Origin of the sequence: Pseudomonas sp. IT-P74, from assembly GCF_949768175.1 — a bacterium.
Lineage (GTDB): Bacteria > Pseudomonadota > Gammaproteobacteria > Pseudomonadales > Pseudomonadaceae > Aquipseudomonas.
The window spans coordinates 112220-169890 of the sequence record NZ_CATKQD010000088.1; the positions used below are offsets into that span (position 1 = coordinate 112220).

At 57.1% G+C, this 57671-nt stretch carries 47 protein-coding genes (2 of these 47 running past the window's edge); 34 read left to right on the forward strand and 13 right to left on the reverse strand.

Annotated elements, in window-relative coordinates:
* From ACM6J5_RS26540 to ACM6J5_RS26605, 14 genes are all read left to right on the forward strand, one after another.
* Positions 1–333 carry the final stretch of a ParB/RepB/Spo0J family partition protein gene (locus ACM6J5_RS26540; RefSeq protein ID WP_414929635.1) on the forward strand. The gene continues 540 nt to the left of window position 1, outside the view, so 333 of the gene's 873 nt are visible here — the last part of the coding sequence; its start codon lies beyond the left edge, outside the window; it ends in the stop codon at positions 331–333.
* Positions 334–481: 148 nt separating this feature from the next.
* Positions 482–889 carry a F0F1 ATP synthase subunit I gene (locus ACM6J5_RS26545; protein WP_008045685.1) on the forward strand — a complete coding sequence of 136 codons (408 nt, stop codon included), beginning with the start codon at positions 482–484 and terminating at the stop codon, positions 887–889.
* A gap of 16 nt (positions 890–905) precedes the next feature.
* Positions 906–1775 carry a F0F1 ATP synthase subunit A gene (atpB, locus tag ACM6J5_RS26550; RefSeq protein ID WP_095943038.1) on the forward strand — a complete coding sequence of 290 codons (870 nt, stop codon included), beginning with the start codon at positions 906–908 and terminating at the stop codon, positions 1773–1775.
* A gap of 133 nt (positions 1776–1908) precedes the next feature.
* Positions 1909–2166 (forward strand): F0F1 ATP synthase subunit C, encoded by a 258-nt coding sequence (gene atpE / locus ACM6J5_RS26555; RefSeq protein WP_003097235.1) that lies wholly within the window; start codon positions 1909–1911, stop codon positions 2164–2166.
* A gap of 58 nt (positions 2167–2224) precedes the next feature.
* A complete protein-coding gene (locus tag ACM6J5_RS26560) occupies positions 2225–2695 on the forward strand; it encodes a F0F1 ATP synthase subunit B (RefSeq protein ID WP_008045681.1) in 471 nt (156 codons plus the stop codon).
* Between the two features lie 12 nt (positions 2696–2707).
* Complete coding sequence (locus ACM6J5_RS26565; protein ID WP_008045680.1) at positions 2708–3244, forward strand: F0F1 ATP synthase subunit delta; 537 nt, start codon at positions 2708–2710, stop codon at positions 3242–3244.
* A 21-nt stretch (positions 3245–3265) separates the two neighbouring features.
* A complete protein-coding gene (gene atpA / locus ACM6J5_RS26570; protein ID WP_030132553.1) occupies positions 3266–4810 on the forward strand; it encodes a F0F1 ATP synthase subunit alpha in 1545 nt (514 codons plus the stop codon).
* Positions 4811–4860: 50 nt separating this feature from the next.
* Positions 4861–5721 carry a F0F1 ATP synthase subunit gamma gene (atpG, locus tag ACM6J5_RS26575; protein WP_008045673.1) on the forward strand — a complete coding sequence of 287 codons (861 nt, stop codon included), beginning with the start codon at positions 4861–4863 and terminating at the stop codon, positions 5719–5721.
* A 27-nt stretch (positions 5722–5748) separates the two neighbouring features.
* Entirely contained in the window at positions 5749–7128 is a 1380-nt protein-coding gene (atpD, locus tag ACM6J5_RS26580; protein WP_008045671.1) for a F0F1 ATP synthase subunit beta, read from the forward strand.
* 45 nt (positions 7129–7173) lie between these two features.
* On the forward strand, positions 7174–7599 hold the full coding sequence (locus ACM6J5_RS26585) for a F0F1 ATP synthase subunit epsilon (protein ID WP_007985046.1): 426 nt from the start codon (positions 7174–7176) through the stop codon (positions 7597–7599).
* Positions 7600–7712: 113 nt separating this feature from the next.
* A complete protein-coding gene (gene glmU / locus ACM6J5_RS26590; RefSeq protein ID WP_414929636.1) occupies positions 7713–9080 on the forward strand; it encodes a bifunctional UDP-N-acetylglucosamine diphosphorylase/glucosamine-1-phosphate N-acetyltransferase GlmU in 1368 nt (455 codons plus the stop codon).
* Between the two features lie 97 nt (positions 9081–9177).
* Positions 9178–9954 carry a DeoR family transcriptional regulator gene (locus tag ACM6J5_RS26595; protein ID WP_414929637.1) on the forward strand — a complete coding sequence of 259 codons (777 nt, stop codon included), beginning with the start codon at positions 9178–9180 and terminating at the stop codon, positions 9952–9954.
* Between the two features lies 1 nt (position 9955).
* A complete protein-coding gene (glmS, locus tag ACM6J5_RS26600) occupies positions 9956–11788 on the forward strand; it encodes a glutamine--fructose-6-phosphate transaminase (isomerizing) (RefSeq protein ID WP_095943041.1) in 1833 nt (610 codons plus the stop codon).
* A 265-nt stretch (positions 11789–12053) separates the two neighbouring features.
* On the forward strand, positions 12054–13223 hold the full coding sequence (locus ACM6J5_RS26605) for a hypothetical protein (RefSeq protein WP_414929638.1): 1170 nt from the start codon (positions 12054–12056) through the stop codon (positions 13221–13223).
* Here ACM6J5_RS26605 and ACM6J5_RS26610 read toward each other — a convergent pair.
* Positions 13200–14783 carry a TnsD family Tn7-like transposition protein gene (locus tag ACM6J5_RS26610; RefSeq protein ID WP_414929639.1) on the reverse strand — a complete coding sequence of 528 codons (1584 nt, stop codon included), beginning with the start codon at positions 14781–14783 and terminating at the stop codon, positions 13200–13202. The genes ACM6J5_RS26605 and ACM6J5_RS26610 overlap by 24 nt on opposite strands.
* A gap of 657 nt (positions 14784–15440) precedes the next feature.
* Here ACM6J5_RS26610 and ACM6J5_RS26615 point away from each other — a divergent pair.
* The 3 genes from ACM6J5_RS26615 to ACM6J5_RS26625 are packed head-to-tail and all read left to right on the forward strand — an operon-like array spanning position 15441 to position 19755.
* Positions 15441–16403, forward strand: a complete 963-nt coding sequence (locus ACM6J5_RS26615) for a hypothetical protein (RefSeq protein WP_414929640.1) — start codon at positions 15441–15443, stop codon at positions 16401–16403.
* The gene (locus tag ACM6J5_RS26620; RefSeq protein ID WP_414929641.1) at positions 16400–18409 is read left to right on the forward strand and encodes a transposase; all 2010 of its coding nucleotides are present in this window, start codon (positions 16400–16402) and stop codon (positions 18407–18409) included. Before ACM6J5_RS26615 ends, ACM6J5_RS26620 begins: the two co-directional genes overlap by 4 nt.
* A complete protein-coding gene (locus tag ACM6J5_RS26625; RefSeq protein WP_414929642.1) occupies positions 18406–19755 on the forward strand; it encodes an AAA family ATPase in 1350 nt (449 codons plus the stop codon). The genes ACM6J5_RS26620 and ACM6J5_RS26625 overlap by 4 nt, the downstream gene beginning before the upstream one ends.
* Positions 19756–20352: 597 nt before the next feature.
* On the opposite strand, the gene ACM6J5_RS26630 is transcribed toward ACM6J5_RS26625, so the two are convergent.
* The 3 genes from ACM6J5_RS26630 to ACM6J5_RS26640 all read right to left on the reverse strand — a co-directional run bounded on the left by ACM6J5_RS26630 (position 20353) and on the right by ACM6J5_RS26640 (position 24974).
* Positions 20353–22785 (reverse strand): S8 family peptidase, encoded by a 2433-nt coding sequence (locus tag ACM6J5_RS26630; protein ID WP_414929643.1) that lies wholly within the window; start codon positions 22783–22785, stop codon positions 20353–20355.
* Positions 22786–22811: 26 nt separating this feature from the next.
* A complete protein-coding gene (locus ACM6J5_RS26635) occupies positions 22812–23798 on the reverse strand; it encodes an AAA family ATPase (RefSeq protein WP_414929644.1) in 987 nt (328 codons plus the stop codon).
* A gap of 444 nt (positions 23799–24242) precedes the next feature.
* Positions 24243–24974 carry a hypothetical protein gene (locus tag ACM6J5_RS26640; protein ID WP_414929645.1) on the reverse strand — a complete coding sequence of 244 codons (732 nt, stop codon included), beginning with the start codon at positions 24972–24974 and terminating at the stop codon, positions 24243–24245.
* A gap of 634 nt (positions 24975–25608) precedes the next feature.
* On the opposite strand from ACM6J5_RS26640, the gene ACM6J5_RS26645 reads away from it, so the two are divergent.
* Positions 25609–25875, forward strand: a complete 267-nt coding sequence (locus ACM6J5_RS26645) for an SDR family oxidoreductase (RefSeq protein ID WP_414929646.1) — start codon at positions 25609–25611, stop codon at positions 25873–25875.
* Positions 25876–26274: 399 nt separating this feature from the next.
* Positions 26275–27540 (forward strand): abortive infection family protein, encoded by a 1266-nt coding sequence (locus ACM6J5_RS26650; protein WP_414929647.1) that lies wholly within the window; start codon positions 26275–26277, stop codon positions 27538–27540.
* 644 nt (positions 27541–28184) lie between these two features.
* Here ACM6J5_RS26650 and ACM6J5_RS26655 read toward each other — a convergent pair.
* The gene (locus ACM6J5_RS26655; protein WP_218187513.1) at positions 28185–28859 is read right to left on the reverse strand and encodes a hypothetical protein; all 675 of its coding nucleotides are present in this window, start codon (positions 28857–28859) and stop codon (positions 28185–28187) included.
* A gap of 518 nt (positions 28860–29377) precedes the next feature.
* Here ACM6J5_RS26655 and ACM6J5_RS26660 point away from each other — a divergent pair.
* The 3 genes from ACM6J5_RS26660 (at position 29378) to ACM6J5_RS26670 (ending at position 31698) form a co-directional block, all read left to right on the forward strand.
* Positions 29378–29683, forward strand: a complete 306-nt coding sequence (locus tag ACM6J5_RS26660; protein WP_129449910.1) for a hypothetical protein — start codon at positions 29378–29380, stop codon at positions 29681–29683.
* Between the two features lie 60 nt (positions 29684–29743).
* Positions 29744–31237, forward strand: a complete 1494-nt coding sequence (locus ACM6J5_RS26665; protein WP_150707719.1) for a hypothetical protein — start codon at positions 29744–29746, stop codon at positions 31235–31237.
* 224 nt (positions 31238–31461) lie between these two features.
* Positions 31462–31698: a hypothetical protein gene (locus ACM6J5_RS26670; RefSeq protein ID WP_414929648.1), complete on the forward strand. Its 237-nt coding sequence runs from the start codon at positions 31462–31464 to the stop codon at positions 31696–31698.
* Positions 31699–32400: 702 nt separating this feature from the next.
* On the opposite strand, the gene ACM6J5_RS26675 is transcribed toward ACM6J5_RS26670, so the two are convergent.
* The 4 genes from ACM6J5_RS26675 to ACM6J5_RS26690 are packed head-to-tail and all read right to left on the reverse strand — an operon-like array spanning position 32401 to position 37183.
* The gene (locus ACM6J5_RS26675) at positions 32401–33426 is read right to left on the reverse strand and encodes a DUF2955 domain-containing protein (protein ID WP_414929649.1); all 1026 of its coding nucleotides are present in this window, start codon (positions 33424–33426) and stop codon (positions 32401–32403) included.
* The gene (locus ACM6J5_RS26680; protein WP_095945952.1) at positions 33416–34534 is read right to left on the reverse strand and encodes an HlyD family secretion protein; all 1119 of its coding nucleotides are present in this window, start codon (positions 34532–34534) and stop codon (positions 33416–33418) included. The genes ACM6J5_RS26675 and ACM6J5_RS26680 overlap by 11 nt, the downstream gene beginning before the upstream one ends.
* Positions 34527–36038, reverse strand: a complete 1512-nt coding sequence (locus tag ACM6J5_RS26685; RefSeq protein WP_095945951.1) for an efflux transporter outer membrane subunit — start codon at positions 36036–36038, stop codon at positions 34527–34529. Before ACM6J5_RS26685 ends, ACM6J5_RS26680 begins: the two co-directional genes overlap by 8 nt.
* A gap of 14 nt (positions 36039–36052) precedes the next feature.
* Positions 36053–37183, reverse strand: a complete 1131-nt coding sequence (locus tag ACM6J5_RS26690) for an AI-2E family transporter (RefSeq protein WP_414929650.1) — start codon at positions 37181–37183, stop codon at positions 36053–36055.
* 567 nt (positions 37184–37750) lie between these two features.
* On the opposite strand from ACM6J5_RS26690, the gene ACM6J5_RS26695 reads away from it, so the two are divergent.
* The 5 genes from ACM6J5_RS26695 (at position 37751) to ACM6J5_RS26715 (ending at position 44902) form a co-directional block, all read left to right on the forward strand.
* Entirely contained in the window at positions 37751–38653 is a 903-nt protein-coding gene (locus ACM6J5_RS26695; protein WP_150671901.1) for a LysR family transcriptional regulator, read from the forward strand.
* A gap of 118 nt (positions 38654–38771) precedes the next feature.
* The gene (locus ACM6J5_RS26700; RefSeq protein ID WP_414929651.1) at positions 38772–39398 is read left to right on the forward strand and encodes a glutathione S-transferase family protein; all 627 of its coding nucleotides are present in this window, start codon (positions 38772–38774) and stop codon (positions 39396–39398) included.
* 63 nt (positions 39399–39461) lie between these two features.
* The gene (locus tag ACM6J5_RS26705; RefSeq protein ID WP_414929652.1) at positions 39462–41492 is read left to right on the forward strand and encodes a pyridoxamine 5'-phosphate oxidase family protein; all 2031 of its coding nucleotides are present in this window, start codon (positions 39462–39464) and stop codon (positions 41490–41492) included.
* A 109-nt stretch (positions 41493–41601) separates the two neighbouring features.
* The gene (locus tag ACM6J5_RS26710; protein ID WP_095945946.1) at positions 41602–42798 is read left to right on the forward strand and encodes a DUF3142 domain-containing protein; all 1197 of its coding nucleotides are present in this window, start codon (positions 41602–41604) and stop codon (positions 42796–42798) included.
* Entirely contained in the window at positions 42785–44902 is a 2118-nt protein-coding gene (locus tag ACM6J5_RS26715) for a hypothetical protein (RefSeq protein ID WP_414929653.1), read from the forward strand. The genes ACM6J5_RS26710 and ACM6J5_RS26715 overlap by 14 nt, the downstream gene beginning before the upstream one ends.
* Positions 44903–44905: 3 nt before the next feature.
* Here the strand turns inward: ACM6J5_RS26715 and ACM6J5_RS26720 are convergent, their stop codons facing one another.
* The gene (locus tag ACM6J5_RS26720) at positions 44906–45535 is read right to left on the reverse strand and encodes a LysE family translocator (RefSeq protein WP_414929654.1); all 630 of its coding nucleotides are present in this window, start codon (positions 45533–45535) and stop codon (positions 44906–44908) included.
* Positions 45536–45680: 145 nt separating this feature from the next.
* Between ACM6J5_RS26720 and ACM6J5_RS26725 the strand changes: the two genes are divergently transcribed.
* On the forward strand, positions 45681–46154 hold the full coding sequence (locus ACM6J5_RS26725; RefSeq protein ID WP_095945943.1) for an Lrp/AsnC family transcriptional regulator: 474 nt from the start codon (positions 45681–45683) through the stop codon (positions 46152–46154).
* 112 nt (positions 46155–46266) lie between these two features.
* Here ACM6J5_RS26725 and lpdA read toward each other — a convergent pair whose 3' ends face one another.
* Complete coding sequence (lpdA, locus tag ACM6J5_RS26730; RefSeq protein WP_414929655.1) at positions 46267–47667, reverse strand: dihydrolipoyl dehydrogenase; 1401 nt, start codon at positions 47665–47667, stop codon at positions 46267–46269.
* Between the two features lie 214 nt (positions 47668–47881).
* On the opposite strand from lpdA, the gene hflK (ACM6J5_RS26735) reads away from it, so the two are divergent.
* From hflK (ACM6J5_RS26735) to cfaB, 5 genes are all read left to right on the forward strand, one after another.
* Positions 47882–49840, forward strand: a complete 1959-nt coding sequence (gene hflK, locus ACM6J5_RS26735; RefSeq protein WP_414929656.1) for a protease modulator HflK — start codon at positions 47882–47884, stop codon at positions 49838–49840.
* A complete protein-coding gene (gene hflC / locus ACM6J5_RS26740) occupies positions 49837–50862 on the forward strand; it encodes a protease modulator HflC (protein WP_414929657.1) in 1026 nt (341 codons plus the stop codon). The genes hflK (ACM6J5_RS26735) and hflC overlap by 4 nt, the downstream gene beginning before the upstream one ends.
* Positions 50859–51917 carry a protease modulator HflK gene (hflK, locus tag ACM6J5_RS26745; protein WP_095946185.1) on the forward strand — a complete coding sequence of 353 codons (1059 nt, stop codon included), beginning with the start codon at positions 50859–50861 and terminating at the stop codon, positions 51915–51917. Before hflC ends, hflK (ACM6J5_RS26745) begins: the two co-directional genes overlap by 4 nt.
* Entirely contained in the window at positions 51914–53824 is a 1911-nt protein-coding gene (locus ACM6J5_RS26750) for a cation-translocating P-type ATPase (protein ID WP_095946186.1), read from the forward strand. Before hflK (ACM6J5_RS26745) ends, ACM6J5_RS26750 begins: the two co-directional genes overlap by 4 nt.
* Positions 53825–54042: 218 nt before the next feature.
* The gene (gene cfaB / locus ACM6J5_RS26755) at positions 54043–55227 is read left to right on the forward strand and encodes a C17 cyclopropane fatty acid synthase CfaB (RefSeq protein ID WP_095946187.1); all 1185 of its coding nucleotides are present in this window, start codon (positions 54043–54045) and stop codon (positions 55225–55227) included.
* Here the strand turns inward: cfaB and cls are convergent.
* Positions 55224–56663, reverse strand: a complete 1440-nt coding sequence (gene cls, locus ACM6J5_RS26760; RefSeq protein WP_095946188.1) for a cardiolipin synthase — start codon at positions 56661–56663, stop codon at positions 55224–55226. The genes cfaB and cls overlap by 4 nt on opposite strands.
* 132 nt (positions 56664–56795) lie before the next feature.
* Between cls and ACM6J5_RS26765 the strand changes: the two genes are divergently transcribed.
* Positions 56796–57317, forward strand: a complete 522-nt coding sequence (locus tag ACM6J5_RS26765; RefSeq protein ID WP_095946189.1) for a DUF3617 domain-containing protein — start codon at positions 56796–56798, stop codon at positions 57315–57317.
* Between the two features lie 88 nt (positions 57318–57405).
* On the opposite strand, the gene ACM6J5_RS26770 is transcribed toward ACM6J5_RS26765, so the two are convergent.
* Positions 57406–57671 carry the 3' portion of a His/Gly/Thr/Pro-type tRNA ligase C-terminal domain-containing protein gene (locus ACM6J5_RS26770; RefSeq protein ID WP_414929658.1) on the reverse strand. 622 nt of this gene lie beyond the right edge of the window, so 266 of the gene's 888 nt are visible here — the last part of the coding sequence; its start codon lies off the right edge, out of view; the stop codon is at positions 57406–57408.

Sequence of the window (57671 nt, forward strand, 5' to 3'; positions counted from 1 at the left end):
ACCATGTTGTCCCACGGCGACCTGGAAATGGGTCATGCCCGTGCATTGCTCGGTTTGCCGGAAATTCAACAGGTTGAAGGGGCGCGACATGTTGTCGCACGCGGGCTGACCGTGCGCCAGACCGAGGCACTGGTTCGCCAGTGGTTGAGTGGGAAACCGGAGCCTGTTGAACCGGCAAAACCGGACCCGGATATCGCCCGTCTCGAACAGCGCCTGGCCGAGCGCCTAGGCTCTGCGGTGCAGATCCGCCACGGTAAGAAGGGTAAAGGGCAGTTGGTGATTGGCTACAACTCACTGGATGAGCTTCAAGGCGTACTTGCACATATCCGCTGAAACATTTCCTCATGTAGCGCGCAGTCGGAAATCACTACCTGACAGTTGAATAGGGGCAGAACCGCCCCTATACTCTGCGCGCATTTTGTCGGCACAAATTATGCCAAGTTATTGAATTTCGGCAGCCGACCATTGGAGAGTAAAAGTGATGGAAACCCGCACGCCAAACCGCCTGCCCTTCCATCGCCTGGCAGTTTTTCCGGTGTTAATGGCTCAATTTGTCGTGTTGCTGATCGCCGCTTTGGCGCTTTGGTACCGATATGGAGTCGTTGCCGGGTACTCGGGACTCTGCGGAGGCCTGATAGCCTTGCTACCCAATGTTTATTTCGCTCACAGGGCATTTCGGTTTTCCGGCGCTCGAGCGGCCCAGTCCATCGTCCGGTCTTTTTATGCCGGCGAGGCAGGCAAACTGATTTTGACGGCAGTGCTGTTTGCACTGGTGTTTGCAGGTGTGAAGCCACTGGCGCCGATTGCAGTATTCGGTGCCTTCGTGCTGACTCAGTCAGTCAGCTGGTTCGCTCCCCTGCTGATGAGAACAAGACTTTCGAGACCTTAGGGCGTTTGAGGCAACCATGGCAGAAACAACCGCTTCGGGCTATATCCAGCACCACTTGCAGAACCTGACCTTCGGTCAGCTCCCTACCGGCGGCTGGGGCTTTGCCCACACCGCAGCAGAAGCCAAGGAAATGGGCTTCTGGGCTTTCCATGTCGATACTCTCGGCTGGTCGGTCGCATTGGGTCTGATCTTCGTTCTTCTTTTCCGCATGGCGGCAAAGAAAGCGACTTCCGGTCAGCCAGGTGCTTTGCAGAACTTCGTTGAAGTTTTGGTCGAATTCGTCGATGGCAGCGTGAAAGACAGCTTCCATGGCCGTAGCCCGGTGATTGCACCGCTGGCACTGACCATCTTCGTCTGGGTGTTCCTGATGAACGCCGTCGACCTGGTACCGGTCGACTGGATTCCTCAACTGGCCATCCTGATCACCGGCGACCACCACATCCCGTTCCGCGCCGTGTCGACCACCGACCCGAACGCGACCCTGGGCATGGCGTTCTCGGTCTTCGCACTGATCATTTTCTACAGCATCAAGGTCAAGGGCCTCGGCGGCTTCATCGGCGAGCTGACCCTGCACCCGTTCGGCAGCAAGAACATCTTCGTTCAGGCCCTGCTGATCCCGGTGAACTTCCTGCTGGAATTCGTGACCCTGATCGCCAAGCCGATCTCCCTGGCTCTGCGTCTGTTCGGCAACATGTACGCCGGCGAGCTGGTCTTCATTCTGATTGCTGTGATGTTCGGCAGCGGTCTGCTCTGGCTTAGTGGCCTGGGCGTTGTTCTGCAGTGGGCGTGGGCTGTGTTCCACATCCTGATCATCACCCTGCAGGCGTTCATCTTCATGATGTTGACCATCGTTTACCTGTCGATGGCACACGAAGAAAACCATTAAGGCCAGTCTCGACTAGTCTGATGTCCTTCCCGGTAAAACGGGAAGGTGCTCCTTGCGGGGCATCTGAAACGATTTGTTTTACCGCTTTAATCTAAAAAACCTAAACCATACGACGTAAAAGTCGGGAGGAAAGATGGAAACTGTAGTTGGTCTAACCGCTATCGCTGTTGCACTGTTGATCGGCCTGGGCGCACTGGGTACCGCAATTGGTTTCGGCCTGCTGGGCGGCAAGTTCCTGGAAGGCGCAGCGCGTCAGCCAGAAATGGTTCCAATGCTGCAAGTTAAAATGTTCATCGTTGCCGGTCTGCTCGACGCCGTAACCATGATCGGTGTTGGTATCGCTCTGTTCTTCACCTTTGCGAACCCGTTCGTTGGTCAAATCGCTGGCTAATTACTCGGATCTTCCGGGTAATTTGGTGTGATGGACAACGTAACTGCGAGGTGTTGGCGTGAACATTAATGCGACCCTGATTGGCCAGTCCGTTGCGTTCCTGATTTTTGTACTGTTCTGCATGAAGTTCGTATGGCCTCCGGTCATTGCGGCTCTGCACGAACGTCAAAAGAAGATCGCTGATGGTCTGGACGCTGCCAGCCGTGCAGCTCGCGACCTGGAGTTGGCCCAAGAGAAAGCGGGTCACCAACTGCGCGAAGCGAAAGCTCAGGCAGCTGAAATCATCGAGCAAGCCAAGAAACGCGGTAACCAGATTGTCGAAGAGGCTGTTGAAAAAGCCCGTGTCGACGCTGACCGTGTGAAGGTTCAGGCTCAAGCCGAGATCGAACAGGAACTGAACAGTGTCAAAGACGCGCTGCGTGCCCAAGTGGGCTTGCTGGCAGTCGGCGGCGCCGAGAAGATCCTGGGTGCCACAATCGATCAAAACGCGCACGCAGAGCTGGTTAACCAACTGGCTGCTGAAATCTAAGCGAGGGCGATCATGGCAGAACTGACCACGTTGGCCCGACCTTACGCTAAGGCGGCCTTCGAGCACGCTCAGGCCCACCAGCAACTGGCCAATTGGTCAGCCATGCTCGGCCTGGCTGCAGCGGTGTCGGAAGACGACACCATGCAGCGCGTGCTCAAGGCCCCGCGACTGACGAGCGCAGAAAAGGCCGCCACGTTCATTGACGTGTGCGGCGACAAGTTTGATGCCAAGGCACAGAACTTCATCCACGTCGTTGCCGAAAACGACCGTCTCCCGCTGTTGCCGGAGATCGCCGCTCTGTTTGACCTGTACAAGGCCGAACAAGAGAAGTCGGTAGACGTTGAAGTGACCAGTGCTTTTGCATTGAACCAAGAACAGCAAGACAAACTCGCCAAGGTTCTCAGTGCACGACTCAACCGGGAAGTGCGCCTGCAAGTTGCGGAGGACGCTGCCCTTATTGGTGGTGTCGTCATCCGCGCCGGCGACCTGGTTATCGATGGCTCGATTCGCGGCAAAATCGCGAAACTTGCCGAAGCATTGAAATCTTGAGTTTGAAGGGGCAGCAGAGCAATGCAGCAACTCAATCCTTCCGAAATAAGTGAAATTATCAAGGGCCGCATCGACAAGCTCGATGTGACCTCCCAAGCCCGTAACGAAGGCACTGTCGTCAGCGTATCTGACGGTATCGTGCGGATTCACGGTCTGGCCGACGTAATGTACGGCGAGATGATCGAGTTTCCGGGCGGCGTCTTCGGTATGGCCCTCAACCTGGAGCAAGACTCCGTAGGTGCCGTTGTATTGGGCGCATACCAGTCTCTGGCTGAAGGCATGAGCGCCAAGTGCACCGGCCGCATCCTGGAAGTTCCGGTTGGTAAGGAACTGCTGGGTCGCGTAGTCGACGCACTGGGTAACCCTGTTGACGGCAAAGGTCCACTGGGCAACACCGAGACCGACGCGGTCGAGAAAGTTGCTCCAGGCGTGATCTGGCGTAAGTCGGTAGACCAGCCTGTACAGACTGGCTACAAGGCTGTCGATGCCATGATCCCTGTCGGCCGTGGCCAGCGTGAGCTGATCATCGGTGACCGTCAGATCGGTAAAACCGCTCTGGCGATCGACGCGATCATCAACCAGAAGAACAGCGGCATTTTCTGCGTCTACGTAGCGATCGGTCAGAAACAATCGACCATCGCCAACGTGGTTCGCAAGCTGGAAGAAAACGGCGCCCTGGCCAACACGATCATCGTGGCTGCCAGTGCTTCGGAATCTCCTGCGCTGCAATTCCTGGCACCGTACTCCGGTTGCACCATGGGTGAATTCTTCCGCGACCGCGGTGAAGACGCGCTGATCGTTTATGACGATCTGTCCAAGCAAGCAGTGGCTTACCGCCAGATTTCCCTGCTGCTGCGCCGTCCACCAGGCCGTGAAGCTTACCCAGGCGACGTGTTCTATCTCCACTCCCGTCTGCTGGAGCGCGCATCCCGCGTTTCGGAAGAATACGTAGAGAAGTTCACCAACGGCGCAGTGACCGGCAAAACCGGTTCCCTGACCGCACTGCCGATCATCGAAACCCAGGCTGGCGACGTTTCCGCGTTCGTTCCGACCAACGTGATTTCCATCACCGACGGTCAGATCTTCCTGGAATCGGCCATGTTCAACTCGGGCATCCGCCCTGCAGTGAACGCCGGTGTTTCGGTATCCCGTGTGGGTGGTGCCGCTCAGACCAAGATCATCAAGAAGCTGTCCGGTGGTATCCGTACCGCTCTGGCTCAGTACCGTGAACTGGCGGCATTCGCCCAGTTCGCTTCTGACCTGGACGAAGCGACCCGTAAGCAACTTGAGCATGGTCAGCGCGTTACCGAGCTGATGAAGCAGAAGCAATACGCACCAATGTCGATCGCTGACATGGCGCTGTCGCTGTATGCCGCTGAGCGTGGGTTCCTGACTGACGTTGAAATCGCCAAGATCGGCAGCTTCGAGCAAGCGCTGATTGCTTTCTTCAACCGCGATCACGCCGATTTGATGGCGAAGATCAACGTGAAAGGTGACTTCAATGACGAAATCGACGCTGGCATGAAAGCCGGTATCGAGAAGTTCAAGGCCACCCAAACCTGGTAAGCCGCAGCGGGAGCCGCAAGGCTCCCGCTTGCTAACCTGATAGGTGTTACATGGCAGGCGCAAAAGAGATTCGCAGTAAGATTGCGAGCATCAAAAGCACGCAAAAGATTACCAGCGCCATGGAAAAAGTGGCGGTCAGCAAAATGCGCAAGGCACAAATGCGCATGGCTGCTAGCCGTCCTTATGCGGAGCGTATCCGCCAGGTAATTGGGCATCTGGCCAACGCCAACCCGGAATACCGCCACCCGTTCATGATCGACCGCGAAATCAAGCGTGTCGGTTATGTCGTAGTGAGCAGTGACCGTGGTCTGTGCGGTGGCTTGAACACCAACCTGTTCAAGGCCCTGGTCAAGGACATGGCGGTAAACCGCGAAAACGGCGTCGAGATCGATCTGTGTGTCGTTGGTAGCAAGGGTGCGGCCTTTTTCCGCAACTTCGGCGGTAACGTCGTTGCAGCTATCAGCCACCTGGGTGAAGAGCCGTCGATCAATGATCTGATCGGCAGCGTCAAGGTGATGCTGGATGCCTACCTGGACGGCCGTATTGACCGCCTGTCCGTGGTGTCCAACAAGTTCATCAACACCATGACGCAACAGCCTACCGTGGAGCAGTTGATTCCACTGGTGGCAACCCCGGATCAAGACCTCAAGCACCACTGGGACTATCTCTACGAACCGGATGCCAAGGAGCTGCTGGACGGCTTGATGGTCCGTTACGTGGAGTCGCAGGTCTACCAGGCGGTGGTCGAGAACAACGCGGCTGAACAAGCTGCGCGGATGATCGCGATGAAGAACGCTACCGACAACGCCGGTGATTTGATCAGCGATTTGCAGCTGGTCTACAACAAGGCGCGTCAGGCTGCGATCACCCAAGAGATCTCGGAAATCGTCGGCGGCGCTGCCGCGGTTTAACGGTTCAAATATTCAGAGGATCCAGCTATGAGTAGCGGACGTATCGTTCAAATCATCGGCGCCGTTATCGACGTGGAATTTCCACGCGACAGCGTACCGAGCATCTACAACGCGCTGACTGTACAAAGCGCGGCCGGGACCACCCTGGAAGTTCAGCAGCAGCTGGGCGACGGCGTGGTTCGTACCATTGCGATGGGTTCCACCGAAGGCTTGAAGCGCGGTCTGGACGTTGTCGACTCTGGCGCAGCCATCTCCGTACCGGTCGGTAAAGCGACTCTGGGCCGGATCATGGACGTTCTGGGCAACCCGATCGACGAAGCTGGTCCTATCGCCACTGAAGAGCGTTGGGGCATTCACCGTCCAGCGCCTTCGTTCGCTGAACAGGCAGGCGGCAACGACCTGCTGGAAACCGGCATCAAGGTTATCGACCTGGTTTGCCCGTTCGCCAAAGGCGGTAAAGTCGGTCTGTTCGGTGGTGCCGGTGTAGGCAAGACCGTAAACATGATGGAGCTGATCCGTAACATCGCCATCGAGCACAGCGGTTATTCCGTGTTCGCCGGTGTGGGTGAGCGTACTCGTGAGGGTAACGACTTCTACCACGAGATGAAGGACTCCAACGTTCTGGACAAAGTGGCACTGGTTTACGGTCAGATGAACGAGCCGCCGGGTAACCGTCTGCGCGTAGCACTGACCGGCCTGACCATGGCCGAGAAGTTCCGTGACGAAGGTAACGACGTTCTGCTGTTCGTCGACAACATCTATCGTTACACCCTGGCCGGTACTGAAGTATCCGCACTGCTGGGCCGTATGCCTTCGGCAGTAGGTTACCAGCCGACCCTGGCTGAAGAGATGGGCGTTCTGCAAGAACGTATCACTTCGACCAAGGAAGGTTCGATCACTTCGATCCAAGCGGTATACGTACCTGCGGATGACTTGACCGACCCGTCGCCAGCGACCACCTTCGCCCACTTGGACGCTACCGTCGTTCTGTCCCGTGACATCGCTTCCCTGGGTATCTACCCGGCGGTCGATCCACTCGACTCGACTTCGCGCCAGCTGGACCCGAACGTAATCGGCCAGGACCACTACGACACCGCTCGCGGCGTTCAGTACGTTCTGCAGCGTTACAAAGAACTGAAGGACATCATTGCGATCCTGGGTATGGACGAGCTGTCGGAAGCCGACAAGCAGTTGGTAAACCGTGCTCGTAAGATCCAGCGCTTCTTGTCGCAGCCGTTCTTCGTGGCTGAAGTCTTCACCGGTGCATCGGGTAAATACGTTTCCCTGAAAGACACCATTGCTGGCTTCAAAGGCATCCTCAACGGTGACTACGACCACCTGCCAGAACAAGCGTTCTACATGGTTGGCGGCATCGAAGAAGCGATCGAGAAAGCCAAGAAACTGTAATCCCGGCGCCCGGCAACGGGCGCTAATTTAGGTTGAGGCAATCAGATGGCTATGACAGTCCATTGCGATATCGTCAGCGCGGAAGGAGAAATCTTTTCCGGTCTGGTCGAGATGGTGATTGCGCACGGTGCACTGGGTGATCTTGGTATCGCTCTGGGTCACGCGCCGCTGATCACTAATCTGAAGCCAGGTCCGATCCGCCTGGTCAAGCAGGGCGGGGAAGAGGAGGTGTATTACATCTCCGGTGGTTTCCTCGAGGTTCAGCCGAACATGGTCAAGGTTCTTGCCGACACCGTGCAACGTGCTGCCGACCTGGACGAAGCCGCAGCTTTGGAAGCCGTTAAGGCTGCCGAGAAAGCCCTGCATGAGCGAGGCGCGGAATTCGATTACGGTTCTGCTGCCGCACGTCTGGCCGAGGCTGCAGCTCAGCTGCGCACCGTCCAGCAGATCCGCAAGAAGTTCGGCCACTAAGGCAGCACTTGTTGTGTGATTGATTAAAAAGGGTAGCCTCGGCTACCCTTTTTTCTTTTCCGACTTTTACAACCTGGTCGCAGCCGTTGACCACCCAGGATTGGTAGCCAGTCATGTCTCTTGAAATCGTTATTCTCGCTGCTGGCCAAGGCACGCGCATGCGTTCCGCTTTGCCGAAAGTCTTGCACCCGATTGCCGGCAACTCGATGCTTGGCCATGTTATCCACAGCGCCCGGCAACTTGATCCACAGCGCATCCACGTCGTGATCGGTCACGGTGCCGATGCCGTGCGCGAGCGCCTGGCAGCGGATGACCTGAATTTCGTCCTGCAGGATAAACAGCTGGGTACCGGTCACGCCGTTGCTCAGGCAGTGCCGTTCATTCAGTCCGACACCGTGCTGGTGCTCTACGGTGATGTGCCGTTGATCGAGGTCGAAACCCTGCAGCGCCTGCTCAAGCAGGTCGGTCCGCAGCAGCTGGGCTTGCTGACCGTCGAGCTGGATGACCCGACCGGTTACGGCCGAATTGTTCGTGATGCCGCCGGCAAGGTTGCGGCCATCGTCGAACAGAAAGATGCCAATGAAGCCGAACGCAAGATCACCGAAGGCAATACCGGCATTCTGGCGCTGCCTTTTGCCCGCCTTGGCGACTGGATGAGCCGACTCTCCAATAACAACGCCCAGGGCGAGTACTACCTGACCGACATCATTGCCATGGCAGTGAGCGATGGTCTGGTGGTGGCCACCGAGCAACCGCACGACGCCATGGAAGTGCAGGGCGCCAATGACCGCAAGCAACTCTCCGAACTGGAACGGCATTATCAATTGCGCGCCGGTCGTCGTTTGATGGCTCAAGGTGTGACGCTGCGCGACCCGGCACGATTCGACGTGCGCGGAGACGTGACCGTGGGCCGCGACGTGCTGATCGACATCAACGTGATCCTCGAAGGCAAGGTGGTCATCGAAGACGACGTGGTGATCGGCCCGAACTGCGTGATCAAGGACAGCACCCTGCGCAAAGGCGTGGTCATCAAGGCCAACAGCCATATCGAAGGTGCCGTTCTGGGTGAAGGCAGCGATGCTGGCCCGTTCGCGCGTCTGCGTCCAGGTTCCGTGCTGGAAGCGCGGGCCCATGTGGGTAACTTCGTCGAGTTGAAAAACGCTCACCTGGGCGAAGGTGCCAAGGCCGGTCACCTGACTTACCTGGGCGATGCCGAAGTGGGCGCGCGCACCAACATCGGTGCTGGCACCATTACCTGCAACTACGACGGTGCCAACAAGTGGAAAACCGTGCTGGGTGAAGACGTGTTCATCGGTTCCAACAACTCGTTGGTAGCTCCTGTGGATATCCTGGACGGTGCGACCACGGCGGCCGGCTCGACCATTACCTCGACTGTGGATAAATCCCAGTTGGCCATCGGGCGTGCTCGTCAGAAGAACATCGATGGCTGGAAGCGGCCTGAGAAGATCAAGAAGGACTGAGTTATCCACAACTCTTTTTATCGCTTTGCGCTTGACGAAGTTTCGTTGATAGGTTTTGATTGCTTCCGTTATCTTTCGAAGCGAAACTTATCAGCTCATGTCGAAGCGTAATACACCTCAACGTCGTCACAACATCCTCGCCTTGCTCAATGAGCAGGGCGAAGTCAGCGTGGATGAGTTGGCCAAGCGCTTCGAAACGTCGGAAGTTACGATTCGCAAGGATCTGGCGGCACTTGAAAGCCATGGCCTGTTGCTGCGTCGTTACGGCGGAGCGGTCACCATGCCTCAGGAACTGGTCGCGGACCTTGGTCAGCCGATTTCCAAGTACAAGCAAGCCATCGCTCGTGCCGCCGTCGCGCGGATTCGCGAGCATGCGCGGATCATTATCGACAGTGGCAGTACCACCGCCTCCATGATCCCGGAACTCGGCCAACAACCCGGCCTGGTGGTGATGACCAACTCGCTGCATGTCGCCAACGCCCTGAGCGAACTTGAGCACGAACCGGTGCTATTGATGACCGGTGGTACCTGGGACCCGCATTCCGAGTCCTTTCAGGGGCAGGTCGCCGAGCAGGTCCTACGCTCCTACGACTTCGACCAGCTATTCATCGGTGCCGATGGCATCGATCTGGTTCGCGGTACAACCACCTTCAACGAACTGCTCGGGCTGAGCCGGGTCATGGCCGAAGTCGCCCGCGAAGTGGTCGTGATGGTGGAGGCCGACAAGATCGGTCGCAAGATTCCCAACCTGGAACTGCCCTGGAGCAGTGTCCATACCCTTATTACCGATGAACGCCTGCCATTAGAGGCTCGCGATCAGATTCAGGCCCGCGGCATCACGTTGATTTGCGCGGCTGTCAGTCAGGAGAAATAGCATGTGTGGAATTGTCGGCGCAGTCGCAGAACGTAACATCACCGCCATCCTGGTCGAAGGCCTGAAACGTCTGGAATACCGCGGGTATGACAGTGCCGGCGTGGCGGTCTACACCAACGACGAAAAACTCGAGCGCGTGCGTCGTCCGGGCAAGGTCAGTGAACTGGAACAAGCACTGGCTGCCGAGCCACTGCTCGGGCGCCTGGGCATTGCCCACACCCGCTGGGCTACTCACGGTGCGCCGTGCGAGCGCAATGCCCACCCGCATTTCTCCGGCGACCTGGCGGTGGTGCATAACGGCATCATCGAGAACCACGAAGCCCTGCGTGAACAACTCAAGGCCCTGGGTTATGTGTTCACCTCGGACACCGACACCGAAGTCATCGCTCACCTGTTGAACCACAAACTCAAGGATCTGAGCGACCTGACCGTGGCCCTCAAGGCAACTGTCAAAGAACTGCACGGTGCTTATGGCCTGGCAGTGATCAGCATGAAGCAACCTGATCGCCTGGTCGCAGCCCGCAGCGGCAGCCCGCTGGTGATCGGCCTGGGCCTGGGGGAAAACTTCCTGGCGTCCGACCAGTTGGCCCTGCGTCAGGTCACCGACCGCTTCATGTACCTGGAAGAAGGCGATATCGCCGAAATCCGCCGCGACAGCGTGCAGATCTGGGACGTCAACGGCCAGGCTGTCGAGCGCGAAGCCGTGCAGTATCGCGACGGCGCCGAAGCCGCTGAAAAGGGCGAGTTCCGTCACTTCATGCTCAAGGAAATCCACGAGCAACCATCCGTGGTGCAGCGCACCCTGGAAGGTCGCCTGAGTCAGAACCAGGTCCTGGTACAGGCATTCGGCCCACAGGCCGCCGAGCTGTTCGCCAAAGTGCGTAACGTACAGATCGTTGCGTGCGGCACCAGTTACCACGCCGGCATGGTCGCGCGTTACTGGCTCGAAGAACTGGCCGGCATTCCCTGCCAAGTCGAAGTCGCCAGCGAATTCCGCTACCGCAAGGTGGTAGTGCAGCCGGACACCTTGTTCGTGAGCATTTCCCAGTCCGGTGAAACCGCCGACACCCTGGCCGCACTGCGCAACGCCAAGGAACTGGGCTACCTCGCCAGCCTGGCGATCTGCAACGTCGGCATCAGCTCGCTGGTGCGCGAATCCGACCTGACCTTGTTGACCCAGGCCGGTCGCGAAATCGGTGTGGCATCGACCAAAGCATTCACCACGCAATTGGTTGGCCTGTTGTTGCTGACGCTTTCCCTGGGTCAGGTTCGTGGCACCTTGGCCGAAGGTGTCGAAGCGACGCTGGTCGAAGAACTGCGTCGTTTGCCAACCCGCCTGGGCGAAGCGCTGGCCATGGACAGCACCGTGGAAAAAATCTCCGAGCTGTTCGCCGAAAAACACCACACACTGTTCCTCGGCCGTGGCGCGCAGTTCCCGGTGGCGATGGAAGGGGCGCTCAAGCTCAAGGAAATCTCCTATATCCACGCCGAAGCCTATCCGGCCGGCGAGTTGAAACACGGCCCGTTGGCGCTTGTGGATAACGACATGCCAGTGGTGACCGTGGCGCCGAACAACGAACTGCTGGAGAAGCTGAAGTCCAACCTTCAGGAAGTCCGCGCCCGTGGTGGCCAGTTGATCGTCTTCGCTGACGAGAAGGCCGGCATGACCAACGGTGAAGGCACCCACGTGGTGCACATGCCGCACATCCACGACATCCTGTCGCCGATCCTCTACACCATCCCGCTGCAACTGCTGTCGTACTACGTCGCCGTGCTCAAAGGCACCGACGTTGACCAGCCGCGCAACCTGGCGAAGTCGGTCACTGTGGAATAAGTTATCCACAGATGAAAAACCCCTGGTTTTTGAGAATTAAAACTGTCGCGTGTGAATTAAAACTGTCGCTGGTGGCCGCTTGACCTTCGGCGCCGCCCGTTGACAGGTAGGACTAGGCTCAGCTCGTTCAATGAGTGATCCATCACCCCGCACCGTTGGTTCGGGGTGTGGTATCAAGGTGCTGGGCTGGGCTGCAAGCCTTAATAGCATGTCATATGGCCAATAATCCTGAGCGCTACGCCATAAAATTAAGTGACGTTTAACAATGCTCTTACGTATTCAGCGGAATGAGACCATTCGTTCTTATATAGAACGAAATATCTACATTTATGGAAAAGCTCAATTTAAACAATGGAATACACCTCAAGAATTAACGGCCGCACATATTAAAGAGGTAGCATCATTACTGGGATGGCATGGTTGCTACGGGTTCAACCGGTTATTGCATAATCACACCTTTCAACCGTTCCACTCAGTATTCAAAAACTCTCAGGACATGGCTTACTCTGGCACCAGATATATTTCTGAGGTCAACAATTACGAACCCATCTCGCGGGCGTATTTAACCTTCTGTCCCGAATGCGTGAGGAGTGACATAGCTACATTTGGTTTTCCGTACTGGCATAGAAACCCACTAGGATCTCTGTCTGCATGTGCTATTCACAACGTTGTCTTAGAAGCCGAGTGTCCTATATGCGGCAAGCCGTTTACCTCGCAAAAGCATGGTCTTAATGTAATGTGGGAGGGGTGTGGGGGTAAACATCTCAGCGAATGTGTGGCGAAAGTCAATGACGATCCATTGGAGTTAAAGCGTTCAAGAATAATCGATGTAATTTACGATTACCCATTTCATATCTCAATAGAATCGGCCTTGAAGACGCTGTCACTAAGATTTATTTTAAAATCGACGGAGATACCTAAGAAGTCGTCTAATCATAAAGACTTGTATCGATTGTCGGGCATTATCAATGATCAGTTGAGTCTAGTGAAGAAACATGCTCAGAATAACATTGGATTCTATTTTGAATTTGTTGATTTCGACAGTATCATTAATTCTATAGCAGTTCTCTATGATAGCTTTCAGGATTTTATTTCCGATATCGGCGACTCCGGTGACCAACTCCGTGGAATTACTTCATTATGGTCAACATTCAGGTCTGGTGGTCATGAGTCTGCGCATTACGTAGAAGAAAACTATTCGCTGGGTGTTGGAACTTGGTTCTGTCCATATCCATCACCTCTATCTCTGGAGTTTGGTCGTGGTGATTCTGCGAGACAGTTGATTCCCATCGACTATCCATGCTGCAAAATAGCTTATGCCAAAGAACCTGGTGTTCAACGAACGAAAATGTGGGCTGATCCGCCACACCCTCCTATTCCGAATATCGGACTTGAGAATTCATATGGCTTATCAAGTCTTAGTGCGTTGTATTAATTTCTTAACAAGCAGCCGCGTTTTCGGATAATGGGTACGCTTTTCTAGTAAACGCGACAAGCTTGGAACCAAGCTGAAGAGCGCAGATTTAGTCATTTTCAGCCGGTCGAATGTGCCATATACGTGATCCATCGTCGAAATTACAAGATCTTGGAGTTTTTCATCACGAGTTTCCCAGTCGATATACGAGTGGTTTCCTAACCGCCCGCACGGCAATTCTGAGTTGCGTTCTAGCAGCCAATCACGATCATTACGATAGAGCCAAGCATATACGCTCGGCATCGTTGCTCTTAATTCGTTTGCGGACAGTTTGTTGTTTTCTTTAACAGCGCCAGTCCATTGTGCACGATAATTATCCAGATTTTCTTTTAGTTGATTCTCTTGCCTTAACGACTTTACTAATTGGTCTGAGGATAGCAGTCGATTAACGGTGCTAATAGAAACCTTGAATTTAGAACAAATTTTATCTTTGGCTTCTCCTTTTTTCAGGCTTTCCAAAAGTGCAGCACGTAGTGAAGCTTTTAATTTTTTAGGCTTACGAGTAACCGAACTATCTGCCTTACCAGCGATAGGCTGTTGACCGCTTACCGAGATATCAACATCACTATTTTTAATTAATAAGCCAGCCGCGCTGCGTCGGTCGTATTCATCGATGAAAAAGTTAAGTCGACCGAATAGCCAAGTGATCATTACTAGATGCTTTAGAGGATGGCACCTGCCACGAGCTTTGCGAGACATCTGTGCGATAAAAGCAGATGCCTTTGATGGCGTGGTTGGAAGGGACGTATATGGCGGATAGGGTTGAATAAGCGATGTGTATTCGGCAAATGAGGCCCTCACCTCTGAGCTTGTACCAAGCTGCTCGAGCGCGTCTTTGTACACCGTGTTGACGACCATGGGATCAAAATATCGTGACTTTCCATAAGAGGCGAGTTCTAGCACTGCCTCACTCATTAGTTGAAGAACATCTCTAGCTGCATTGCTAAGGTCAGGCAGCGAGTTGGACTGTAATAGCTCGTCACGCGGAAGAATCCATTTGAAGCGCCCCGACCACTGCCGATTCACGATGGACTCCTTCAAAAGCACACCATGAACTGGACACAGCACAACGCCCGGATATTGGTGCGTAAGGTGCCAATAAGGCACGCCAAAGGTTGTGCGGTCCTCGCTCATGCAAGATGTGCAAGCTTTCAAAGGATGCTCGGCTCCGAAGCGCCCGGTCAGAAGACCAAGCCTGTATTTCATCGATCCGATTGAGGCACCCTTCATCGCTAGCACAGCATTGTCGATTCGATCGCTAGACTGAAAGGGGACTAGCAGGGGGAGAATAGTGTGGTCGAAGATGATCGATGTGGCATCTCCCCAACAGTCTGTCATCCGACTATCTAATGAGCTGAGGTTACTGGGGAAGTCATGACTGGTTGAGCCAGGGGATGAACCGAAAAGCCAATTTAACGTGCTGGAAGTATCCAGGTGGCCCAAGAATTGGTGCTGACGGCTGCACAGACTGAAGAAGGTCTCATCTTTGTACCACCGCAGCATAGCGTCAGGCTGAGCCATGGCCTAATAAGCTCCCGAGCGGGCCGGGCTTCATGTTAGTTGAGGCTAGTAACCTATCGGAAATGACAACGAGCGATAACAGCTAGCTTTTTTGATTCCTTTGCACGCTATAAGTGCGCTATGTCGCAGTTTCCCAAGTGTGATTACGCGGTCTGCACCTGAAAAGACGCTCCTGTTTGGAGGCGAAAAAGCTGGCAGCGCCGGGTCGAACGCCCCACGCCATGACTCTTTTTGTTGTCACGCAACATTTTCAGGCGTTAACATATTTCATTTTTTTGGTTGCGATGATCTCGCCATTTTTATGGGAGACATACGAACTAGACCTGCACTTCCGCTAGCCGCGGAAGTAATACTAACACCTGCTAAATGGATACTTAACATGTATTAATAAAAATCAATTTTAGAAGCCAGGAGACAGGAGCCCAAGCGCCAACTTGGGCCCCTGTGGATAAGTCAGGTTAGGACGCTGACCAGTCCATTCTCTATTCCTAACTGCGGGACGTCAAGTTTCGCACGGGTTCGTTCGTCCACAGGAAAGTTAGCGTTATCCACAGCGCTAGTCCGTGAGAGAGCCCGTAATACGAGGGTTTTCATGACGTTATAGGTTTTATCCCCAGCCAATATGACGTTCTGAGGCCTAGAAAATGGATTGCATATATGACACCAGAACAACGAGTAGCCCTCATCTTGAGCCGTCAAAGTGGCTTCGAATGGGGGGACATATACATCCCCTCGACCCTGGCTATGCCACGCGAGGCTCCGAAAGGATCCCGTATCAGCAGACTCAACAGCCGCAAACTCGGTCGAGAATTGCACGCGCTTTCCTCCCCTGAGAAGGTGTTTACGCAGTTGGCTCTTTACCATCCAGATCTGTTCGATCTTCACGAGCAGAAAATGTTATGGCCGCTGAAGTCAGGCCATCCACTCCGCGGGCATCCATTGATGAAAGGTGTCTTTCTGGCACCCGTTAATGGCACGGTGGAAATTGCGAAGGAGCTAGGGTTCAAACACTACGAAATTGGCATTGATATGCCCGACGGAAGTCGAGCGATGATTCCATTCCCTTATCAGGGAGACTTGTTGCTTTACCTGATGGGCGAGGATGGCATTCCATATGCGGTGAACTGGACGGTGAAGGATCGTAAAGAGGCGTTTAGGGAGCGGAGGCTATCAGACGCGAAAACACCAGTGCAGCAGAAGAAAGATCGAACTCATGCAAGGCTTCGGGCTGAGCTGGAAAAAACCTACTACGCCAGCGCCGGCATACGCACAGTTCAAGTCTCTCTGGACGAACTTCCACCCACGGTGATTGCCAATCTGGACTTGCTGTTCATGGCTCATCGGCTTCCGTCAACGCTTGATATCAGCCTGCTTGACGACTTCAGTGATGCTCTTCGAGAAGCTGTTAACGACGGTAAGCCCGTTGCCTATGTGGCTATCAGATATGCAGAGCGCTGGGGTCGACGCGATCAGTTCATTGCTAAAATTTACCAAGATATTTGGGAGCGCAAGCTCCCTGTCAATTTCTTCAAGCCAATTCTCATTGACCATCCTTTATCGACAGATGATGGCGACCTCCTGAAGGTGTACGGGACCCTCTTTCAGGAGAAAGAATCATGATGGCTGGCGCGAGGCTAATCGCGCCTGAGGGTTTTCATTGTCTGGCGAAAGGCGAGACCTACCACTTTCTTCACAGCGATGGCAGCACCAATCGGGTGCGGCTGATCGTATTCTCTGACGACGGCCATGAAATTAAATCCCATCTGATCACCTTAACGAGGATTGAATTCGAAGATGCGCTCGAAGCCGGGTTGATTCTGGAAGATGGTGCGATGGATAAATTCCCCCCATGGCTTGAGCCGGTCGGTGGTCTTTCCGTAGCGCAGCGAGAGGGTATGCGTGTTTCTATCGAAGAAAGTTACGATCAGAAAGTCAATCGACGCTTTGCAGCCATTTCCGATCTCATTCTCAGGCTTGGTGAGATTCTCGCCAGCGATGACCCGGACGCCATCATCAACGCCCACGCGAAGGCCCAGAAGCCTCAACAAAACGCTTCGCGCTTGCGGCTCTGGTTCTACACGTACATCGTGTTTGGTCACAACAAGTGGGCTTTGATGCCACTCCTTCATCGTATCGGCGGCTGGAATCGTGATGATCCCTCATATGTCCGCAGGCTAGGGCGGCCTTCGCCAAACGGCAAAAATTGGGGCTTTCGATCAGACCGAGCAATGAAGGATAAGATTCTTGAGGGATATACCGCTTTCAGGGCTCCTGATAAAACAGCCAACGATATCTACAGCGAAATCGTGACAAAGATGTTCGGATGCGTCTCCGTGAAAAAGAAAGGCAAAATCGAGTTCATCCATCCGAATAACGAACCGTTCCCCTCGCTTTCTCAAGTCAGAACTCAGATAGAGCAATCTGTCAGCCCTAGAGAACGCTCCATTGCCGTTAGAGGCGAACACAAAACTCGTGCCATTACCGGCTCCCAAGGAAGCTTTGCAGATCGGCTGCTAAACGTGAACCAGCGTGTCGAATTTGATGGCTACTACATTTCTGAGAAGCTTTCTGGCGTATCGGAAGGAAGCGCTGTCGATAGCTTTTGTGTGGTTCGTGGGGTGTGTGGCCTCTCAGGACTCGTTGTCGGGATCGGCTTCGCTGAGGGCAAGGAGAGTATGGAGGCATACAAGATGTGCCTGTTTTCAATGGCCACTAACAAAGTCAAATATTGCGAGTTTTTTGGGCTGAATATCGGGACAGACGAATGGCCGAGCGAGGGGCTTGCGCGTGGACTCGTGTTTGACCGCGGTCCTGGAGCGACCTTCGACGTAGAATCGGCAATCAATTGGCTGGGAACCTTTGAAACCACTCCTGTATTTTCAGGGCAATCCAAGGCTTCTGTGGAGGCTTCTCATCCACGGGATAAGAAGACGCTGGACCAGCCTACCTATGTCCATAGCAGTCTGAATTTCGTACAGATGGCTAAGCGAGAGATCATACAGGTCCTTATGGACAACCATGTCTCTGACGCCAGCCGTCGCTTGGACGAGGAGTTGGTTCTGGCCGGGGTCAAGCCCACGCCACTCTCGATTTTTAGTTACTGGGATCGCCGAGGTCGAAATTCTGCCAACAGTATGCAGTTGGACACTGCAGTCAGAGAATTCCTCGCTGTGCGCCCCGCGGCAATCCGAAATGACGCCGTATATTTTTACGGTCGCAAATATAGATCTGCGGACCTTGCTGCCACAGGGATATTTGATCGAGTGGCGAAAGACGGCGTGATAACAACAACTGCATACACTTTAACAATGTGCGTCCGCCACATATGGATCGAGGTTTACGGCGAGCTCTATGAACTGGATTTCGTACGTTCTCAACGAACACTTGAGGGGGCTGTCGACATTTCACTACGCGACTTGCAGTCAATTGATCAAATGAGGCGCAAAGGATCCGCTGCGCTATGTGATGAAATCCCTGCCGCACAGCAATATTTTCGAGATCGGTTCAAACAGGAGACTGGGGAGGACTGGAATGGCGGAGTAAGGAGAACGGGGCGGCCAGCGAAAAATGCATCAGCGCAGCGCGATGCAGCGGATTATGACCGCTTTATAGGTAAGGCCAAATGAACCAGGTGATCAATAATCGGTTCAGTGAATGCCTGGATATCGAGAAGATCCGCGCCAAAGTCACGGTCAGGCCTGAGCCCGTTTTAGCGCTTGGCTCCATCGATGCACCGATTGCCTCTGAGCAATTGGCAAGTGCATTGAAGCAGATATTCATTCCAAACGAGTTCTCGCTGGCGTTTATCAAGGAGATGGCTGGCAGAGCTTCGGTGCACAGTCAGTTGCTGTTTAAAAGTGAGGCGGGATACGCGTCAAAAATCTTCAATCCGCCCGAGGTCGAAGTCTCTCCGGTCTGTCTCACGGGTCTAGCAGGAGTTGGAAAAAGCCAAACCATTGATGCTTTACGCAAGGTATTGCCACTGCCAATGGAGTTTTCGTGTGGCCTGTACGAAGGCACCGTGACCTTGATATCACATTGGTATGCGAGTGCGCGGGGTAGAGCGAGCGGCAAGGCACTGCTTGAAGATTTTGTCTTCGGGGATGGCGAGCGAATCGGAAGAACCACAGTCGCTCAGCTCCTAAAGGAGTCCCGTCGAAGGGCTAACAGAGATGGCGTTTCCCTTGCGGTGTTAGAAGAGATGCAACACACCAACGCTGGCTCTGGTGCTGCAAAGGTGACTGACATTTTACTGACCATGGCAGCCATTGGCTTACCGATGGTTTTTGTGTGCAACTACAGCTTGGCTCACAAGCTGCTTGGTCGAAACAGCGAGGACAAGCAACGTCTGCTCGCTGATCCTCGCATCATGTTGCCGGACGAGCCTGGCAGCGCGGATTGGCTGAATTATGTCGCTGAGTGTCTAAGAGTGAGCAACGGCTACATAAAGGCCGACGTTGATGATCTGGCCATTGAGCTGTACCGCTGTACTTTTGGTATCAAGCGATTGGTGGTGCTGCTGTTGAAGCTGGCATATGTGGAATGTCGCAATGCGGGCCGGCAGTGCGTGAACCTGTTCGATATCACTCGTGCATATCGTTCTGCCGCGTACACAGTAATCGCCAGTGAGGTGGAAGAGCTACAGCTACAGGCGCTGAGCAGTCGCAAGAAACAGAAGCATAAGGACTTGCAATGCCCCTTCGATCTGCCTGTTGCGATGAAGACAAACGTCGTGAATTTCACTCGTGCTGATCGTCACGAACGTGTCATTGCCACGGTCTTTGACTCTTCGTTGACCGAACAAGAGCGGGCAACGGTCAAAGATATTGAAGCTCTCAGCATGGGCGCGCCTCAGGCAATCAAGCCGCGCCGCCGGGCCCCGGTCACGAATCTGACTGATGAGGAGAAAGGGAACGCTTTCCTTAAGTATATGGATACTGTGGCACCTCCCAAGCCTAAAAGGCCGAAGTGATAACGCTTGGTATCAGCGCTTCTAGGGACGAGTGCTTCGCCAGGGGCGGTACGATTGCGAGAGGAGGTTGCACGCGCTTGTATCTGCATCCAAGCACGCACCTCACCCGCGCGAATGTTAAATGCATCTACCTTGCTTCGATCGTGAAAACAATAAGGTGGACACATCGGGCAAGTGACATCTAACAACTGCTGCCGCATTGGTGGGGGTCTGGCTCACGCAAAATGAGTTGGACGTACGCTTACGTCCTTATTGGCTCGCCCCGTATTGGTATGGGCTTTACTCCTGGAGCCCCCCGCGGCTAGGAAAGGCTTCTCCTGCGACGCGGCCCCTGTAAACATGTTTTTTTCACTGTTAGTCACATTAGTTAACAGTGAAAAAAAACGGTTTACACAAGTAGCTCGATGAAGGCTCTATGTACTCCCCGTTCGGTACAATCGGTGATCAAATCAAATGCAAATAACTGGTCCTGCTTCTCCACGACCAGCGAAATCTTATTTTCTTCAATTGCTACAACTTCTCGGCGACGGATCGCCAGGGGCTGTGCAGGGGCCTTAGGAGCCGAGAAGTTGCGTGAATGGGCGTCATTAGGTCGAACTACAGAACTGCACGCGCTTGAGTTTGCTGCCGGACTCGCTCCTGTTCACGCGCCTGGACCTGCAGTGCGATAATCGCTTGAATCTCCGCGTAGAGTTGAGCATTTTCGTTATCACGGTCGGCCACCGTCACCACTAGGGCGTAGGTTTCCTTGTCTGCCACATCAGGATGATCCCAATCACGATCTTGGCGGATCACGACCACGAACCATTTCTCATCCGGGGTCCGTTTCTTAAACGTCCAACGAGAAGACTGTACGGTGCCTCGGCTTCGAAGCTGCGCAGTAATCTCGCGGTTCGACGTGGCATCATCGTTACGCGACTCAGCATCCGCTTGGGTTTTGTGATTGAAGGATTTCTGGACAGTCTCCAGAGAGTCGCCTTTGACCAGTCGATAGCTGATTTGGGTGGCGAGATATTCCATGCGCGTTGTACGAACTGCCGGTGAGAACGCTAGGCTGATGCTCAGCTCACGGGTACCTTTGGCTGTGCGCAGGTACGACGCTGGCAGCGGAAGCTCATAGAACTGGCAGGTATCTTTTTCAATAGCTTCTTCGCATACAAGTACAACGCAGTGATCAGATGATCGGAAAAGGTCGCTTTCGCTGATTTGCCCGTACCCACCAACGTCCCGGGTAATATCCCGTTTCCATGTAGCTTTGTCTGCCTTGTACGCGGCTTTCATTTCATCGGTGAACGTCGAATCGACCTCTGCTGGCATATAAGCGTGATTGACCAGCATCGCTCTGAGCAGGTTAGCGGAGGCATCGGGATACTCGTTTAGCAATCGTCCAGCTAAGTGCGTTACGTATGGTGCAGAAAAGCTGGTACCACTGATCTCTTTGAAGATCGTATTGCCCTGAAATTGGTGGTTTAAGGTCAGAACCCCTAACCCACGCATGTCCGTTTTCCATTGTCCGCCAGCCTGACGCATTGGGCTGGCCAGGTTACCGCCCGGAGCTATGAGCTCAGGTTTCAGTGCGCCCTTTACTGAAGGGCCGTGGCGAGTGAACGGGGATGGCTGGTGCTCGGCCGCCGGCGACAGCTGATAGATTTCTGGGTATTTTTGGCTATCGTATGTCGCGTTGTGGCGCGCAATGCTGCCTACGGTCAGAACGTTCATGGCCGGTGCCGGATCTATGATTACGCTCTGCTCGTGAAGCAAATATTCGGGATACTCCTCCCGCCAGCTTTCAATCGGCATTGGCGGTTCAGAAGAGCCACGGAAATTACCGGTGGATACGATGAACAGTACATTGTGTTTGCGGGCGAGGACATCGAGTATATAGGCGAGTCCCCTTACATGAGCGCCATCGTACGGGGAGTTGGCGTTTCCCAAGGACAGGTTGAAGATCCTACATCCGAGGCCGACGAAATATTCAACCGCTTTCGTGAGCGTTGATTCCACCGAGTGTTCGTCGTAGATCGCATCGTTAGTTTGCGGGCATTTGCGCATCACCTTTCCGTTGTATAGCCAGAATTGTGGCTGCCAGAAGTTCCCTCGATCGCAAGCCTCTACATCACCATACAAGGCAATCCCCGCCACGGCGGTACCGTGGCCAGCTTCATCGAACTCATCCTGCTCGTTTACGAACGAATGGCTTTCTCCAATAGCGGAACGGAGGAGCGGATGGTTCGTATTGATGCCGCTATCCAGAATGCAGACACGCGCGGCGTCAGGGCGCGGGGAGGGAATATTGCGGGGAAGCGTTGCAATGTCTCGGTTGAGTTGAGGAAAACTGATGCCGGTCGTAGGGATAAGGTCGACCAGCCTCACGTCCCGGTGATTGAGCAGCAGCTCTGCTTGAGCCATCGTTACCTCAACTCTGTACATGAGAAGGCTATCAAGGTTGATGCTGTCAATCTTCTTCACACCTACCTGCTTGAGCCAGGCCTCAAAGGTTGTGAATAGTCGGATTCTTACGGGGTGATGGACTACCTGATGCGGCCACAGCTCGATGTCGAGCATAAAGGTGGCTGTTTTGGGTAGACCAATGTTGCGTACCGCCCAGCTTTTCCGATCTTCTGCCGACCAGCTGTCGATACCTTCAATTGCCTGAAGGATTTGGCCGTACGTGAGCTTCTGGCCGGCGATACCTAGCTTGTTGATGTGATCTTGAAACTTGGCCAGCCCGTCTTCAGTGGCAAATACAATGCACAGCTGCTTGTTTTCCTGGCTGACAAACTCCAGACCATGCTTTTGCAAATCTTTGAAGGTCAAGGCTCCGTCGTACTTAATCTTCAATACGAACGGAGCCCCGTCGGCTGATGCAACCTGCTGCTTTGCGGCAGATGTGGCGTCAGCGAAGTAGGCATTCAACTTTTGCCCGTGACCGCGGAGGTCTTCGCGTTTCGTAAATTTTGGGGGCGGTTTAGTGCGGCGGCTATTGTCCAGGTTTTCGCGAGCGATCGTCAGATGCTTGTAAGTCGCCAATTCAATCATCCTTGAATAGGGGGGAATTAGTGCCTTCGGAGCCCTTCCCGAATGAGCGCATTACGCAGCTCTTTGATCGTCAGAAACTCCTGGCCTCTTAATATCATACGCTTTGCCGCACGGCGAACGACACGTTCGACGTCGGCGCCACTTTTACCTTCGAACTCAGTTAATAGCTCTTTGTCATCCAGCTCAAACTGCCGGCGAATGCCTCGCAGTTTAAGCTTTAGTAGGGATATCAGCTGTTTCTGGTCGGGTAGGGGAAACTCGATCGCTTCATCGAAGCGGCGCCAAATCGCGGAATCGAGAATGTTCTCGTGGTTTGTGGCCGCCAATATAAGGCTGCTGCCGTCGTATGCGTCCATCATTTGCAACACGGCATTGACCACGCGACGCAGTTCCCCATGCTCGGCACTATCGCCTCGTTCCTTACCGATGGCATCAAACTCATCGAACAGAACGACCAGGGGATGCTTAGCGATGAAGTCAAAGACTTTGCGGAGGTTTGCTGCGGTCTCGCCTAGAAAAGATGAAACCAGTGCATCAAGGCGAACGATGGCCAAAGGTCTATCTAGCTCGAATGCGATGACTTCAGCTGCCAGTGTCTTCCCGCACCCCGGAGGACCGAAGAAAATGACCTTACCAGAGGGTTTCATTCCGTAACTACGGAGGACGTCTGCCCGACGATGCTCTTCAAGCATCTCCTCAATCATGACCGAACTGCTCTCCGGCAAGATGATTTCGTCCAAGGTGCGCTTAGGCGGTCTTATGTCCAGTAACGGAAGCCCGCGCTCTTTGTCCACCGGGATGTCGAATTCGAACTGAGGTTTTTTAGTTGATGGCTGCGCATGCATGTCGCCACCGTAGAGAATTTTCTCTAGATCATTCGCAAGTAGGTGGTGCTGCTTTTGGCGCTCTTCTTCAATAATCGCTTCGGATGCTTGGCGAAACGCAATGGTATCCCCAAGCGCACCAGCTTTTACAAGTTGCCTAAGTATTTTTCCGTTAGCCATTATGTACTCCTGCGGATGCGTTTGGATTCTGAGTGGTCAACTCATGAAACCGATCCTTGCCCTAAGCAGTAAGAACTAACAGGATAAAATTATCAGAGCTAACATGTAACAGGGACTCCGTTCCGCATTCCATATTAATTACTCTCAACCTTAGATTTTGAGTAAATGTCATACGTGAGCGTAACTATGGACTGGTAATTTGTCCAGTGATATCACCATGCAAAGGGTAACCTTGCACCGCTTTTGGGACGGATGGCACTGTCCCAGCCGCCTAGATTGATGTGAGTGGTTGGCTCGAGCAAAAGGCATGCTTCATGCGCCGCTTTTCTTTGGGGGACCTAAGGCTGGTGAGTTTTCCGAAAAGCGGTGGCCCGTACCCGTTAGAAACAGGCCAGTGGCTACGGCCATTGCTTGGTAGGTGTACAGCAGCCCGAACCGGATGTTTCAGCGCTTGTGCTTTTTAGCTTTTTTCTTACGCTGCTCTAGCTTTTTATCAAATACAATTTTATTCCACTGCTCTGCCATTTCGCCAGCCTGCCTATAAACGCCTCTGCTCATTTTAATACTTTCAAATAGTCCAAGTATTGTAGGAGAGATCTCCATTCTCTGCTTTGTAAGAATGAAAACCATCTGGTGTGAAAACACACAAAGACACAGGGCGGTCAATAAGAGCGTTATCTGAATCCACAGGGATTCTGCGGGCGCGAATGCACCGGAGTTAATCTGTATCAGGTAATAGTTAAATACGCCTATGATGAAAAGCTGAAGTCCAATCAAGGAGCGCGTCATGGCCTTAGGAAGTCGGGCACCGACGATCTTTCGTTTTTGCAACGCAAAGCTGTCGTACACGCTTAACAATAAAAATGGGAAGCCAGCAAAAGCTATGTCAATGCTTGACAGGCTGTAGTCCGCCGAAGAGATGTTTATAATGAATGTAAGTGATAAGCCGCTAAGTAGTGCTATACAGAAATCTTTATTCAGCTCACCATAAAACTCCCTGTAATAGGGGGAGCTTCGTCCAGTCAAAGCTTGAATACAGTCATAGGTGTATACCGTGCCGAGAATCCATGAAACGGATATCGCTGACAGCAGAAAAAAATGCCACCAGGAATGGTATTGAAAACTCAGCTGCCACAAAGTCGATGCGGCAGCGACGAAAAACAGGATGTATTTCATTAGGTTCAGCAATCTCTCATTGGCACGAGTGTTACGTTTGGCGGCTCTCTGACGCCTGCTTTGATCAGCAGTTCATGCATCGCACGGGTGGCGCTTTTTTCCAGGCTGGCTTAGGTTAGTCGCGCGCAAGCCAAGAGCGCCTTTACGTCGTCATCGGTGAGCATGAACACACCTGCCGCCACACTTGCTCCTGGTGTACCCATCACAACGAGGTCGGCGTACATCCTTTGAGTTAGCGCAAATCCTTGCTGCTTCCCAGGAGCCGCGAATACGCCTTTTTGCTCAAGCCCAGCGTTCTCGTAGAAATCTATCAGGAAGGGTAGAGCGCCGAGCGTACCTGCCACTGTGAGAGTTTGTCATCCGACAAATCATCCAACATGTTGCGGCTTGAATAGCTCGCGGCGACCTTGCTTGTGTACTCGAGTTGAAACCAGGAATCCCTGGTTATTAGGAGCTTAGATGGCCTGGGAGCGCTGATATTCAGCCGGCAGTGAGGCAAGTTTTTTGTCTAGATCTGTCAATTCGATGCTGCGTCGTTTCTGGCTGCGACAGTTTTGCGTTTCCTCCATAACTGGATGCGTGTGCATAAATATGGGCATGCCTGCGAACTTACGCAGTCGCCCCTCAAGGCGCAATGAACGCCGCGCTGGAAGCCCTATCGCGCGGGCTGGCGTTGGAGTTGTCACCGGGGCGGGTCAATACCGTGTCCCCGGGGCTGATCGCCACACCGCTGTGGTCGAAGTTGTCGGAAGAAGCCCGTCAATCTATGTACGAAGGCGCTGCTGCGCGCTTGCCGGCGCGGCGTGTTGGACAACCGGAAGACGTTGCCAACGCTATTGTCTATCTAGCTCCTACGCCTTACTCGACTGTGCTGGTGGACGGCGGCGCCAGCATCGTTTGATTCGTGTCAACCTGCTGCAAACCGCATCACCTGGGACTCTTGCGGGAAGCTGATAAACGCCCGCTGGGCGAGGACCAAATTTCGCCGTAGGCCACACAGATGTGCCGACTGCTCAGGCTGGTTGAACAACGCAAGCCTGGATAGCAGCGACTACCAGGCTTACGAACTCGTCCTGTAAAGACAGGTTGAGATCGGGTGAAGGGAAAGGCACGCTTGCAGGTTCAAGGAATGAGGAACCCAAGTAGGGAAAGGGCTGAAAAGTGAAAGGCATGTGAATGGCCACTTCTTTGCTGGGCATGCCCCGGGTTTAGCTTTTTCACCGACGCATCTAGTTTTTGATAGCAGATGGCCCTTCCTGCTAGCTACGATGACTCTCAGTTATCTGAATTGGGGGGCCGTATGGAGCAAACCGAAATTGAGCCGCTATTGGCGACGGTATACGCGGTTCTGCGCGCAGAGGGTGCTGATGAGGCGGCGGAGGTAGTCCGCGGTCATCCTGCAAATGCGGAACTGACAGGCAACGACAACTGGAATGGCGGAACCAACTATTGGGAAATCCACTTCATCATTCCTGCTTTGGAGTACGCCAAGCTCGGGGTCAGACGGGTCGAGCTCCAGGAAAGGATCACAACCGCGCTGAGGACGGTAACCGAGCACGAGCAAAGCGACGCGTACTCAGCGCTAATCGTGCCTGCACGTGAGTATCATGTGGATTGGCGTTCCGGGAAGTCTTCCAACCTACCGAAATCGGTGCGGCAAAACATCACGGACGGCCTACGTCTAGAGAACGTGAAGTGGTATGGGGAGCTCAATGATGTTGAGTTTCTGAGTCGGCTGTATGAGCTTGAAACCCTTCCCTCCACGGACAGTCGCTACAAAGACGCCGTCGGCGACATTTGGCAGCATCGCTATAACAACGATGACTGGGACGATGATTGGATCTTCAGTGACTCCAGATTCAACCTCTTCGATGGGAGCGCCGAGGCATTTCTCCGGTTTCTCTGCGAAACGGTGCACCCCGTAGTTCGCCCCCAACGAGAAGAAGCGATTAAGCTCGTTGAGCATTTCAACGATCAACTCCAGAACGCGGGCTGGGAGTTGTACCAAGAGCAGCAAATCGCCGGCCGCCCACGCTTTTCCTATCGGTTGATAAGTAGCGCTTCGACAGAAGCGAACGCAACCAGGTCGGTCATGCGAGCGAGAGTTGTTGTCGAGGCGCTGAGCGCCGGATGGATGGCGAAGCAAATTGAACGTCTGGAATATGCCGTCGATTCAGACCCCGAATTGGCGATCGGGACGGCCAAAGAACTGGTAGAAAGCTGCTGTAAGTCCATTCTCACGAAACGAGAAATTCCGTTCACCAAGGCCGATGACCTAGGCAATCTGACGAAGAAGGTTACCAAAGCATTGCAGCTGGTTCCCGACGGAGTCAGTGAAGCAGCTAAGGGCGCTGAAAACATCAAGAATATCCTCCGCAACCTCACTCAGTTGACCAGCAATCTCACGCAGTTGAGAGGTTTGTACGGTACCGGACATGGCAAGGACGGCCAACATCGCGGTCTGCAGCCCAGGCATGCTCGGCTTGCGGTTGCCGCAGCAGTGGCATTTATCGATTTCGTATCGGAAACGCATCGATACCGAGAAGCTTCCGAGCCGCAGAGGTGAAGAGCTTGGCAGAGCAGTCGTTTGATGGACCCGATGGGCATTAGCCCCGACCGGCTCGCTTCCAGCCAGACGCTTCCAGATACCCCCATCAACAAACAGCGGGCTGACGCCTCGAGGAAAAACTTAACGCGGTGTCTGAGATTAGTTGACCCTGCCGTAAAAAGATAAAGGGGTGCTAGACTCCTTGCGAGGTCTAGCACCCCTAACCTTGCACCACCATAGCCCTGACCAGTCAAGACTCGACCCTCAGCTGGTTCAGGGCTTTATTTTTAAGGGCGCCGAGGTGGGTGGATTGGCACTCGGCGCCCGCGACTCTTCTCCTCAGTAATTGCATTTTTGGCCTCCTCTAGGTCGTATCGGTCAGCTAAGCGTTGCACCACCACAGCCCTGGCCAGTCAAGACTCGACCCTCAGCTAGTCCAGGGCTTTATTTTTGAGGGCGCCGAGGTGGGTGGATTGGCACTCAGCGCCCGCGACTCTTCTCCTAAGTAACTGCATTTTCGGCCTCCTCTAGGTTGTATCGATCAGCTAAGCGTTGCACCACCACAGCCCGGACCAGTCAAGACTCGACCCCTCAGCTGGCCCAAGGCTTTATTTTTGAGGGCGCCGATGTTGGTGAATTAGCACTTAGCGCCCCGTATTCTCCTACGCATCAGCATTCGTCCTCCTGATCCGCTTGGGTTTGGTGGGTGGAGCTGGGGCCGGCTCGTCCAATACGGAGGGGCTCGATGCCTGCTTAGCAACTTCAGCAGCCACAGCCGCCTTCTCTGCTTCTTTGAGCGCGGCCCAATAGGCATGGAGCGCTTCTATGTCGCCATAGGCACCGATCTCCGGAAGTCGCTCGATGAAGCGGCTATACAGGCCATCCTGAACCTTGCCGTGGTTGCGCATCCACTCGACCGCAGCGTTAGGATTAGTGAGCATCACGTAGTGAAATTCACCGGATGCGCCTGGCTTGGTCATGATGAAGTTCAGCTCCCGGAGCTTCTTCATCCGGCGACGCCAAGTGTCCACGGCCCGCTCCCCGAGAAACCCGGCTTCAGCCGCAAAGGTGCTTGGGTTCTCGATCGTTATGACCGGATGATCGGGCATGCGCGCCCATAGACAAAACAGCACGTGCCCGGCAGGCTGCCCCTTCGAATCGGCGTCAATAATCTGCATGGCAATGGGCAGGGTTCGAGGAATCGTGCTAAAGCCGTCGTGGGTTTTTCGCGTCCATTTCAACGCATCGGGAATGTTGGGAAAGTGAACCAGCATCAGTTGCTGAGCACGTTCCGCCATCGTTAAGCGGCGTTTTGCTGACTGTTTTGCGTTGGCCATTGTGCAGCCCTTATCCGTTTACTGTGGGGTCCAGTTTCCGGGCATCTGTTGACGATGGCAAACCGTCATTACACGCTCATATCGCGCATTTCTATGCACGTGAATGAACGATACAGACCACTCAAATTCCTGATATGAGGCTAGTTCAGATAATCGAATTGCGCGATATCACGCAGAAAATATTTATAACCTGCTGAATTTCATGTTTATATTTTTGTTTTGTGGTGCTCCGCTGTGCTGAATGTGCTCAGCGTACTCAGTGTGCTCGCCGTGCTGCGGGGTGTAGGGTGTGGGAAGAGGGGCATGGCGAGGTGGGCTAGCATCCATTTTTCTCACCTGAAGACATGATCGCCTTCATCAATAGCGAACCTTCAAAGTCGGAAAGAGGAAGCTCTATTGCGCACTTCAGTGGTGGGGGCCAGCGAATTGTAGCCATTGAAAAAACCTACCCTAGTTGAGAAGCGGCCTGTTCAGTACCTTTCACCTTGCGATCAACGCAATCAACCAAGAGGTGAGTCATGAAAGAAAAATTGAGTCGTGCGGCACGGGCGTCCAAGTCTGTCTACAAGGCTGGGAGTGAGCATTACCACTTCAACATGGGATGCATGGAACAGGGTGAGCCCCGCATGCTGGCTGCAATGCAGGAGGACATCCTGAAGAACCAAAAGCTTTCCTTCGAGGACGCGGCTTTTGCTGCTGCAGTTGAATTCAAGGTCATGAAACGGCTTGAGTCCGGTGAGGAGCGTTTCAAAGCGATTCGTGAGCGAGCGGCGTCAGCAAATGTCACTACCCAGGCGATTCCTGCCCCCGGTTTGTTGGCTTAAGAACCTCAATTGCCGCCTCAAGAACTAATGGGGCGGCACACTCTGATCCAGGAGACACATGTGGATTTAGAAAAGCTTCGTGAGCAGGTTCAAGAACAGCCGGAGGTTCAGCAGTGCCCGGAAGGGCCTTTTAGCCGGGCTTTTCTGCGGGGACACGCAAGGATTGGTGTACGCACCCTAGATACGATGGCATACAAATGGCCGAAGAATTCTCAATCGCTGGTCGAGCTCATCGTCAACTACCTGCTGACCGATGACGAGCGTGGCATGGTATTCCCATCGGCCTATGATATGGGGAACCGGCAGATACTTGATTCGGAAAGCACTCGTCCAGCTCGTATCTCGGAGTACTTGCAGGTGCTCTTTACCGGTCGCGCCCCAAAACCCCTGTTGAAATCTGTCAAGGATGACATCAAGCAGTGGACAGGCCATGAATTTAGGGCCTACTGGGAGTTTGATCGGAGCATTGCCACCAAGGTGCTGTGTGGTCTCTACGAATTTAGAGCGTGGAATCGTCCGACACTGACTAGCCTTCTGCAACGCCTCGAGCCCGCTAGGAGTTTTTCTTCTGAATTCAGAAGCGCCTGGCCATTTACGTCTGATGGTGAATCCGCAAGGAAGGCCCGAGAGATCGTTGCTGTCGTCGCGGATCTCAAGGCCATGATGACGTTCCAGATGGGGAGTGACCATGATCACATGAGGCAAGTCCTGCTGTTACTGCAATGCCAGTTCGAAACCCGAAGCTTTCCTCACGTATTCAGCACCCTGAAAGGCTACCGACCGATGAAGGCTCAGGTGATCCAAGAGCTAACCACATGGCTGCCTCAAGGCAGTGCCAAAGCGGCGGGTAGGCTTGATCAGGCGCTATACATCTATCTCACGCTACTGGAGATCGAACACAAGCTCCATGCGACCGATGCGCTGGTAGAGTTCTTGAGCACGGATAGCAGCATTCCAGTCCTTACTAATTTGGAACCAAGTGGTGAGCTGCTGTATGACGAAAATGAAATCGATGCTCATCAGATCTTCGATGGGCTCGAAAGCATTACTGGCATCCATATAGAGCGACAGGAACGGCAGTTTTACTGGAATTGCTCTAGCTTGGTGCTGGCGATGAGTCTCAGGGTGAGCGAGGAAATTTCTCTGGTGGAGCGATTTTCGGCGTTGGCAGCAGTATCAGGCACCAGGGTGCAAGAACTGGAGTATCCAATCTGGTGGAAAGGTTACAAATCGATTAGCCAGAGACCTTGGTTCTATCTCACTAGTGCAGTGGAGGCCTTGTCTGAGAGCGCTATAGACAGTGTGATTGACACTGTCCCTTATGGCTACCGAGAGTTCTGGGCACAAAGATACAGTCTGATTGTGCATCGTGCTTTGAGGGCCGAGGAGGTATGGCTTGACTGCAACTACTGCGCAAGCGAAGAAATCAGGATGGTCGTGGAAATGTTTCGTTCGATGGATGCGGATGTAGCTGTTCAACACGCCGACGCGTACATCCAGATGAAGATTGATAACAGCCGGAGGCAATCGGACAAGATTTTAGCTGACAGGTAGGTGCTCGTTGTGGGGGCACCGGCGCGACTGGCAAAGACACCTTGCGAAGGTCAGTTTGGCATACATTGCTGCGGCAAAAGCTGCGCAATCTTACTGGCCTTATGAGTCGGCATCCAGTTTTACACGGTCCTGACGCAGGTATATATAGCGCTTCCGGGGCGACCTCGTGAACCTGATTGAGAAGGCGAAAACCCATGGATATCCCTGAGAACCAAGGAGTAGTTATGTCCGATTCACCTGAAAAAGTCACTGCGCTGCAACAGTTGGCGCAGTTGGAGCAGGAACTGAAGGAAGCCGAGGAAGCCTTGGCGCAGTGGCAAGAGTACGACTTTAACCGGAGGGACGGCAGCGGCGCCCAGGACCGTCGCCACGAAGAGCGGGGCGAGCGACTCCGCAATGCCGTATGGTCGGCGCGCCAAGCTGTTGACGCCCAGAAGCGCTATGTCGCCCAACTGCCTTGATGCAAAGGAGCAGTAATGTCCACATCAACTGAAAAACCAGCCGCCTTGCCGAGACTTCACCGATCCAGTCTGACTCCTCGCGAATCATTGTCTGTGCTGGATTCGTGCAGTTTTTGAGGTGGGTCAGTCTTGCCACGCTATGTGGGTGGGGCAATTCGGCGTCGGCGACAACACCTGCAGGAATAGGCTGTGACGTCAGTAATGTCTGAGGACCAAGGCGTCGGCAAGTTAGGAGCGCTCAGACTCAGCCAAGGTGTTTTTTTGTCCGAATTCGTCAACTCGATGATCAACACCACTAAATACAAAGTCAGGACAGTCACGAGTCAATTCCGACTTTGACCCTTCCCCTGGCCGGAGAATCGGCCATGTTTACCATGATCCTTTTCCCAGGTGACACCCCAGTCGACAGTTCAACCCACGTCTGGTTGATGACCATCGGTCTCGTTGCCTAATTCATCCCTCGTCGATGATTCTACGACCGGCGGCCACCTGCCGCCGGTCCTCTTGAACGCGCGTGAAAGCCGTGTCGTTTCTGGTTGCGACAGTTTTAATTGTCTAGAGCATGAGGCTTAAGTCGCGATTTATACTGTTGCGACAGTTTTGCGTTTCCTCCGAAGATGGCTGGAGAGCCCGAGGAATCAGCAGCGGCTGCGACAGTTTTAATTCTCTAAATTCACCCCCTTTCAGGGGGTTTTTCTGTTTCTAGGCGGTCGTAATTCGACGCCGCCGCCGCGTGTCCAGCAAATGGACCATCACACAGGCATACAAAGTCACCAGGATGAACAAGCCCATTCGGATGGCGAAGGCGGTGTAGACATCCTTGCCCGCGGCACTGTCCTGTACCGATTGGCCGAGCAGAATGATCAGGGTTGCCAGGCTGTTGAGCCAGAAGCTTGGTGGTTGTCGGGTTTGCGCCAGGCCGTATAGCTTTCTGGCCGCCAGCAATCCGAATAGCAACATCCACAGAAAAAACATCCACAAGTTGACGAACAGGCTTAGCGCGCACCAGAAAAGAATTGCCATCAGGCCACCGAGCAGGGTCGAGCCGAGCAATTCCTGGCCGGCGGTGCGGGCGCTGGTCGCGCAGCTTTGTTGGCCGAGGCTGACGGCTTTCATGATGATCGGCAGGTAGCTGGCCGGGTCAATCATGGCCAGCAGGAAAGTCGGCAGCACCACCAGCGTGGCCCGTAGCGCCAGCCAGCCGCTTTCGGTTGGCGTAAGGCTCGGACCGGGTTTGGCCGCAGGGGCGCTGGCGGGGTCGGGAAACAGCCAATGGCTGATGGTCAGCGCGGTGACGGCCAGGAACAGGCCCTTGACCAGGGCCACGATCACCTCAAGCGCCAGGGCGAATTCAGCGGTTCCGGCTGAGCTGATCAAGGTCAGGCCCACCACCAGGAAGGTCGCCACCAGCGGGTTGCCGCCGCGCAGGCCATAACCGAAAGCCATGAACAGGCACAATCCGACCAGCAGCACGCCACTGAACGGGTAGTACCGCAGCAGGGGAATGAGCAGCAAGCCGGTCCCGGTGGTCAGCATAAGGATCAGGATCAGGCCCAGGCTGGCCTTGAACGGCAACGGTCGGTTCATCGCCGCCAGCATCATCAGCGCCAGCATCGGCGAGAGGAACGGGATGGGCAGGGCCAGGCCGAAGCTCGCCGCCAGGCACAGCGCCGTACCGAAGCTCAGACGCAGGGCGCGCTGAACCCGGGCCGGACGCTCAATACGCATAGGACATCCAGCTCATCACGCGCAAGAACAGGCGCCCCAGAATATTCAGCGGGTTACTTTCACTCGGGAACGCCATGACTTCGGCCTGCCCGCCGGACCGGATGCCTTGCGGGCCGGTCAACTCACCGGGCTCGAACTCGATGATGACCGGAAAGCGTTGGGCAGGGCGTAGCCAATCACGGCTGTTCTCCACTGTCGGCAAGCTGCCTGGCTGGGTGGTCTGGCCGATATCGACGCCATAGCCGACGCTGCGCACATGGCCTTTGAAAATTCTGCCCGGGTGGGCGTCGAGGATGATGGACACCGGCGTCCCGGGCTGGACACTGCCCAGATTGTTTTCGGTCATGTCGGCGCTTATCCACACATCGTGGATGGCGATCAGGGTCATCACCGGAGCACCGGCGGCGGCGAACTGACCGACATCGGTGCGCAAATCGGTGATCAGGCCGGCCGAGCGCGCGTGGACTTTCGTGTTGCTCAAGTCCAGCTCGGCTTTTTCAAGGTTGCTGGCGGCGCTGAGCAACTGGGCGTTTTCGTCTTCGTTACCGCCCTGTTGTTCGCGCGCACGTTGCACTTCGGCCTTGGCCGCGGCGACCTGGCTGATGGATTCTGACAGGGTGGCGCGGGATATCTCCAGGCGGCGCAGCGAGATGGTGCCCGGGTCTTCGCTGTACAGACGTTCAAGCCGCTGGATGTCCTGGCGTGCCTTGAGCTCGTTGGCCTGGGATGCACGCAGGGACGCTTGCTTGGAGTCGACGCCGGCGGTGTTGGCGCCCACCTGGCGACGGGTCGACTCAAGGTCGGCGCGGGCGCGATCGACGGCGATCTGGTACTGCTCCGGGTTGACTTCAAACAGCAATTCGCCGGCCTTGACGTCCTGGTTGTTGCGTACATGCACCTTGGTCACCCGGCCGGATACCTCGGCGGCCACCGGCACAATGAAGGCCTGCACCCGTGCCTGTTGCGTGTAGGGGGTGTAACGGTCGGCCATCAGGTACCAGACCAGACTCAGGATGATCAGCAGCACCACCCAATTGATCGCTTTTTTCGCTGGGTCGGCGGCGGGTGCCGGGGCTTTCTCGTCGACCGGTTGTTGGCTGTCAGTCATGGGCACTTTCCTTCGGTTCGTCGAGCAGATCGCCCCAATCGGTCCGTTCTTGCATTTGTTTGCGGGTGGCCGGGTCGACCATCGGCTGATCGCTGTACCAGCCTCCGCCCAAGGCCTTGTACAGAGCGATCAGGCTATTGACGGCGGTGCCACGGTTGACCAGGTAGATATCCTGTTGGGCAAACAGGGCACGCTGGGCATCCAGCACGCGCTGGAAATCCGAATAGCCTTCGCGGTATTGGGCGTTGGCCAGGGTCACCGATCGTTCGGCGGCCACCGATGCATCGCTGAGGATCTGGTCGCGCTCCAGCGCCTTGATCAAGCCTGTCGCGGCATCGTCGGCCTCGCGCGCCGCCTGGCGCACGCTGTCCTGGTAGATAACGATCAATTGCTGCAAGCGCGCATCCTGCACGCGGACGTTGTTGGTGATCCGGCCGTGGTCGAAGATGTCCCAGCGCAGGCTGGGGCCGGCCACCATGTCGAGGGTATTGGATGCCCCGTTAAGCGAGCTGGCGGACCAGACGATGCTGCCCAGCAAGCTGATGGACGGGTACAGATCGGTCTCGGCCACACCGATCAACGCCGACTGCGCTGCCACTTGCAACTCGGCAGCGCGCACATCGGGGCGCCGCACCAGCAGGTTGGCCGGCACGTCCTGCAAGACCGCAGTATCGAGCAGCGGCACCAGGCCGGTGTTGCGATTGAGGTCAGGGATCGAGCCGGGTGGCTGCCCGATCAGGGTGGATAGCGCGTTGCGCAAGCTCGCCACCTGGCTTTCGAAGTCCGGGATGGTACTGAGGGTGCCCAGGTACTGGGTCTTGGCCTGTTGCAGATCGAGCTCGGCTTCGGCTCCGCTGTTGAACAGGCGCTCGGTGATCTCGTAGCTGCGTTTTTGCAATTTGGCGTTACTGCGGGCGATGGCCAGGCGTGCCTCGGCAGTGCGCAAGGCGTAGTAGTTTTGCGCCAGTTGCGCGTGCAACAGCACCAAGGCGTTTTCATAGTTGGCCTGAGCGGCAAACCAGGACGCGTCGGCCGACTCGATGGCACGGCTGAAACGCCCCCAGAAATCCAGCTCCCAGCCAATATCGAAGCCGACGCTGTGTTGCCAGAAATGCGTGTCCTGGGGGTTGGCGCCGCCCGACTGCCGACGATTCAGGTACAGGCTGTCGGCGCTGGCCTGCTGCAATTGCGGGTAGCGTCCACTCAGGGCGATACCCAATTGTGCCCGGGACTCCATGACCCGCAGGCCAGCGACATGCAGGTCGGGGTTGTGGGCATCGGCTTCGGCCATCAAATGGTCCAGCACCGGGTCGTTGAACACGCGCCACCATTGGCGGCTGTCAGGTTGCGCGTGTTGTTGGCCGGCGATTTCCAGGGCCGGGGTATTCCAGTGGTCGACCCAGGGTTGGGCCGGCGACTGGAAATCCGGACCCAGTTGCACACAGCCCCCCAGGACGACGGTGCCACAGAGCAGAAGCCGGCTGATGCGAGCAGGGCGTGGCATCAAGCGCAAACTCCTCAGACAGGACGCTGATCGTTCACAGCCTCAATCTCGGGCGTCTCGTTCATTGCCTCGACAGTCGGTTGGTCCTGGACCCACTGCCAGAACAGTTGGTAGCCCACCGCCAGCGCAACCGGCCCGATGAACAAACCGATGAAGCCCCCGCTAACCATGCCGCCCAGGGCGCCAATCAGAATGACCGGCATGGGCACATCGACGCCACGACCCAGCATCAACGGCTTGAGGACGTTGTCGGCCATCCCGGCGATCAGGCTGTAGATGCCAAACACGACGGTGCCCAAGGTGGTGCCGTCGGTGGCGAAGACATACGCGATCACCGGGATGGTCACCAGCAGCACCGGCAATTGCATGATTCCCATCAGCAGCGCAACCATCGCCAGCAGGCCGGCACCGGGCACGCCCATGAGCACGAAGCCCACGCCCACCAGTAACATCTGAATGAACGCGATGCCTACCACGCCCTGGGCGACTGCGCGGATGGTGGCGGTGCACAGCTCGGTAATGCGTGGGCCACGCTCAGGTCCGGAAAGGCGCGAGGTGATGGCCAGGGCGCTTCTTTCGCCGTTTTCGCCATAGGCCATGAGCACGCCGGCAATGATCAGGGCGCCGATGAACAACAGAAAACCTACGCCAACATCGGCCATTTTGCCCAACAAGGTCAGGCCGACGGACTTGATGTAAGGCATCACCTTCATCACCACGCTGCTCATGTCGGTGGCGGCCTGCATCCAGTAGGCATAGATCGGCTCGCCAATGAGTGGCAGGGCGGCGATTTTTTCGCTGGGGAGCGGAATCTGCAGCGTATCGGACTTGAGGACCGCCAGGGTGCCCTGGACCGATTCACTGATCGAGGTGCCCAGCAGGTAGATCGGTACCATCAGCAGAGCCAGGGCGACCACCACGATCAGTGTGGCGGCACGACCGTCCTTGTTGACCAGCTTGCGCTTGATAAGCCCATGCAGTGGATACAGGGTGATGGCCAGAATCATTGCCCAGAGCATCAGGTTGAGGAAAGGGTGGAAGATCTGGAAGCAGAACAGTACCAGCACCGTAATCAACCCGGCGCGAATCAGTACGTCAAGCAAACCACCGGACAGTGCTCTAGCGGAAATGTTAGTGCGCAACATTGTCAAACTCCTTGCGGTGTCACACAGGTTAGCCAGGCCGTTGAAGTTCAACTCTTTCCTACTAAGTGAATCCATAAAGCAAGATCCACGGACAGCCATCCAAGCGTTAAAAGCCCATAACGCCTTACTTTAAGTAGAGAAAACTTCAACGAGGTACCTACCAAAAACCCAATAGGTAACGGGGTGGTTTGTAGTATAGGAGCAGTCGTATATTCCGCCCGTTTACACAGGCTGGAATTCTGCTGCAGTTGATGGCATCCGCTGCGAGGCCTTGCCTGAAGCGGTTTTGAAGCTGAACCAATGGCTCTTTTTCTGTACCGGGCATTAACCGTTGCAGCAGGCTGATCAGGATAATTGCCAACAGTCGCACCCGTCGCAAGCAAATAATCCTCATTAATTCTCAATAATTAAGGTTTGTGACACGCTTGGTTTTTACGGTGCAGGCGCTAGAGTGCAGTAGCCCGTTGATTTAACTGATGGTCGGCCCCCCAACTTTTTTGCTGAACACTTGCGCTTAACATTCCGGCCTTTGCTTGCGATTTATCTATTTGAAATGAGGACGGGCCCATGGACCGCTTCCAGGAAATGCAGGTCTTCGCTGCCGTCGCCAAGGAGCAGGGCTTTTCGGCGGCGGCGCGGGGTTTGGGTCTATCGGCGGCCAGCGTCACCCGAGCGGTCGCGGCGCTGGAGAAGCGAATTGGCACACAACTGCTCATACGTACGACGCGCAGTGTGTATTTGAGCGAGGCCGGCCAGCGATACCTGGAGGACTGTCGGAGAATTCTCGCCGAGGTGCAGGAAGCCGAGGACTCGGCAGCGGGCAGCCATATCCATCCCCGTGGGCAACTGACCATCACGGCACCGGTTTTGTTTGGCGAGATGTTTGTCACGCCCTTGATGGTGAATTATCTGACGCAATTCCCCGAGGTCTGCATCAACGCGCTGCTGGTGGACCGGGTGGTGAGTGTGGTCGAGGAGGGCGTCGATGTGGCGATTCGCATCGGCGAACTTCCTGATAGCAACCAGCATGCGATCCGCGTGGGCGAGGTGCGGCGGGTGATCTGCGCCTCGCCGCGGTTTCTGGCCAGCCATGGTCGGCCCAGGCATCCCCGGGAACTGGCCCAGGCGCCGATTATCGCGACTTCGGCTATCGGCCAACTCAGGAGTTGGCCATTCATTGAAGACGGCGAAACCTTGAGTGTGCGGGCTGAACCGCGATTGGTGGTGACGGCCAATCAGGCGGCCATCACGGCAGCCAGTCTGGGGTTGGGATTCACTCGGGTGCTGTCTTATCAAGTGGCGAGCAAGGTGGCTGTCGGCGAGCTGGAAATCATTCTGGCCGACTTCGAACTGCCGCCGCTGCCCATCCATGTGGTCTATCAGGGCGGGCGCAAAGCGCCGGCCCGGGTGCGCAGTTTTGTCGATTTCGCGGTGAAGACCCTGCGCGAGCATCCGGCACTCACGCGTTGAATTATTTCAAGCACTGAAATAATGGATTGCGTTGGCTGGTGATTCTGTTGGTTTGGATGTGAGTAGAAGATACGACCCATCTCTCCTGAACAGCAGCACTCACCCCGAGGTATCGACCATGCAAGCGATCAAACTCTACAACTTCCCACGTTCCGGCCACGCTCATCGTGTCGAGTTGATGCTGTCCCTGCTGAAGCTGCCGACCGAATTGATCTTGGTTGATCTCGCCAAGGGCGAACACAAGCAACCGGCGTACCTCGCGCTCAATGCTTTCGGTCAGGTGCCGGTGATTGATGACCAGGGCGTGGTGTTGGCCGATTCCAACGCGATTCTGGTTTACCTGGCGCAAAAGTACGGCAATGGTCGCTGGCTGCCGGTTGATCCGGTTGGGGCTGCCAAGGTCCAGCGCTGGTTGTCAGTGGCTGCCGGTCCGATTGCCTTCGGCCCTGCCCGGGCAAGATTGATCACTGTGTTTGGCGCGCCTTACAACGCTGCAGAAGTGATTGCCTATGCCCATACCGTGCTCAAAGTGATCGATCACGAACTGGCCAATACACCATATCTGGCCGGCACTGAACCGACGATTGCCGACGTCGCCGCCTACAGCTACATCGCCCATGCGCCTGAGGGCAATGTGTCGCTGGACGAGTACGCCAACATTCGCGCCTGGCTGGCCCGCATCGAAGCCTTGCCGGGTTTTGTCGGCATGCCGCGCACCATCGCCGGCCTGCAAAAAACCGCCTGATGCTGGTGGCCCGGTGTTGCCGGGCCACCCCGTTCTGCGCCAGAGGCGCAAGGGAGCAGCCGTATGGACCGTTCACCCTGGCATGCCGGTGAGAAACAATTGCAGGCGCTTGTGGGCGTTGCCGAACGAATGGAGGCGTTCGGTCGTAAGGTAATTCGCAGCGAGATGCCGGACCAGCACCGCACCTTCTATCAGCAATTGCCGTTCATGCTGTACGCAGCGGTGGATGCCGACGGTCATCCCTGGGCCAGCATCCTGGAAGGTCTGCCCGGTTTCGCCCACTCGCCAGAACCTGGCTTGCTGCAATTTCGCAGCCTGCCGGCCTTTGATGATCCCGCGCAGTTGAACGACGGCTCGGCCATCGGCCTGTTGGGCATCGAGTTGCACACCCGCCGCCGCAACCGCATCAATGGGCATGTCCGCGCCATGTCCACGGACGGTTTCGCGGTGACCGTGGATCAGTCCTTCGGCAATTGCCCGCAGTACATTCAGTTGCGCCAGTTTCGCTCGGTGCCGCTGGCCGATCCCTCGACGCGTGTCGCCCAGCATTTCAACGAACTGGATGATGCGGCCAAGGCGATGATTACCGAGGCGGACACGTTCTTCGTTGCCAGTTATGTGGAGGTCGATGGCGAGCGCTCGGTGGATGTGTCTCACCGTGGCGGGCAGAGCGGTTTCGTACGCGTGGAAGGCAATCGCCTGACCATTCCGGACTTCGCCGGCAACCTGCATTTCAACACCTTGGGCAACTTGCTTCTCAATCCTCGGGCCGGGTTGTTGTTCATCGATTTCAATACCGGTGATTTGCTGCAGCTCAGTGGGCGCACTGAAATCATCCTTGACGGTCCTCAGGTCGAGGCGTTCCAGGGGGCCGAGCGCCTGTGGACGATCGATGTCGAGCAGGTGGTACGTCGCCCGGCTGCTCTGTCGTTGCGCTGGCGCTTTGACGGCGTTTCACCCACCAGTTTGCTCACCGGCACCTGGGAGCAGGCCACGGCGCGTTTGCAGGCCAAAGCCCTGGGCGATCAATGGCGGCCGTTGCGGGTGACGCGGATTGAAGCGCAAAGCCAGAACATTCACTCGATTTACCTGGAGCCCGCCGACGGAGCCGGGTTGCCACTGTTTCAGGCGGGACAGCATTTGCCTCTTCGCTTCAACATTGATGGCGATGTGCACATTCGCACGTACAGTTTATCGAGCGCGCCGTCCGATGATTTTTTCCGCATCAGCGTAAAGCGCGACGGGAGGGTGTCTACGCATTTGCATGAGCAGATTCGTGTTGGCGATGTATTGGAGGCGCGGGCGCCGCAAGGGCATTTCACCGTGGCGCCCCATGAGCGCCGGCCACTGGTGTTGCTGGCGGCCGGGGTCGGCATCACGCCGCTGTTGTCGATGCTGCGGGAGGTGGTTTACCAGGGCTTGCGCACCCGCCGTATCCGGCCGACATGGTTCATCCAGAGTTCGCGCACGCTGGCCGACCAGCCGTTTCGCCGGGAGCTGGATCGATTGCTTGAGGAAGCCGGCGACGCGGTGCGGGTGGTGCGTTTGCTCAGTCAACCGGAAGCCGAGGCAATGCCAGGAGAGGACTTTGACCTCAGCGGACGGATCGACGTCGCGCTGCTCAAGGATCTGCTGACAGTCGAGGACTACGATCAGCCGGATTTTGTCGTCTGTGGCCCCGGAAGTTTTACCCAGGCGCTCTACGACGGCTTGCGCGAACTGGAGATTCGCGATTCGCGGATTCACGCCGAAACCTTCGGCCCGTCCACCTTGCGCCGACGCCCGGACCCCGATGCAGTGGTCATCGAGCAACCGCCAGCCGCCACCGTGTCTGTGCCCGTGGTGTTCCAGCGCTCGGCCAAGGAGGCGCGGTGGCAGCCGGAGGGCGGCAGCCTGCTGGAGTTGGCGGAAAGCCGTGGCCTGCGCCCGGAGTTCAGTTGTCGCGGCGGCTCCTGCGGCACCTGCAAGACGCGCCTGATCAGCGGTCAGGTGCATTACCCACTGCCGCCAGCGGAGGTGCCGGATGACGGACAGGTGCTGATTTGCTGTGCGATTCCGGCGCAGGGGGCGCAGCCATTGGTACTCGATATCTGATGATCATTGCAGGCGAACATTGCCCGCCGGTCGATGGCTGGGTAGGGTAGTGAGCAGAACGAAAAAGGGCCGCTGAGGCCCTTTCTGCATTTCAGGAACAGGCGTTTCAATGGTTTTTTTCACTCGCTCGATGGTCTTGCTGATGGCGCTGGCGCTCACCACCGGTTGCGAAAGACAGGATGCACCGCCGCTGGATCAACAGCTTTACGTCTGGCAGCGGCAGTGGACGTCGGCCCACGACGCCGCCCTTCGGGACAGTCGCGCCGATTTTTCGACCTTGCGGGTGCTGGCCTTGCAGGCTTTCCCCAGCGCGGGCTGGCGTCAGGCGCGGATTGACCCGGCACTGCTCAAGCGTGATGGCCGGCCGGTGATTGCGGTGATTCGCCTGGATGGGCAGCTCAAGGCGCTTGATCAGGATGAGATCACAGCGCAAACCCGACAGGTGATCAGTGATTGGCAGGGACAGGGATTGAACCTCGTCGGCGTGGAAATCGACCACGATGCCGGTAACGCCCGGCTACCAGCGTACCGCGAGTTTCTCGCTCATTTGCGCGGAGCGTTGCCGACTTCGCTGCCGCTGAGCATCACGGCGTTGCCGTCCTGGCTCGACAGTCGTGAACTGCCGGCGCTGTTATCCACAGTCGACAGCAGCGTGTTGCAGGTGCACGCGGTGAGCGATCCGCGTCGTGGCTTGTTTGATGCCGATCAGGCCCGGCAATGGGCGAAGGCCTGGAGCCGTATCACGACGAAACCCTTCTATCTGGCGCTGCCGGCCTATGGCGTGGCGTTGCTGCCGTCGGCGGGTGGCGCGCCCATTGTGGAAAGCGAAGTCACGGTGGAGCGCGAAGGACTGCGCCGGGAGTTGCTCGCCGATCCGCAGTCGTTACGCACCCTCGGTACCGAGCTGCGGGCCGATCCACCGAAACATCTTGCGGGCCTGATCTGGTTTCGCCTGCCATTGGCCAACGACCGTCGGGCCTGGAGCCTGACTACTTTGCGCGCTGTGGCGCGCGGTGATGCGCTCGACAGTCAATTGAACCTGAAACTCTTGGCCGACAATGGCCTCTATGACATCGGCATCAGCAATCAGGGCAATCTCGACCGCGCCTGGCCCGAACGCCTGACACTGGCGGTCAGCGGTTGTGAGGGGGCCGATGCCTTGGCCGGTTACGCGTTGCAACAGAGCCCGGATCTGCTTACCTTCACCCGCCTGCGCGATGGCCGAATACCGGCCGGCGGGCAGCGTGCCATTGGTTGGGCTCGCTGCGCACACATTGATCAAGGAGGTTCGAATGTTCACCCGTAACTGGCCGCGTCATTTACTTTGCCTGAGCCTAAGCCTGCCGCTGGGTTCGGCGCTGGCCTGCGGCCCGGACTTTCCCATGCGCCTGCTGGATAACCGTGGCCAGTCTATGGCGGAACTGCCGGAAGGCAACTTCAGCTTCGAGATCAGCCGCCTCGGCCATGCCATCAACGGGTTGAAGAACATCACCGCTGGCGCCAACCACGCGGATGAAACTGACCCGGTAGCGCTGCGGGATCAGGCCGAGCAGGCGGGACTTTCCGCTGAGCAACAAGTGTTGGTGAAACACCTGCGCAGCCTGACCGATGCCCGTCAGGTTGAAACCGAAGGGGCGCAACTGCCGCCCGAGCACAGGCTGTACCTGGCGGGCGCCGTGGCATTTGGCGCGGGTGATCCAGCCTTGGCCGCCGGGTATTTCAAGAAGGTGCTGGCCTTGCCCGCCGAGCAACGGGCTTCGCGCAGCACCTGGGCGGCTTACTCGCTGGGGCGCGCGTTGTTCGCCATGAGCGCCGAAGCCGGTGCGGCACCGGATCTGCTCGAACAATCGGCAAAGGCCTTCGAGCAAGCCCGGCAACTGAGCATCGACGGCTTCAGCGATCCACTGGAACTGGGGGTCGCCAGCCTCGGCGAAGAAGCCCGGGTGGTGCGCACCGAAGGTGACTGGAACCGTGCTATCGAGCTGTACGCCTCGCAAAATCTGCACGGTTCCGCGGTGGGCTACGAATCGCTGAAGCTATTGATGACGGACCTGATGTCGCTGCCGGAGGATCAAGTGGCCGAGTTGCTCAAGGGCCAGCCTGTGCAGCAGTTGGTGACCGCATCGCTGATCAGCCGGTTGGGTTGGTCGTTCGGCGATCAACCGCCCAACGAACAAAAAATGATCAAGTTGCTGCAAAACAGCACCCGTGGCAGTCTCGAAAACGCCGACCGCCTGGCGGCGATGAATTATCAACAGGGCGATTACGCCAGCGCCAAGGCTTTCCTCGAACATGCCGGCGATGGTGGGTTGGCCTGGTGGCTGCGGGCAAAACTGGCGGTGCGTGAGGGCGATAAGAGTGCGGCCGCCGCAGCCTACGCCAAAGCGGCCCAGGCCTTCCCGCAGAATGAATCCTGGGGTGAGCGACGAACCCCGGATTACGATTACGAAACACTCCAGCCCAAATGCCGGGTCGAGGGAGAAAGCGCGATCCTGGCCCTGCAACGCGGGGATTACCTGCAAGCCTTCGATCAGCTGTATCGCAGCCAAAGCATTTACTGGTTCGACGCCGCCACCGTTGCCGAGCGCGTGTTGACCCTCGAAGAACTCAAGCACTACGTCGACACTCAAGTGCCGGCACCGCCGCCGCTCAGCCAGCAGGACCGCGACAACTACGTACCCTTGCCGGTGGCGGCGAGCCTGCGCAATCTGCTGGGGCGGCGTTTGTTGCGCGAGGGGCATTACGAGGAGGCGCCGGCGTACTTCGATAACGTCGATTTGCAGAACAAGGCCAAGTCGTATGCCATTTTGCGCAAAGAGGCCGACGCCGCTTGGTGGCCGACGACGCGGGCGGCAGCCTTGTTTAACTCGGCTGTCGTCGCGCGTAAGGCGGGAATGGAAATTCTCGGTTACGAAATGGCCCCGGACTTCGCCACGTTTGACGGCAACTACGTGCTGGACAGCGCGGAACTGAAGGTCGGGCCGCTGGTGGCCGCAGACGAAGTGAAGCGTCAGCAGGTCAGCGCTGCCCAGCCAGATCAGCGTTACCACTACCGGTATGTTGCCACAGCGCTGGCCAGCCAGGCGGCGGACCTTTTACCTCACAGCAGCCAGGCTTTTGCCGCGGTGCTGTGTCAGGCGTACGGATGGAATAGCAGTCTCGAAGAACAAAGTGCGCTGTACCAACGCTATGTCAAAGAAGGTCCCTACGTGGATTGGGCGTTCAACTTCGGCTCTCAATGTCCGTATCCGGATTTCCAGAATGCCGACAAGCGTTATGTAACGCAGGTGACCGATGCCGCGCGTTCGTCACTGCGACCCTATAAAAAACCTCTGCAATATGGCGCAGTGATTGTCATAACGGCTGTCGCGTTGTGGCTGATCAACCGTCGCCGCCGCAAGGCGCAGTAAGGTTCAAGCCTGTTGCACAAAGGTCAGCCGCACGGCGAAACCGATCAACAGGCTGCCGAACAACCATTGTTGCAGGCGCTGGGCTGAGGGGCTGCGTTGCAGCCAACGGCCGAGTGCCGCGCCGACCAGGGCGTAAGCGCTGTCGAACAGCAAACCAATACCAACGAGCACCACGCCCAACGTCGCAAATTGCCCGAGCACCGGCCCGGCCTGTGGGTTGATGAATTGCGGTAGCAGCACCGAGCAGAACAGCAGTGCCTTGGGGTTGAGCAGGTTGGTCAGCAGTCCGCGCCGGATGGCTGCGCCCCAGCGGAGTTTTTCGCCGGTTGTATCGGCACTGTTCAGGCTCGGCAGCATCGTGGTTCGCAGGCACTGAATGCCGATCCACAGCAGATACGCGGCACCAGCCAGGCGCACCACATCGAAGGTCCAGGGCGCCGCCTTGAACAGTGCCGCCAACCCCAGCGCCGCCAATGCCACATGGCAACCCCGGGCGATGCCCAGGCCCACGGCCGTGGCCAGCGCGGCGCCTTTGCCCTGGCGAGCACCGGTCTGCAACAGCAGGATCATGTCGGGCCCGGGCAACAGGTAGACCACTGCCAGTGCCATGAAAAACAGCCAGAGACCTTGCATGTTGCACCCCGTTCGTTGTCGATTTGGTCGTGCCAGTCTAGGGCTGGAGGGCGGGGCAGGTGCTTGCGTTGTCAGCTTCTATCGGGTCGTGTATTGGCATAATCTGCCACTTAATCAAGCTTGAACCATCAGGATCTGCCAAACCATGAAACTCGACGCCTACGACCGCAAGATTCTCGCCGCGCTGCAACGGGATGGCCGCCTGAGCAATGTGCAACTGGCAGACGAGATTGGCCTGTCGGCATCGCCTTGCTTGCGCCGGGTGCGGATGCTGGAAGAGGCGGGGGTGATTCGCGGCTACCAGGCCAATCTGGATCGCGACGAAGTGGGGTTGGGGCTGACGGTGTTTGTCGGAGTCAAGGTCGAGCGTCATAACGATGAACAAGCCGAAGCCTTTCGCCTGGCGGTAACGGCATTGCCCGAGGTGATCTCGGCGTTTCTGGTGTCGGGGGAGTCGGATTTTCTGTTGCAGGTGGTGGTGCCGGACTTGCGTGGCTATGACCGCTTTCTCACCGGGCGTTTGCTGAAGCTGCCGGGGGTGAGCGACATCCGCAGCAACTTTGCGATCCATACGGTGAAGGCGCCGGGGGCGTTGCCTTTGGAGCATTTGCCGCTTTAAACCGCATGCACCGCTATCGCGAGCAGGCTTGCTCCCACAAGGTTTGCGCTGTACCTGTGGGAGCGAGCCTGCTCGCGATGGCGATCGATCTGTCAGCCAAGTCCTCCGGGTCTTACATCTGCGTCGCCATCCCCTCCACATCCATCGCCGCTTGGCGCAACGCCTCGGAGCGGGTCGGGTGCGGGTGGCAGGTCAGGGCGATGTCTTCGGCCGAGGCGCTGAATTCCATGGCCACGCAGTACTCGCCAATCATTTCACTGACGCTCGGGCCGACCAGATGCACGCCGAGGACCTCGTCCGTACGCTCATCGGCCAGCACTTTGGCGAAGCCTTCGGTTTCGTGGTTGATCTTCGCCCGGCTGTTGGCGGTGAAGGGAAACTTGCCGACCTTGTACGCCCGGCCTTCAGCCTTGAGCTGCTCTTCGGTCTTGCCGACGCTGGCCAGTTCCGGTTTGGTGTAGACCACACTGGGGATCAGGTCGTAGTTGACCTCGCCCGCCTTGCCGACGATCTGCTCGACGCAGGCCATGGCTTCGTCCTCGGCCTTGTGGGCGAGCATGGGGCCCGAGGTCACGTCACCAATCACCCAGACCCCGGCGGCTTCGGTGCGATGCCCCTTGTTGGCGAGCATGCCGCGCTTGTCCGTGGCGAGGCCGACGTTCTCCAGGCCAAGGCCCTGTGTATAAGGCCGGCGCCCGATGGCCACCAATACGTAATCCGCTTCCAGCAGTTCGGCGGCGCCCCCTGCGGCAGGCTCGACGCTGAGCTGAACGCCATTGGCGGAGCTGGTGGCGCTGGTCACTTTTGAACTCAATTTGAAACTCAAGCCTTGCTTGCTCAGGGAACGCTGAAGGGTTTTGCCTGCCTCGATGTCCACGCCGGGACAAATCCGGTCGAGGAATTCGACCACCGTTACCTGCGCTCCAAGGCGGCGCCAGACCGAACCCAGCTCCAGGCCGATCACGCCGGCGCCGATCACCACCAGATGCTTGGGCACCTCGGTCAGTGCCAGGGCGCCTGTGGAATCGAGGATGCGTTTGTTATCGATGTCTACGCCGGGCAGGGGCGTGGGCTCGGAACCGGTGGCGATGATGATGTCCTTGGCACTCAGTTCGGTCTTGCCACCGGCGCTATCGGTCACCGTGACTTTACCCGGGCCGTCGATGCGGCCCCAGCCTCTGATCCAGTCGACCTTGTTCTTGCGGAAAAGAAATTCGATGCCCTTGGTCAGCCCGGTAACGCTTTCATTCTTTTGTTTCATCATCTGGGCGAGGTTGAGGCTGGGTTTGACGTCGATCCCCAGGTTGGCGAATTCCGCACCCATGGCCGCGTCGTACAGTTCAGAGGCATGCAGCAGCGCCTTGGAGGGCATGCAGCCGACATTCAGGCAAGTGCCGCCGAGTGTGGCACGTCCTTCGACGCAGGCGGCCTTCAGACCCAGTTGTCCGGCGCGGATCGCCGCGTTGTAACCACCGGGGCCACCGCCAAGTATCACGACGTCATAAGTGCTCATGGATGTACTCCTGGATCGAAAGGGGTAGGGATGGGTAAACGTAGTTCCTGGATAAAATTACGATCGTAATATGTGCGTTCTGCCGCATTTCGGTCAAGGCTTCAGGTAAGCGACAGGTTGGACATTTTTAGATAGCGCGCTTGAATACGGAAATTTCACCATTTCCGTTATATCGTAACGAATTGTCCTGTCAGCGAAGACACTCTGGGGTGGTATGCAAGTCGATCTCGATGCTGATGAAGTGCCGTTAGCCGGGCTGCCGCGCTTTCAGCAGGCGTTCATTCAAGGGCGGCGTTTGCGCCAGTTCGCCATCGGTGCGGGCGTGCTCGCGACGGTGGGCGTGCTGCTGGCGCTGTTTGCCGGGCTGTTTGCAGCACAAACTTTGTGGTCTGCGTTACTGCTGAATCTGAGCGCAGCGTTTGTGCTGTTGATGGCGGGTATGCAATCGGCCTTGTGGATTGCCCGGTGGCGTGCCCGCGCCATGAATCCCGTCGTGCCCGAGGTCGTTGTCGACGAATCTGCGGAGCCTTTGGGCTGGTATGAACGCTTGCTGGACCGGATCAGTCGGCAATCGCTGAACCTGCTCGGGCAAATCGGCGCGCCGACGCTGTGGCTTGGTGGCTGGGCATTGTTGGCGGTATTGGGCGTGGAACAGGCCTGGAACCTCACGTTGCCCCCGGCAGCGCTGGGCCTGTCGGCCACTGTCGGGGCGGCGTGCTTCCTACTGTTGGCGTTCGGCCTGTTGGTGATGGAGCGCCATCTGGCCCAGGAAAACACTGCGCAATGGCCTGAAGCCGCTACGTTGGCGCAATTGATCCGTGTGGCGATCATCAGCCTGATGCTCGGTGCTTTTTGTCTGTTGTTTGTCGATGAAACCTCGGTATGGCCTGTACGTCTGGCGGTGTTGATCGGTCTGCTGCCGGGGTTGGTGGCGGCAGAACTGTTACTGCGCGCGGTGTTGTCATTGTTCAGCCCGCGCCGCGACCGCCTTGAGCCGGAGCTGTTGGCGCGCAGTTTTGTCGCTGACATGCTGCGCTGGCCACCGCAGCCATTGCTGGCGCTGCAGCACGAATTGCATAACCGCTTCGGTATCGATCTGCGGCAGATCTGGGCTTTCACTTACATGCGTCGGGCGTTCCTGCCGGTGCTGGCGGTGGTGTCGCTGGTTGGCTGGTCGTTGACTGGCATTCACGAAATTGCCCTGCATGGGCGTGGCATCTACGAGCGATTCGGCAAGCCGGTTGAGGTGTTCGGCCCAGGATTGCATATGGGCTTACCTTGGCCATTGGGTCGGGTGTTGAGCGTCGAGAATGGCGTGGTTCACGAGTTGGCCACCAGTGTTGGAGAAACCACGGCCCTCACTCAGGCAGACCCCGCCGAAGGCCCGGCCCCGGCGATTGCCAACCGCTTGTGGGACGCCAGTCACGTGAACGACAAATCCCAGGTGATCGCCAGCAGCCGCGCAGACAAGCAGAGCTTTCAGATCGTCAACATGGACGTGCGTTTCGTCTATCGCATCGGCCTGAGCGATGAGGCTGCGCTGGCCGCGACCTATAACAGCGCCGATGTGCCGATGTTGATTCGCAGCACCGCCAGCCGAATCCTGGTTCACGACTTCGCCTCGCGCACCCTCGACGGTTTGCTGGGCGAGGACAGGGTAGGGCTGGCCGAAGAGATCGGCCGCGCGGTTCAGGCTGACCTGCAAAAACTCGACAGCGGCGTGGAAATTCTCGCCACGGTGGTCGAGGCGATTCACCCGCCGGCCGGTGCAGCCAATGCCTATCACGGCGTGCAGGCGGCGCAGATTGGCGCGCAAGCCTTGATCGCCCGAGAACGTGGCGCCGCTGCCGAGGCCACCCATCAGGCGCAGTTGCAGGCCAGCATCGCCCGCGATCAGGCGATAGCCAGTGCCCGAGAAATCAATGCTGGCGCCGAGGCCGCGGACCTGAAATTCAATGCCGAACAGAAAGCCTATGCCAGCGCTGGCCAGGCCTTTGTGCTGGAGCAGTATTTCAGTCAGTTGTCCCAGGGTTTGGCCAACGCTAGATTGCTGGTGCTCGATCATCGTCTGGGCGGCAGCAGCAATGCGCCGACCATCGACCTCCGTACTTTCACGCTGCCGGTTGACCCTGCGCCGTCGCGTAAAACCGCTCAGCCAGGAGCTGCCAATTGAGCCAGTCCCATACCCACGATCACGATGACCACGATCACGGCCATGGCGGGCACCACCACGGCCACCATCATCACGGCGATCCGCAGGAGGCTGGGCCATTCCCGTGGCGTCGGATGGGTTGGGCGGCATTGCTGGTAGCGTTTGCGGTCGCTGCTGCAAGCCTGGTGCAAGTACGCTCGGGTGAAGCCACGGTAATCACGCGCTTCGGCAATCCATCGCGAGTCTTGCTGGAGCCGGGACTGGATTGGCGCTGGCCGGCACCGTTCGAAGCAGCGATCCCGGTGGATCTGCGACTGCGCACCACCTCCAGTGGTTTGCAGGATGTCGGCACACGGGACGGTTTGCGCATCATCGTTCAGGCCTATGTCGCGTGGCAGGTGCAGGGCGATCCGGACAATGTGCAACGTTTCATGCGCGCAGTGCAGAACCAGCCCGATGAAGCCGCGCGGCAGATTCGTACTTTTGTCGGCTCCGCACTGGAAACCACCGCCAGTAGTTTTGATTTGGCGAACCTGGTCAATACCGATGCCAGCCAGGTGCGTATTGCCGATTTCGAAGCACAACTGCGCAAGCAAATCGATCAGCAGTTGCTCACCACTTATGGTGTGCGTGTATTGCAGGTCGGCGTCGAACGATTGACGCTGCCTTCGGTGACGCTCACAGCGACGGTCGACCGGATGCGCGCCGAGCGTGAAACCATCGCTACTGAACGCACGGCAATCGGCAAGCGTGAAGCTGCGCAAATTCGTTCCGCCGCCGAGCGTGATGCGCGAATTGTGCAGGCCGATGCCACAGTGAAAGCAGCGAATATCGAAGCGCAATCGCGGGTTGAAGCGGCGCAGATTTACGGCCGCGCCTACGCGGGATCGCCGCAGCTCTACAACTTGCTGCGCTCACTCGACACCCTGGGCACGGTGGTAACGCCAGGGACCAAGCTGATTCTGCGCACCGACGCCGCACCGTTCCGAGTGTTGGTTGACGGTCCGCCGAGCCTCGACAACAAGTCCGGATCGCAGCCATGAGTTTGGTTCCACGTGGAACAAATGAGTTGAACAGCCCCTGGATTCAGGCCGGGCGGTTGGCGTTTCTCGCCTTGTATGCAGTGACGGTATTGGCGGCATTGGCATGGGCGTTTTCCAATGTGCGGCAGATCGATCCGCAAAATCGTGCGGTGGTTTTGCATTTCGGAGCGCTGGATCGCATTCAGAATGCAGGGCTGTTATTGGCTTGGCCGCAACCGTTCGAGCAGGTGATTTTGTTGCCAGCGGCGGATCGAGTGATCGAGCGTCGAGTGGAAGGTTTGTTGCGCAGTGGTGCCGCGATGCAGGCAGATCGCGTGGCCAGTTTTGCCACGCCCATCAGCGATGCCCTCGCAGGCTCCGGCTATCTGTTAACGGGTGATGCCGGTGTGGTGCAACTGGATGTGCGGGTTTTCTACAAAGTCACCGAGCCCTATGCGTTCGTGCTTCAGGGCGAACACGTGTTGCCGGCGTTGGATCGACTGGTGACCCGCAGTGCGGTAGCGCTCACGGCGGCGCGGGATCTGGACACCATTCTGGTCGCTCGCCCGGAATTGATCGGCGCTGACAGCCAGGCGGCGGAACGACGCGAGCGCTTGCGAGGCGATCTGGTGCAGGGCATCAACCAACGCCTTGCCGAGCTTACCGCGACGGGGCAGGGACTGGGGATAGAAGTGGCACGGGTCGATGTGCAATCGAGCCTGCCAGGCCCGGCGGTCAATGCCTTCAATGCGGTCCTGACAGCCAGTCAGCAGGCCGATAAAGCCGTGGCCAATGCGCGTACCGAAGCCGAAAAGCTGACGCAAACCGCCAACGAGCAAGCCGACAGAACACTGCAAGTGGCCCATGCCCAGGCCAGTGAACGACTGGCCAAAGCATCCACCGATACGGCCACGGTGTTGAGCCTGGCCAAAGCGCAACAACAGGGCATTGAGCCGCAAATGCTGCTGCGCATTTATCGTGAGCGTATGCCGAAGATTCTCGGTCAGGCCGGATCGGTCACGACGGTCGATCCCAAAGACGATTCCCGCCTGATCATTCAGGGAGCTGCACAATGACCGCTCAAACCGCCGCCGCACCGAGCCTGTTGTCTTCGGCCGAACAGCGCCGCGCCGCGCGCCAGTTGACCCTGGCCATGCTCGCATTGGGCTTGCTTGCCTTGGGATTGGTCTGGCGCTGGTTGTCGCCGGAGCAAACCGGCGTCAGTCAGTTGCTGCTGGGTTTTGCCTCGTTGCTGGTCGCCGTACCGGTCATGCGCTCGGCCTGGTACAGCCTGCGTTATCCAAGCCTGCACGGCATCACCGATCAATTGATTGCCCTGGCCATGCTGGGTGCCTGGGCCACAGGCGATCTGCTGACGGCGGCCCTGTTGCCGATCATCATGATCTTCGGTCACGTACTGGAGGAGCGCAGCGTGATCGGTTCCCAAGAGGCGATTCACGCCCTCGGCAAACTGACCCGTAGCCACGCACGCAAGGTGCAGGCGGACGGCTCCATCATTGAAGTCGACAACGGCACGCTCAAGGCCGGCGATCTGGTCGAAGTGCGAGCGGGGGACCGGGTGCCGGCGGATGGTCGAGTGTTGTCCGGCCAGGCCAGCCTGGACACCGCCTCCATTACCGGCGAATCGGTGCCGATGGAGGCGGGCGTCGGCATGTCGGTGTTCGGTGGCGCAATTAACCTCGACGGTTTGCTGCGAATCGAAGTGACCCGTACCGGCCATGAGTCGACCCTCGGAAAAGTCATCGCCCTGATGCAAAACGCCGAGCGCTCGAAGCCGCCGATCACTCGTCTGCTGGAGCGTTACGCCGGCAGCTATATGGTGCTGGTGTTGCTGCTGGCGGCGGTGACCTGGTTCATCACCAACAACGCTCAAGCGATGCTCGCGGTGTTGGTGGCGGCCTGTCCTTGTGCGCTGGTGTTGTCGGCGCCGGCCACGGCGATTGCCGGGGTGGCGGTAGCGGCACGTCACGGGATTCTGATCCGCAGTTCTGCGTTCCTCGAAGAGTTGGCCGACCTGACTTCGCTGGTGGTCGACAAGACCGGGACGCTGACCTTCGGCACCCTGCGCCTGCAATCCATTGACAGTCCGTTGGAGGATCGCAGCCATGTCCTGGCGCTCGCCGCCAGCCTGGGCTCGGCCAGCAGTCACCCGGTCAGCCGTGCGCTCGCGGGGTTGGTGGCCCAGGAGCATTTCCTGTTGCTCTCTGACATCCATGAGCGCCAGGGTCTGGGCGTGGTGGCGATGACCGAGCAGGGCGAAGCGGCGCTCGGCCGGCCGGAGTTGTTTGCGCAACTGGGCATCAGCACAACGGCGGTTCCCGATCATGACGGTCCGATTGCCGGGCTGGCGCTCAACGGCGAATTCCTTGCCTGGCTGTTGTTGGCCGACAGCGTCAAACCCGAGGCGCAGTTTGCCCTGGGTGAGTTGCGCGACCTTGGACTGGGTCGCCAGTTGTTGCTCACCGGTGACCGGCATAGCGTCGCGCAAACGCTCGCTCGGGATGTCGGGATCAGTGACGTCGAAGCGCAAGCCCTGCCCGAAGACAAACTGAACCGCGTGCTCAAGGAAATCGACAGCGGCTTCCGGCCGATGGTGGTCGGCGATGGGATCAACGACTCCCTGGCGCTCAAGGCCGGCGTGGTGGGTGTAGCCATGGGCGCGGGCGGTGCGGACATCGCCCTGGCATCGGCTGACATCGTGCTGATCGGCAGTGACCTGCGCCGCCTCGGCACTTGCGTGCGCCTGAGTCGTCAGTGCCGCCAAACGTTACAGGTGAATGTGATCATCGGGTTGGGCTGGACCCTGGCGATAGTGGCCTTCGCCGCGTTCGGCTGGCTCGGCGCTGCCGGGGCGATGATTGCGGCGTTGCTGCATAACCTCAGCACCCTGTTGGTGTTGGGCAATGCCGGTCGTTTGCTGCGGTTCCAGGAGCCGTTGCTCAAGCTCAAGGATGAAGCCTGAAGGCGAATGCTCTAAACCGGGTCATCACAGGGCTTCAACTTTTTAGAACTGTGCGCCCGGTTCGTAGTCACTGAAGATGAGGGCACATCATTTTTTGCGTTCGCCGCGGTAGGTGTAGGCGTCGCGAATCATTGAAAACGGCTATTAATTCGATAGCCAGCTATTTTTCAAAGATGGTCTACCCTCTGTTTAGACGTCTGAAACAAGGGGGATTCTCCATGCTCGCGCATCTTCCACCGGCCTTACAGAATCTGCAATTACCGCTTCGCCTGAGACTCTGGGATGGCCATGAATTCAATCTGGGGCCGACGCCCAGTGTCACGATTGTGGTCAAGGACCCACAAATGGTCAGCCAGTTTACCCATCCAAGCCTGGACGCCCTTGGCGCTGCATATGTCGAAGGCAAACTGGAACTCGAAGGCTCCATCAGCGATGTGATCCGTGTCTGCGATGAATGGAGCCAGGCGTTGCTGGATGAAAACGACGACAATCAGCCGGTTCGTAGCGCCCACGATAAAGAGATGGACGCCAAGGCGATCTCCTACCACTACGACCTTTCCAACGCGTTCTATCAGCTGTGGCTCGACAGCGACATGGCGTATTCCTGCGCTTATTTCGAGACCGGCAGCGAAACCCTCGAGCAGGCCCAGCAAGCCAAGTTCCGTCATTTGTGCCGCAAGCTGCGTCTGCAGCCCGGCGAATATTTGCTGGATGTGGGTTGCGGGTGGGGTGGGTTGGCGCGTTTTGCGGCGCGGGAGTTTGGCGCGAAAGTGTTCGGTATCACCCTCAGCAAGGAACAGTTGGCCCTGGCCCGGGAGCGCGTAAAAGCGGAGGGCCTGGAGGACCTGGTCGAACTGCAACTGCTCGACTATCGCGATCTGCCGCAGGATGGCCGTTTCGACAAAGTGGTCAGCGTCGGTATGTTCGAACACGTGGGCCACGCCAATCTGGCGGAGTACTGCAAGAATCTGTTCGGTGCGGTGAAAGAGGGCGGCCTGGTGATGAACCACGGGATTACCGCCAAGTACACCGATGGCCGTCCGGTGGGACGCGGTGCCGGTGAATTCATCGAGAAATACGTGTTCCCCAACGGCGAGCTACCGCACCTGTCGATGATCTCTGCCGAGATCAGTGAAGCCGGACTGGAAATCGTCGACGTCGAGAGCTTGCGCCTGCACTACGCGCGCACTCTGGATCACTGGAGCGAACGCCTGGAAGACAACCTCGAAGCGGCCTCCAAACTTGTACCGGAGCAAGTCCTGCGCATCTGGCGGCTGTACCTGGCCGGTTGCGCTTACGCGTTTGCCCGGGGCTGGATCAACCTGCACCAGATTCTCGCGGTGAAGGCCCACGCCGATGGCAGTCATGAACTGCCATGGACCCGTGACGATATCTACCTCTAGAGAATCGGTGAAATAAGCCGGGCGACCCGCATGCCGACCTGCTGCAGGCGGTGGGTCTCCCGGCCTTCTCCCTTGGCGATTTCGTGGGCGTTGGCGAAGTCATCGTTGAGCATCTGTTCCACCTCGGCGGCAAAGGCGCGGTCGACGGTCAGCAACATCACTTCGAAATTCAGCCGGAACGAACGGTTGTCCAGGTTGGCGCTGCCGATGGCGCTGATTTCGCTGTCGATCAACACCACTTTCTGGTGCAGGAATCCGGGCTCGTAACGGAACACCCGCACACCGGCGCGCACAGCCTCGAAAGCGTAGAGGCTGGAGGCGGCGTAGACGATTCGATGGTCGGGCCGAGACGGCAACAGCAGTCGCACATCCACACCGCGCAGGACCGCCAGGCGCAACGCTGCGAACACGGCTTCATCGGGGATGAAGTACGGGCTGGTAATCCAGACCCGCTCTGTCGCCGCATGGATCGCTTCGACAAAGAACAATGAACAGGTTTCACAGGCGTCTGCCGGCCCGCTGGCGAGCAACTGGCACAGCACGCCATCTTCCGGATAGACCTCCGGCAGGATCAGCGGCGGTAGCGCACGAGCCACCCAGAACCAGTCTTCGGCGAAAGACTCCTGCATGCACGCCACCACCGGTCCGCGCACTTGCACGTGGGTATCGCGCCAAGGGGCCAGGGGTGGTTTCTCGCCCATGTATTCGTCACCGACGTTGTGCCCGCCGACGAAGCCGAGAATGCCGTCCACCACCACGATCTTACGGTGGTTGCGGAAGTTCACCTGAAAGCGATTGAGCCAGCCACTGCGGGTGGCGAAGGCTTTGACCTCGACGCCGCCATCACGCAAGGCCTGCACGTAGCCATGGGGCAGGGAGTGGCTGCCGATTCGGTCATACAACAGATAGATCGCCACGCCTTCGGCGGCTTTCTTCAACAGCAAAGTCTGCAGGCGTTGTCCGAGGCGGTCGTCGTGGACGATGAAAAACTGGATCAGCACGGCTTCTTTTGCCTGGCTGATGGCATCGAAAATGGCCTCGAACGTCGACTGACCGTTGATCAACAGCCGCGTCTGGTTATTGGCCAGGCAGGGCATGTGTCCGAGCTTTGGCATCGCTCTGAGTGAGGCGTAGGCAGAAGAAGCGCGGGCAGTCAGGGCTTCTTCTACCCAGGGTCGCCAGTTGAGTTCGGAAACAGCCTTGCGCATCTCCTCGTTGGCCTGCCGCCGGGCCTTGATGTAGCCATCAAAGGTGCTGCGGCCGAACATCAGGTACGGGATCAAGGTCAGGTAAGGGATGAAAAACAGCGACAGGGCCCAGGCGATCGAGCCTTGGGCGGTACGGACGGTCAACACGGCGTGTATGGCCGCGATCATGCCCAGCGAGTGCAACAGGGCGATGGTATAACCGAAAATATGCGGTCCGAAATAATCCATGGGGGCTGCCTTGCTCCTGAAGATTCAGTGCTTAACAGACCATGTTCCGTGCAGAATGTCGCTAATTAATTGGCCCATGAACCGAAGCCCGCGGCTGACGTCTAACGGCCACTACTGATCAGGAGTTTCTCGATGAACGTTCGTCTGCTGGGTTTGGCCATGGCACTGGGTTTGGCACTTCCTGTGGCGGCTCACGCGCAAATGCTGCAACCAGGATTGTGGGAGCTGACCACGAGCAACATGAAGGTCGACGAGCAGAATATGCCGGACCTGCAATTGATCCTCGGCCAGCTCCAGAACCAGATGACCCCCGAGCAGCGTGCCCAGCTGGAAAAGCAGGGCATCACCATGGGCGGCAAAGGGATCCGGGCGTGCCTGACCCCTGAGCAGGTCAAGACCGACAACATCCCGCTGACCGATCCGCAATCGGGCTGCAAACAGGAAATCACCGACCGCTCCGGCAATCAGTGGAAATTCCGTTTCAGCTGCCCGAGAGCCCAGGGTGCCGGTGTGGCGACATTCGTCAGTGATCGCGAGTTCACCACCAAGGTCAACGGGACGTTCAACGCCACTGGCATTCAGCAGAAGGGCAGCCTCGAATCCCGCGCCGTCTGGTTGGGACAGGATTGCGGCACTGTGAAGCCAAGAGCTTAAAAGCTTCGCGAGCAGGCTCGCTCCCACATTTGATCTGTGGTGTTCACAAAAACAATGTGGGAGCGAGCCTGCTCGCGAAGGCGTCCATTCAGCCGCCCTGAATTCCCGGCCGACTCAACCACTCACACGCCGCCTCGACAGCCATCCGGCCAAAATCCTCCCCCGTGCGACTGCGCACACTGACGAACCCCCCAATCTGTTCCTTTTCGCCCACCACCACCAGATACGGCACGCTCTGACTGTGCTGGCGAATCTTGTAGTGAACCTTTTCGTTACGTAGGTCGGCTCTGGCGCGTACGCCCCGTTGGCGCAAGGATTCGGTCACCGCTTGTGCATAAGTCGCCTGGCGATCAT

Bases quoted from the DNA above. Each gene is read 5' to 3' on its own strand.
- ACM6J5_RS26545 (WP_008045685.1), top strand. From the start codon at position 482: ATGGAAACCCGCACGCCAAACCGCCTGCCCTTCCATCGCCTGGCAGTT.
- atpB (WP_095943038.1), top strand. From the start codon at position 906: ATGGCAGAAACAACCGCTTCGGGCTATATCCAGCACCACTTGCAGAAC.
- atpE (WP_003097235.1), top strand. From the start codon at position 1,909: ATGGAAACTGTAGTTGGTCTAACCGCTATCGCTGTTGCACTGTTGATC.
- ACM6J5_RS26565 (WP_008045680.1), top strand. From the start codon at position 2,708: ATGGCAGAACTGACCACGTTGGCCCGACCTTACGCTAAGGCGGCCTTC.
- atpA (WP_030132553.1), top strand. From the start codon at position 3,266: ATGCAGCAACTCAATCCTTCCGAAATAAGTGAAATTATCAAGGGCCGC.
- atpG (WP_008045673.1), top strand. From the start codon at position 4,861: ATGGCAGGCGCAAAAGAGATTCGCAGTAAGATTGCGAGCATCAAAAGC.
- atpD (WP_008045671.1), top strand. From the start codon at position 5,749: ATGAGTAGCGGACGTATCGTTCAAATCATCGGCGCCGTTATCGACGTG.
- ACM6J5_RS26585 (WP_007985046.1), top strand. From the start codon at position 7,174: ATGGCTATGACAGTCCATTGCGATATCGTCAGCGCGGAAGGAGAAATC.
- glmU (WP_414929636.1), top strand. From the start codon at position 7,713: ATGTCTCTTGAAATCGTTATTCTCGCTGCTGGCCAAGGCACGCGCATG.
- ACM6J5_RS26595 (WP_414929637.1), top strand. From the start codon at position 9,178: ATGTCGAAGCGTAATACACCTCAACGTCGTCACAACATCCTCGCCTTG.
- glmS (WP_095943041.1), top strand. From the start codon at position 9,956: ATGTGTGGAATTGTCGGCGCAGTCGCAGAACGTAACATCACCGCCATC.
- ACM6J5_RS26605 (WP_414929638.1), top strand. From the start codon at position 12,054: ATGCTCTTACGTATTCAGCGGAATGAGACCATTCGTTCTTATATAGAA.
- ACM6J5_RS26610 (WP_414929639.1), bottom strand. From the start codon at position 14,783: ATGGCTCAGCCTGACGCTATGCTGCGGTGGTACAAAGATGAGACCTTC.
- ACM6J5_RS26615 (WP_414929640.1), top strand. From the start codon at position 15,441: ATGACACCAGAACAACGAGTAGCCCTCATCTTGAGCCGTCAAAGTGGC.
- ACM6J5_RS26620 (WP_414929641.1), top strand. From the start codon at position 16,400: ATGATGGCTGGCGCGAGGCTAATCGCGCCTGAGGGTTTTCATTGTCTG.
- ACM6J5_RS26625 (WP_414929642.1), top strand. From the start codon at position 18,406: ATGAACCAGGTGATCAATAATCGGTTCAGTGAATGCCTGGATATCGAG.
- ACM6J5_RS26635 (WP_414929644.1), bottom strand. From the start codon at position 23,798: ATGGCTAACGGAAAAATACTTAGGCAACTTGTAAAAGCTGGTGCGCTT.
- ACM6J5_RS26640 (WP_414929645.1), bottom strand. From the start codon at position 24,974: ATGAAATACATCCTGTTTTTCGTCGCTGCCGCATCGACTTTGTGGCAG.
- ACM6J5_RS26645 (WP_414929646.1), top strand. From the start codon at position 25,609: ATGAACGCCGCGCTGGAAGCCCTATCGCGCGGGCTGGCGTTGGAGTTG.
- ACM6J5_RS26650 (WP_414929647.1), top strand. From the start codon at position 26,275: ATGGAGCAAACCGAAATTGAGCCGCTATTGGCGACGGTATACGCGGTT.
- ACM6J5_RS26655 (WP_218187513.1), bottom strand. From the start codon at position 28,859: ATGGCCAACGCAAAACAGTCAGCAAAACGCCGCTTAACGATGGCGGAA.
- ACM6J5_RS26660 (WP_129449910.1), top strand. From the start codon at position 29,378: ATGAAAGAAAAATTGAGTCGTGCGGCACGGGCGTCCAAGTCTGTCTAC.
- ACM6J5_RS26670 (WP_414929648.1), top strand. From the start codon at position 31,462: ATGTCCGATTCACCTGAAAAAGTCACTGCGCTGCAACAGTTGGCGCAG.
- ACM6J5_RS26675 (WP_414929649.1), bottom strand. From the start codon at position 33,426: ATGCGTATTGAGCGTCCGGCCCGGGTTCAGCGCGCCCTGCGTCTGAGC.
- ACM6J5_RS26680 (WP_095945952.1), bottom strand. From the start codon at position 34,534: ATGACTGACAGCCAACAACCGGTCGACGAGAAAGCCCCGGCACCCGCC.
- ACM6J5_RS26685 (WP_095945951.1), bottom strand. From the start codon at position 36,038: ATGCCACGCCCTGCTCGCATCAGCCGGCTTCTGCTCTGTGGCACCGTC.
- ACM6J5_RS26690 (WP_414929650.1), bottom strand. From the start codon at position 37,183: ATGTTGCGCACTAACATTTCCGCTAGAGCACTGTCCGGTGGTTTGCTT.
- ACM6J5_RS26695 (WP_150671901.1), top strand. From the start codon at position 37,751: ATGGACCGCTTCCAGGAAATGCAGGTCTTCGCTGCCGTCGCCAAGGAG.
- ACM6J5_RS26700 (WP_414929651.1), top strand. From the start codon at position 38,772: ATGCAAGCGATCAAACTCTACAACTTCCCACGTTCCGGCCACGCTCAT.
- ACM6J5_RS26705 (WP_414929652.1), top strand. From the start codon at position 39,462: ATGGACCGTTCACCCTGGCATGCCGGTGAGAAACAATTGCAGGCGCTT.
- ACM6J5_RS26710 (WP_095945946.1), top strand. From the start codon at position 41,602: ATGGTTTTTTTCACTCGCTCGATGGTCTTGCTGATGGCGCTGGCGCTC.
- ACM6J5_RS26715 (WP_414929653.1), top strand. From the start codon at position 42,785: ATGTTCACCCGTAACTGGCCGCGTCATTTACTTTGCCTGAGCCTAAGC.
- ACM6J5_RS26720 (WP_414929654.1), bottom strand. From the start codon at position 45,535: ATGCAAGGTCTCTGGCTGTTTTTCATGGCACTGGCAGTGGTCTACCTG.
- ACM6J5_RS26725 (WP_095945943.1), top strand. From the start codon at position 45,681: ATGAAACTCGACGCCTACGACCGCAAGATTCTCGCCGCGCTGCAACGG.
- lpdA (WP_414929655.1), bottom strand. From the start codon at position 47,667: ATGAGCACTTATGACGTCGTGATACTTGGCGGTGGCCCCGGTGGTTAC.
- hflK (WP_414929656.1), top strand. From the start codon at position 47,882: ATGCAAGTCGATCTCGATGCTGATGAAGTGCCGTTAGCCGGGCTGCCG.
- hflK (WP_095946185.1), top strand. From the start codon at position 50,859: ATGAGTTTGGTTCCACGTGGAACAAATGAGTTGAACAGCCCCTGGATT.
- ACM6J5_RS26750 (WP_095946186.1), top strand. From the start codon at position 51,914: ATGACCGCTCAAACCGCCGCCGCACCGAGCCTGTTGTCTTCGGCCGAA.
- cfaB (WP_095946187.1), top strand. From the start codon at position 54,043: ATGCTCGCGCATCTTCCACCGGCCTTACAGAATCTGCAATTACCGCTT.
- cls (WP_095946188.1), bottom strand. From the start codon at position 56,663: ATGGATTATTTCGGACCGCATATTTTCGGTTATACCATCGCCCTGTTG.
- ACM6J5_RS26765 (WP_095946189.1), top strand. From the start codon at position 56,796: ATGAACGTTCGTCTGCTGGGTTTGGCCATGGCACTGGGTTTGGCACTT.